Consider the following 51,487-nt stretch of genomic DNA (forward strand, 5'->3'; position numbering starts at 1 on the left):
CCGGCGTGCTCATCCTGCTCGGGCTGCTGCTGGAGGCGGTCCGCTGGCTCGTGATCATCGGCGTGATCGCGCTGGCCGCGGTCATCATCTTCGCGATCCTGAAGACCCGGCGGGTGGTGCACCAGCACTCGACGCCCCGCCGCTGATGTGGTCGAGTATCCGCCCCGCCAAGGGCTGACGTTCTGCTGAGCGCGAAGTGGCCGCGCGCCACCGGGCTCGGACGGCCACACTCGACGCATGAGGGCACCCGGACCCGACGCGGCACGTTCCCGGCTCGCGAGCCTCTACCAGGCGTTCAACGCGCGCGACATGCCGACGCTGCTGGCGGCGATGACGCCTGACGTCTCCTGGCCCAACGGCTGGGAGGGAGGCGTGCTTCACGGACGGGCCGAGGTGAGCGCCTACTGGCGCCGGCAGTGGGCCGAGATCGAGCCGTCGGTCACGCCGACCGCGTTCACGGTGGAACCCGACGGCCGCGTCGCGGTGTCGGTGCGTCAGGTGGTGCGGGACAAGGCCGGGGCCGAGCTGGCGAACCACACGGTCACGCACGTCTACCGTCTCGTCGACGGCTTGGTGGCCGAGATGGAGATCCGCCCACAATCCTGAGTCCACAGCCCATGCCGCTCCTCCGGACCGACCGGACGTCAGGTGTAGACGCCGTCGCCGTACTCTTCGTCCGAGACGGTGAAATCCTCGGGCCTCGTCCGCCGAAGGTGTGCGTAGCGCCTGTAGAAGAGGTCGATGGCCTGCTTGAGGCCGCACGCCTCCGCGGCCCGGATCGCCTGCATGGCCGGGATGATCCGACGATGCACGATGTGATCGTCGATCGAGTCCCAGGCGTCCACACCGCCATCCTGCCCGACCGAGACCGCGGCGGAAAACGGATTGTCCGGCGTCGGCCATTGGCGCGGACGGCGCGGGCCGCCTCGATCCGGTTACACGGCGAGGTGGGCTTCGACCGTTCGCGGCAACCCGAACGGGTCGAACACCGACGGGTCGGCGAACGTCACACAGCGCCGGATCGGCCCGGCCCGCACGGTGAATACCTGGATCGAGTGCGCCAGGCGGTAGTGCGTCCGGCCGGCGAGCCAGAGCGGCACCGGCGGCATCTCCAACACCACGTCGTCGGCCAGCAACCGGGTCAGGCCGGGCACGTCGGCCGCCTCGAAGGCCGTCAGATGGCGCTCGACCACCGCCTGCTCGTCCGGGTCGGCGGGCTCACGCCACTCGTCGAGCACCGGCCCGGCCGCGCGCAGGCTCGCCCGGGCGCGTTGCAGGCTGCTGTGCACCGAGGCGACGCTGCTGCCCAGGGCCTGCGCCACCTCGGCGGCGGGCAGCTGGAGCACCTCGCGCAGCAGCAGCACGGCCCGTCGCCGGCACACCGGCACCTTTCGCTTCTCGCGGCCGGTGTCGGTGCCGGCGCCTACGCTGTGGCGATGGTGGACCGCCGGCAGGTGATGGGCTTCCGCGTCCGGGCCCAGCAGCTCGACCGCGCCAAGGGCGCGTTGGACGACACCGCCGCGCTCGACCTCGGGGTGCAGGACACCGGCCCGGACGGCGGCCGGTGGGCGCTGGCCCTGCGCGGCGTCGACGTGCCCGCGCCGACCGGCGACGATCTGGTCGTGCTGTGGACCGTGCGCGGCGCTCCGCACCTCTACCGCCGTGCCGACGTCGACCGGGTGGCGGCCTCGGTGCAGCCGTTCTCGGACGCCGACGCGGGCAAGCGCATCTACGACGCGGCCAAGCCGTTGAAGGCGGCCGGCATCGGGATCCTCGACGCGCTCGACGAGGTGGCCGCCGGCATGCGGGCGATCGTCACCGAGCCGACGGTCAAGGGCGACGTCTCGGGCCGCCTCGCCGAGGTGCTGCCCGAGCCCTATCTGCGGTTCTGCCGGCCGTGCGGCGTCACCCACATCTACGAGATGCCGTTCCGGCTGGCCGCCGTCCGCGCCGGGTTGGAGCTGACGCCGGGCACCTCGCCGCCGGTCCTGCGCCGCATCCCGCGGTTCCGCCGGGCGGCGGCCCCGGGCGACCGGTTCGACCTGATCCGCGCCTACCTCCGGCTGCTCGGCCCGGCCACGCCGAAGCACGTGGCCGACTACCTCGACGCGCCGGTCAAGGACGTGAAGGCCCGCTGGCCGCAGGACGTGGTGGAGGTGACGGTCGACGGCGAGACACGGTGGCTGCTGGCGGCCGACGAGGCGGCGCTGGCGCCGGCCGGGAGCGCCGGGACGCGCCTGCTCGGCCCGTTCGACCTGTTCCTCCAGGCGAAGGACCGGGCGACGCTGGTGCCGGACGCGGCCCGGGCGAAGGAGTTGTGGCCGGTGCTCGGCCGCCCCGGAGCCGTCCTGGTCGACGGCGACCTGGTCGGCGCCTGGCGTCCCCGCAAGTCCGGCACCCGCCTGACGGTCACCGTCCAGCCGTGGCAGAAGCTCCCCGACAGCCGCCGCCGCGCCGTCGTCGAGCAGGCCGAACGCCTCGCCGCGCACCGCTCGGCCACCCTCGCGGGCGTCGAGTTCGCCGACTCCCGCTGATCATGAAGTTGACTGCCGGGAGAGCGCTCCCCCAGGCAGTCAACTTCATGATCATAAAAGCCTTTCGCGCGGCTCAGGCGAAGCACTCTATCGTCGCGGGGATCAGGCCGTGGGCGCGAGCGACGTCGGTGAGCCGGTGGAGCAGCGGGCGCAACGCCTCCCGGTCGAGCGGCTCGGCCGTTACGTCCAGGCACCACGCCGCCCCGCCGCCGACGCCACGCAGGTCCCAGCGCAACGCCGTCCCGTCGAGGTGCAGCCGACCGGTGCCGACCACACCAGGGGCGGTGCTGCCGTCGAGGCGCAGGGCCGCCCGCAGACCGGTCAGCCGCTCGGCGTCGAGGTCACCGGCGAACAGCACCCGGTGCACGGCCGGGCCGAAGCCGAGCCGCAGCGGCGCGGTGGCCACCAACGGCACGTCGTCCCGGAAGCGGTCGCGGAGCGCGTCATCGTCCGGCAGCACGCCACCGCCCAGCCGGCGGTATGTCTCCTCCGCCTCGGCGCGGGTGACCGCCCGCACCCGGGCGCGCACGCCCGGATCCGCGCGGATCGCCCGCGCGAAGGCCGCCGCACTCCACCAGCCGCCGTCCGCAGGCGTCCAACCGGCGGTACGCAGGCGCGTGGCGGAGAGATCGTCGGCCAGCTCGAACTCCTCCACCAGCACGCCGACCGGCGCGGCCGGGCCCAGCAGGTAATAGTCGAGCGTGGACGGGGCGACGACCGAAGCCTGAATCACCTCGGCACGGTATCGCGCTCACCGGTGGGCGACGACGAACCCGCCCGCGACACCCGGGGCCGGATGGTGCGTCACCGCCGGGCCGCCGCCGGGGTCAACCGGGACCAGGACGGGCGCCACACCGGCCCGGGCAGCGGCGGCAGGCCCGCGAGGTGGTCGACGAGCGGCCCGAGCGCCGGGTGCGGGGCGGTCGCGGCAAGCATGAGCGAGATCGGGTACGCCAGCGTCGGGTTCACGATCGGGATACGGCGCAGGTCGTGGCCGGCCGGCCAGAGGTGGCGGTCCCGCGCGCCGACGAAGGTGGCCAGGTCGGCGGCGTCGGCCAGCGCGTCGAGGAGCACCTCGACGCCGAAGTTCGGGCCGGTCGCGTCGATGCGCAGGTCGAAGGCGGTGGCCACCTCGTCGTAGAACTCGGACCATTCGCTGCGCGGGACGATGCCCGGCACCCAGATCCGGAGCTTGCGCAGGTCGGGCGGGCTGAGGGTGCGGGCGGCGGCGAGCGGGTGCCGGGGGCCGACGAGGAGTTGCAGCGGGTTGTCGAACACGTGGACCATCCGCACGCCGGGCGGCAGCGTCGCCGGGTCGGTGACGGTACGGAAGGCGGCGTCGAGGTCACCGGCCCGGACGGCGGCGGCGACCAGGTGCGGGTCGTCCACCCGGAACGTCACCACGTCGAGGTCGACGCCGGGTCGCGACCGCCAGTAGTCGTGCAGGATGACGGCCTGCGCGCTGCGCAGGCCGAGCACGTCGATCCGCGGCGCCCGGGCGCCCGGCCGGACCGCGGCGACGGCCCGGTCGGCGGTCGTGACGACGTCCCGGGCGTGCGGCAGGAACGCCTGGCCGTCGAGCGTCAGCTCGACCCCTCGGGCGGTACGGGTGAACAGGCGGACCGCCAGTTCCCGCTCCAGGGCGGCGACCCGCTTCGAGACCGCCTGCTGGGTGACACCCAGCTCGTCGGCGGCGTGTCGCAACTGTCCCAGCTCGGCCGCCCGGACGAACGATCGCACTGCCTCGGTGTCCACCGGCCCACCCTAGGGCCGCACAACCGATGGTTGTGGCTCGCCGGTCGGCGGTTGTTTGCTCCCGCGCCGCCCCGGCCGATCTGATGCGCGGGTGCGCGAGAAACTAGGCCCCGACTTCGGCCGGCTGTGGACGGCGTACGCGGTCAGCACCTATGGCACGTGGCTCGCCTTCGGGGCGTTTCCGCTGATCGCGGTGCAGGTGCTGCATTCGTCGGCGTTCGCGGTGTCGCTGCTGGAGGCGGCCGGGCTCGCCGTCGCGGCGCTCGTCGCGGTCCCGCTCGGGCCGTGGGTCGAGCACCGGCGCAAGCGCCCGGTGATGATCGCCATGGACGTGGTCCGGTTCGCCGCCATGGTGAGCGTGCCGGCCGCGTACGGCCTGGGTTTCCTCTCCTACGGTCACCTGCTTGTCGTCGCGGTGGTAGCCGGGACGGCGGGCATCGCCTTCACGGCGGCGTCCGGCGCGTACCTGAAGCATCTGGTCCGCGGCGACCACCTGCTGGTGGCGAACGGACGGTTCGAGGGCACGAGCTGGGTGGCGATCGCGGCCGGTCCGCCGCTCGGCGGCGCGCTTGTCGGGCTGCTCGGCCCGGTCGTCACCGTGACCGCCGACGCGGTGAGCTACCTGCTGTCCGCGCTTGCGGTCCGCCGCATCCGCGGCGACGACGTCGCGGCGTCGCCGGCCGGCGGGTCGCGCGGCGCCGAGCTGGCCGCCGGCTGGCGGTTCATCAGGTACGACCGGGTGCTGCGGCGCCTGTTCCTCAACTCGGCGCTTGTCGGCGGCCTGATCACGGCCACCGTGCCGCTGCTGGCCGTGCTGCTGCTCGGCGAGTACGGCTTCCCGGCCTGGCAGTACGGCCTCGCCTTCGGCGTGCCGGCGCTCGGCGGCTTCGTGGGCGCCCGCCTCTGCCCCCGACTGGTGCGGCGCTACGGGCTGCACCGGGTGTTGACCGGTTCCGGTTGGCTGCGCTCGGTCTTCCCGCTCGGTCTCGCGTTTGTCGGGCCGGGCGTCGCCGGGCTGCTCACCGTGATCGTCGTGGAGGCCCTGCTGATCACGTGCATGGGTGTGTTCAACCCGATCCACGCCGCCGAACGGCTGCGCCGCACTCCCCCGGACGTGGTCGCCCGGGTGCTGAGCGCGTGGAGTGTCGGCAGCCGGCTCACGCAGGCCGCGCTGACGCTTGTGTGGGGTGCCCTCGCCACGGTCACCGGCCCGCTGGCCGCGATCGTCGTCTCCGGCGTGTGCCTGCTCGCCACCCCGTTCCTGCTGCCCGGCGCGGCGCTCATGCGGTCGCACCCGCCGGCGGTCGGTGTCCGGGCGGCCACGCCGTCCGAACGGATCGGGGCGTGAGGCGACGGTCGCCCGTTCCCTCAGTGGCGGTCCGGGGCGAAACGCTTCGGGCTGACGCCCAGGATCCGGGTGAAGTGGCGGTTCAGGTGCGGCTGGTCGTAGAAGCCACTGTTGGCGGCGACCGACCGGAGCGGCTCGCCGGCGAGGATGAGCCGGCGGGCCAGGTCGACGCGCCGGGAGATCAGGTACTGATGGGGGGACATGCCGAACTCGCGGCCGAAGGAGCGCACCAGGTGCGCCGGGTGGAAGTGCAGGGTGGCCGCCGCCTCCCGCAGCGACATCCCGGCCACGACGTTGGCCTCCAGCAGCTCGCGCAGGCGACGCGCGGGCGTCCGGTCGGGCCGGGCCGGGATTTCCGGGTGGCCGAGGTGGACCCGCAGCCGCTCGGTGACGGCCGCCAGCCGGCTCTCCGCCTCCAACTCCTCCCCGGGCCGGCGGATCGCGTGGTGCAACCGGGAGACGGCACGACGCAGCGGCGGATCGGCGAAGGCGGAGTTGTCGACCGAGGCGCCGACGAGCGCGTCCGGCAACTGGTCTGGGGCGAGGTAGAGGACCCGCTTGCGGAAGCCGCGCGCGGTGGCCGGCGTGCCGTTGTGCGGCACGTGCGGCGGGAGCAGGGTGACCAGGTCGCCGGACGCGCCGCGCTCGTGCCGGTCCAGGTCGTACCGGACCCCGCCCTCGTCGACGATCAGCAGCGCCCAGGCGTCGTGCGCGTGCATCGGATAGGCGTGGCCGGTGAAGTGGGCGTGCAGCACCTCCACCACGCCGTCCAGGCGTGGCCGCCACGCCGAGATCGTCGCGCCCGCCGGGCCGGCCCTCACGTCAACAACGTACAAGACCGGCGCGCGATCCACGGCGCATGATCAGTTCATGCCGACCACGACCCAGCCCGTACGCTTCGACACGAAGATCGCCGTCCTGCTCCGGGACGACCTGCTCACCTGGCAGCGCCTGAACGTCACCGCGTTCCTGGTCAGCGGCATGGGCACGGCGATTCCCGAGGTGGTCGGCGAGCCGTACTCCGACGCCGACGGCGTGGCGTACCTGTCGATGTTCCGCCAGCCGGTGCTGGTCTTCGAGGGTGGCAAGGAACTGGTCCGGGCGGCGCACGGCCGGGCGCTCGGCCGCGGCCTGCCGGTCGCGGTGTTCACCTCGGACCTGTTCGCCACCGGCAACGACCGGGACAACCGGGCCGCCGTGCGGGCCGTCCCCACCGCGCAGCTCGACCTCGTCGGGATCGGCCTCCACGGGCCCCGCAACGCGGTCGACAAGGTGCTGAAGGGCGCCACCATGCACCGCTGACCGGCCCGCTCCGGTGGGTCTCAGCGGCGCGTCACCTGGGCTCCGGCGCGGATGGCGCGCGGGATCTCCGCCACCTCGTCGACGCGATCCAGCAGCCGGCCCAGTTCGTCGGCGGGCGCGGGTGAGTGCAGCGAGCCGGCGCCGACCACCACTTCGAACTCATCCACTGGCTCGCCCCGTTCGCTCGTACCACGTCGGCCCCGGTCATTGTGCCCTCGTCCGGGGCGGCCGGCCAGGTCCGCGACGCACGGGCGTCAACCGGCGGTCCGCGTCGCCGCGACGGCGGCGTGCGGCCGGCGGACGCCGTCGCCGGGCCGGTGCAGCCGTCCCACCTCGGTGAAGCCGGCCCGTGCCAGCCGCTCGGAGAACTCGTCGACCGGCCAGCGGTAGGCGGTGGTTACCTTGTGGTCAAACGCGGCGATCTCGTCGCCGACGAAGATGCCGAGCACCACCGTGCCGCCGGGCGTCAGGGCCCGCCGGAACTCGGCCAGCACCGCGTCGAGGTCGTCGGGCGGCAGGTGGATCACCGACCCCCAGGCCAGGATGCCGGCGACGGAGTGGTCGGCGACGGCGAGACGCGCCATCGAGCCGAGCACGTAGCGACCGCCGGGGTGGGTGGCCCGCGCGTGGGCGATGAACTCACCGACGATGTCGACGCCGATCGCGTCGACGCCCTGCGCGCGGAGGAAGTCGGTGAGGTGGCCGGGGCCGCAGCCCAGGTCGAGCACCGTGCCGGGCCGGCCGGCCAGGTGGCGTCGGATGAAGGCGCGGTCGTCGGCGTGGACCTGCTCGCTCGTGCCGAACAACGCGATGTACTGGTCCGCGACGGCGGCGTACGCCCGGCGGACCTGGTCGGTCGTCATGCCCCGACGATAGGGCCCGGTGGGATGGCCGGGATCTGGGCACACGTTACTGGTCGACTGGTTGTGAGGGGACGGCAAGCGGCGCCCTGTCGGGCTAGTCTTGCGCGGTGACCCTGCCCCCGAACGGCTTTACGACCATTCGCTGGCCGTGGCTGACGGCGCGCCGACTGCCACCGGCTCCCTGACGAGATGGGCAGGAACGGCACGCTGATCCTGCTGGCGGGCGCCGTCGTCGTCGGTCTCGCCAGTCTTGTCTTGGCCCTGCTCGACCCCTCCCGGGTCGGCTCCTGGGCGACCGCCCTCGGCATGGCCTGTGTGGCGGGCGCGCAGGTCGTTCGGCTGCGGGAGCTGAGAAAGCGCGGCCGATGAGACAGCGACCTCAGGGCCGCAGACTGAGCGCCACCGAGTGACCGCCGTGGATCAACACGAAAGTCGCCATGCCGGAAGCGTCGCACGCGGGTCCGACAACTCGTCGACGGACGGACGGTCTCGTGCGTCGTACCCTCCGGTTAGCCTGCCGCCATGCCGAACGCCGAGCTGGATGAGCTGATCGTCGCGGACGCCGGGGCGCTGCGGGAGTGGCTGTCCGCCCACCACGGCACCTCACCCGGCGTGTGGCTCGCCCTGACCAGGAAGGGCGGCACCGTGACGACGCTTACCTGGCAGCAGGCGGTCGACGAGGCACTGTGCTTCGGCTGGATCGACGGGCAGGCCCGCCGGCGGGACCAGGAAAGCTCCTGGATCCGGTTCACCCCGCGCCGGCCCCGCAGCGGGTGGTCGCAGCGAAACGTCGCGCACGTGGCGCGGCTGGAGGCGGCGGGTCTGATGCGGCCGGCGGGCCGCGCCGCGGTGGAGGCCGCGAAGGCGGACGGGCGTTGGGCCGCCGCGTACGCCCCGTCGTCGGAGGCCGAGGTGCCGGCCGACCTGCTCGCCGCGATCGCCGCCGATCCCGCCGCCCAGGCCATGTTCGACGTGCTCACCAGGACCAACCGGTTCGCTCTCGCCCACCGGCTCAACGCCGTGAAGCGGGCGGAGACCCGGGAGCGGAAGATCGGCGAGTTCGTCGCCATGCTGGCCCGCCACGAGACCCTCCACCCGCAGAAGGCCCGGCCCTCCGCCACGCCCTGACCGACGGTCAGTTCTGCATAGACGTCTGACGATTGTTGCGTCCGGCGTCCCCGACGCCTACGCTCCAAAACGGAATTCTGTGACCTCGGGCGAGAGATTGTGAACGGGCGGCGGAAGTTCCCGGTGGCACGGTGAGTGCGGCCGGTCGGGTGAGCTTTGCCGCTCGTAGGGCACGCATGACCTTGCCTCTGCTTGTCGCTGCCCCTTGCCAAGGACCCCGCCATGGTCGGAATCGCCAGGTAGCCCCCAGGATGACTGTCCAGCGACCATCTCCTTCGGCGGTAAGCGAAAGGAATGGTACGTGAGATCAGACGTCTCCACCGCTCGACGGTTGCTGCTCGCGGTTGCGCTTGTGGTCGCCTCCACGCTTCCGGGGGTGCTCGTGAATCAACTGCCGGCTTCGGCCGCCGTCCAGCAGACCTACTACGTCGCCCCGGACGGGAACGACGCCAACCCGGGCACGCTCCAGTCGCCGTTCAAGACGCTGCAACGTGCGCGGGACGCCGTTCGTACGGTGAATTCGAGCATGACCGGCGACATCCAGGTGTATCTGCGCGGCGGTAGTTATCCGGTGAGCAGCACGATCGAGTTCGGCGCGGCCGACTCCGGCACCAACGGTTACCGGGTCGTCTATTCCGCCTACCCGAACGAGACGCCGGTGCTCGAAGGTGGTGTGCAGGTGACCGGGTGGACCCAGCACAGCGGCAACATCTGGAAGGCGCCACTCGACCGCGCCAACAAGTTGCGCGCGCTCTACGTCAACGACAAGCGGGCGTACATGGCGTCCAAGACGATCGGCTCGGCGGGCTGCTACGGGACGTACACGGTCACGGCCGGGCAGGCCGCGTGGGCCTGGGAGTCGGGGTCGCAGTGCGACGGCGCCAAGTACGGCCTGAACGACTTCCCCGCGATCGCCCGCAACGCCGACGACATCGAGATCGAGACGGCGACGACCTGGACCACCGCCATCGTGGGGGTCCGGCAGGTGACCACGAGTTCCGACGGCGCGAACCGGGTGGCGCTGTTCCAGCAGCCGGGCGCCGCCATCGCCCAGGGCGCGTTCAACGGCAACGCCCAGACGGGCGGCTCCCACAAGGTGATGAACGCCTACGAGTTCCTGGACACGCCTGGTGAGTTCTACTTCGACAAGAGCAGCCGGACGGTCTACTACTACAAGAGCAGTTCCGAGAACATGGCGACCGCGTCGGTCTTCGCGCCGAACAACGTGACCACGCTGCTGCGGGTCGCCGGCACCTCGACGAGCAGCCACGCGCGCAACATCACGTTCTCCGGGCTCACCGTGCAGCACTCCGACTGGAACCTGTTCACCGTCGCCGGCTCGTCGTACAAGCAGGCGCAGCAGGGCAACCTCGGGGCGTTGGCGTACGCGAAGAAGAACTTCCACGACTACTACTACCGCAACGTGGACGTCACTCCCGGCATGATCCAGGTGGAGAGCGCCGACGGTGTCCGCCTGGAGCGCAACCGGATCCAGCACACCGGCGTCGACGGCGTCAACATGGTCAACGACGTGCAGAACAGCCAGTTGGTCGGGAACGTCACCAACGACGTCGCCGGCTCGGCGATCACCGTCGGTCACCCCCAGCACGTCTACATCGGCGACGGGACGTCGACCAACCGGGAGAAGTGGTCCCCGCAGGTCGAGGGGCTGCCGAAGAACATCGAGATCCGCAACAACTACCTCTACGACAGCGCGGTGCTGTTCAACGGGCACAGCCCCATCTCGGCGTACTTCGTCGACACCCTGACGGTGCAGCACAACCGCATCGAGAAGTCGCCGTGGTCGGGCATCACGCTCGGGTGGGGCTGGTGGAACTTCGACGGTTCGTCAGGCTCGATCGCGCCGAACCGGCCCACCACCACGGCGCGGAACAACACCATCAGCTACAACCACATCATCGACACGGTGCAGCGGCTCAGTGACACGGCACCCATCTACACGCTCGGCAGCCAGCCGGGGACCACGATCACCAACAACTATCTCCAGGGCGTGCCGTCCGGTCACAAGTACGGCCTGCATCCGGACGAGGGATCGGCGTACATCACGTTCCGCGACAACGTCCTGAGCGTCGACAAGAACATCACCTGGCTCATCAACTCCGACGACTTCGGGCGCAAGCACGACCTGAGCCTCACGCAGATCTACGGCCCGATCAACAAGGTCTCGAACAAGAACCTGCCCAACAGCACGGTCAACGACATCCTCGTCTCCTCCGACTACGTATGGCCGGCCCCGGCGTACGCCATCGCCGTCAACTCCGGCCTGGAGGACGCGTTCCGGGACATCGTCCCGGCGGCCAACTTCTCCCTGCCGAACCACGTCCTGCCGGCCAGCACCTTCGTCACCAGCGGAACGTCCGCCATCCCGATCCGGAGCACCGGCGACGCGACCAGGACGGTCTGGTTGGCGCCCACCGGCACCACCACCTTCACCGCCGGGCCGACGATGACCAGGGCCGGGGGCACGGCCACGTCCATCGCCGTGCCGACGACGCAGGGCGAGTACCGACTGTTCGTCCTCGACGCGCAGGGCGGCCGGTCCGCCGAGTCGAGTTCGATCGTCCGGCAGCAGGGCACCGGCAGCGGCCAGCAGGGTGGCCGGCTCGTGGGTGGCCAGTCCGGTCGCTGCGTCGAGGTGCCCAACTCCTCCACCACCAACGGCACCCAGGCGCAGTTGTGGGACTGCGCCGGCGGCACCAACCAGCAGTGGACCTACGGCGCCAACAAGGCTCTGACCGTCTACGGCAACAAGTGCCTGGACGCGAACGGCGCGGGCACGACGAACGGCACCACGGTCATCATCTGGGACTGCCACGGCGGCACCAACCAGCAGTGGAGCCTCAACGCCAACGGCACCGTCACCAATGGCGCGTCCGGGCTCTGCCTCGACGCCAACGGCGCCGCCACCGCCAACGGCACGAAGATCATCCTCTGGTCGTGCAACGGCGGCGCGAACCAACAGTGGAGCCTCCGCAACTGACCGGACACACCCGGGGCCGGGTCACGCGACCCGGCCCCGGCGCGGCTCGGCCTAGACTGTGGTCGTGCCGGCGACGATCGAGGTCGTGTCCATCATCGACGCCGCCCCGGGCGTGGTGTTCGACCTGGAACGCGACGTGGACGTCCACGCCGCGTCCCTGAGCGGCAGCGACGAGACGGCCACCACAAGCACCGGCCGGCGGCGACTCGAACTCGGCGACGAGGTCACCTTCCGCGCCCGCCACTTCGGCCTGCGGTGGCGCATGACCAGCCGCGTCACCGCCTACGAACGCCCGTCACGCTTCGTCGACGAGCAGGTACGGGGCCCGTTCCGAACGCTGCGTCACGAGCATCTCTTCCACGCCCTCGACGGCGGGCGAACGCGGATGACCGACCGCATGACCGTCAGCGCTCCCCTGGGCCCGCTGGGGGCGGCGACCCTGCTGCTCGTCGTGCCCTACCTCAGACGGTTGCTGCGGCAGCGGGCCGCCCACATCCGGATCGCCGCGGTCAGCCCACCACGCTCCTCAAAGTGACTTGCACAGGCGCCAGGCTGGGGCATTGACTGCTCACCATGCCTGTCCCCGCACCTGTCTTCGTCGCCGGCACGGGTCGTTCGGGGACGTCTCGGATCGCCGACATCATCGGCGAACACCCGCTGATCCACCGGATTCCGATGGAGACCCGGTTCATCGTCGACCCGGGTGGCCTACGGGACCTGGCCGACGCGCTCACCCGTCGGTACGACCCCATCGTCGGTGAGGACGCCCTGCACCGGCTCAGCGACCTTCTCACCGTACGAGTGCCAGGCCGGCGCGACGACCGCGGCAGGACCGTCCCCGAACTGGTCGGCGAGCGTCGCTACCGGGACGCGGTGCACCGGCTCTGGCCGCGGTTGGTCGCATGCGCGTACGACGAACCCGCGCCCGCGGAAGGCTTCGGCGACGCCGACCGGCCCGCCGGACCGTTCGCGCCGCCCAGCCGGCGGCGGATACTCCCCCGGCATTTCCGCGACCGGGGCGAACTGCTCGGCATCCTGCGTGGCCTGGTCGACACCATGTTCGGCGGGGCAGCCGCCAACGCGGGCAAGCCGACCTGGTGCGAGAAGACACCGTTCAACCTGCTGTGCATGGAGTTCCTCTGGGAGCTGGTGCCGGAGGCGACGATCGTGCACGTCAAACGGCACCCGCTCGCCGTGCTCGCGTCCCACCTGGACCAGCCGTGGGCGCCACCCACCGTCGACGGCGCGCTCGCCTACCTCACGGCGGTCTACCACCGGTGGCTCACCTGGAAGAACACGGTCGACCTGACCGGCAGGCGGTACGTCGAGGTGAAGGCGGAAGATCTCGCCGCGGACTGGCCCGGTCAGCGCCGCGCGCTGTTCGCACAGCTCGGAGTGGACGACGCCGTCACCGTCGCCACGTTCCAGTCGCACAAGCTTGCGCACCGCGACAACCAGTTCGACGACGAGACCCGCGAATACGTCACGGCGTCGCTCGGCACGGTCATCACAGCCATGGGGTACGAGTGACGGGCGTCAGGAGACCGACGGCGGCCAGCGGTGGGTGCGCCACTCGTGCCACGTCGCGAATCCGGCCGGCGGGTCACCGATCGGTTCGCTGCCGTCGAGTTCGCCGGGCGTGGGGATCTCGATGGTGGCGGCCCACCCGGCGAGTTCCTGGTCGGACATGGGCCACGTCGTGTGCGGCGCTTCGGCTTGGCGCTTGTCGAGTCGCCTGCGCTGCTCGGCCGGGTCGAGCGCGAAGTAGCGCATCTCCACCGTCGCGCCGAGGTCCGCTGCGGCCTGCCGCAGGGCGGAGCGCTCGTCCCGACTCCAGAGGCCGAAGTCGATGACCACGTTGGTGCCGAGTTCGAGGGCGCGCAGCCCGATCTGGATGAGCCGCCCTTCGATCACATCCGAAGCCGACGGCGGGTTGTCGTGCCCGTAGAGGGCCTTCACCCATTCGTCCTTCGTGAGGCGGAGCGCCTCCCGCTCGATCTCGATACGCCGAGCGGCGGTGGTCTTTCCGGTGCAGGGGAGCCCCACGGTCAGAAAGAGTGTTGGTCGCCTCATCGTCCCCCGTTTCCCACGACACCCCGTTCGACAGCGTCAGGATAGGGTTCACGGGGCCGGCACGCGGGGCAAGGAGTGGTCATGACCGACTGGAACGACAAGATCATCGAGGAGTTCCGCGCCAACGGCGGCCAGGTGGGCGGCCAGTTCGCCGGCGCACCGCTGCTGCTGTTGCACACCGTCGGCGCTAAGAGCGGCCAGCCTCGCGTGCACCCGATGATGTACCAGAAGCTCGACGACGGCTACGCCGTGTTCGCGTCCAAGGCCGGCGCGCCCACCAATCCCGACTGGTATCACAACGTGCGCGCCCATCCGCGGGTCCGGGCGGAGGTCGGCACGGACACGGTCGAGCTGGTCGCCCGGGTCGCCGACGGGGACGAGCGGGAACGGATCTGGAGCGCGCAGAAGGCCGCGTACCCGGGCTTCGCCGACTACGAGCGGAAGACCACCCGCGAGATCCCGGTGGTCGTGCTGGAACCCGCGCCTTGACTTGAAGCTCACGTGAGGTCGGATCATCGGCGCATGTCGGTGACGGACGAGGCGCGGCGGGCACTGGATCGGCAGCAGACGGTGGAGATCACCACCATCGGGCGACGGAGCGGCAAGCCGAAGCGAACGGAGATCTGGCGCTACCGGGCCGCCGGCCGCTACTGGCTGACCGGCAGCTCGGGCTCGCGTGACTGGTACGCCAACCTGCTCGCGCATCCCGCGTTCACGCTGCACCTGACCGGTCTGGACCTTCCGGTACGCGGGCGCGCGGTGACCGACCCGGACGAACGGGCCCGCGTGTTCGGGGAGATCGTCCCGACGCTGGACTGGGCCGGCAGCCTGGAGGGTTGGATCGCCGGAAGTCCGCTCGTGGAGATCGAGCTGACCTGATCGCCCGTCAGCGGGTCCGGATCTCCCAGGCCGGCCGCGCGGGCTCGTCGTTGTGCACGATGACATCGGCGTGCTCGGTCGGACGGGCGGTGGCGACGTAGAGCTGTTGGGCGGGGAGGTACCGCTCCCGCCAACGCCGCTCGACCTCGGCCCGGGCGGACACCTGGCGCTCCCGGATCACGGCACGCTCCACGATGGTGTCGAGCGCGGTCGACACGAGGACGCGCAGGTCCCACCGGTCGATCAGGTCCGGGCGCAGAAGGAAGACACCGTCGAAGAGCAGCACCGCGTCGACCGGTGCGGTCCGGATCGGCGGGGACAGCACGGTGTCCGCGATGTGGTCGTACACCGCCTGCTGGAAGCGTCGGTCTCCCCCGGGCCCGAGTGGATCGAGCAGGACCCGGTTCAGCGCGCCGTGGTCGTGGGCGTCGTGGTAGCAGCCCTCGGCCGAGTACTCGCCGCGCGGATAGCGCCTCGCCCGGGGGACGAGGAAGTCGTCGACCGTCGCGCGGATGACGTCGCGGCCCTGCTCGCGCAGGACGACGGCCAGTTCGTCGGCGAGGGTGGTCTTGCCGGCGGCGGGCGGTCCGTCGACGGCCACCCGCGTCGGATGCCCCACGGCGACGGATCCGACCGCCTCGGCCAGGCAGCGGAGCAGATCATCGCGAATGCCGTGCTCCATGTTCCGCCCTCCGCGACGACCGCCTCTGCTCGTCCACCGTAACCGCCGCGCCGGCGTGCCGCCGGCCCGGGCACCGCCTACGGAACCGCCGGGATGGCCGACTGTGGGTCGACGCCGGCGAAGGCGAGCGCGATGACGAAACCGGCCGCCTCCTCCAGTTGGCGTGCCCGGTCCAGCCCGCCCACGACGGCGGGAACGCCTCCGACATCGCGTACGAGCGAGCCGACGAGTTCCAGTGATCGTGGATCGTCCCCGCACATCGCGACCGTTGCCGGCGACGACCCGGGCGTCGTCCAGCGCGTCGACGGGAAGAGGTGGAACGCCTTGACCACGTGGGCGCCCGGAGCTGACTCGGCAACGTGCTGGGCGATCGCGCGTCCGGGTTCGGTGCGCAGCACGCCGATGCCGTGCTCCACCGCGTTCGTGGAATCGATAAGTGGTTTTCCGGCGAGCGATCCGGCGGGCGCGCCGACGGCCGTGAGGATTTCGGCGATGCCCTCCCAGTGCACGGAGAGAAGGACGACGTCGGCGTTCGCGGAGATCTCGGGCAGCCGTCGGGCCCGAGCTCCCGATGCCGTCGCCGCGGCCTCCGTACGCTCGGGCGAGCGACCGCCGATGCTGATGTCATGTCCGGCCCGGGTCCAGGCGGTGGCGAGCGCCGTGGCGAGAGTTCCGGTGCCGAGGATTCCGATACGCATGGCCTCGGACCGTAGCGAGACCGGTGCGAACCGATCGGTACGTCACACACCGCCAGGTGCGCGTCGGCGATGGCACGATGGCCGGATGGCTCGTGACGATGGCGGGTGCCACGACTTCGTGGCGGACTGCCGGCTGCGGATGGGAACGGACCTGTTCACGCATCAGTGGGATCCGGTGGTGCTTGCCGCTCTCACCGTCGGCCCGCAGCGCCGCCGCGCGCTACGCGCGAACATCGGCGGCATCAGTGACAAGGCGCTCACCGAGTCGCTCCACCGGCTCGTCGCCGGCGGCCTGGTCGAGCGGACGTCCTACGCCGAGGCGCCCCCGCGCGTCGACTATGCGTTGACGCCTCTGGGGCGGACCTTCGCCGACGGGCCGATGCGCGCACTCGTCGACTGGGTCCTTCGGTACGGCGACGAGGTTTTCGAGGCGCAGGAACGGATACGCATGACCGGCACCTGACGGACCGTTCCCGCGGCGGACCGGTCCGTCAGATCACCCGCCAGATGCGTACCCTCGGACGTTCGTTGCGCAGGTGACCCAGCTTGTGCTGGCGCACCTGCTCGTCCCACACCGCCTGGTCGTAGTCCGGCCCCGGCGCGATCCACCGATGCGACCCGTCGCTGTAGTGGAACTTCTCATCCCCCGCCCGCAACACGCTCACCGCAACCATCCCAGGAAACGCCGGTGCAACGCCCCGGCCGGCGCCCAACCCAGGTCCGCCGTCGCCCGCACGAACTGCGCACCCATGTACAACGCCAACGAAACAGGCGCACCCTCGAACTCCTCGCGTAACTCCCGCCGCCGCGTCGCGCACGGCCACGGCCCGTCGCACCCACCGCACGTCCAGACCGGCAGCACCGGCCCGTGCGCGCTCACCCCCGCACCCTCAGAAAGCGGGCCACGCCCGCCCGCGCCATCTGCCAACAGAGGTACGCCGCCAGCCGTGATCACCTGCTCGGGCGTGCTCACTCCGCACGCTCCGAATGCTGGGACGAGCGCGCCTCGCGCAGTTGCCGCGCCTGTTCGAGAATTCGCTGCTGGGCCGCCCTCTGTTCGCGCTCCTGATGTCGTTGCCCGGAGGACGGCGTCGACACCGACCGTCGACGCAACATTCGTGACAGCTTCACCAAACCTACCCATGTCACCGTTTCACCCTCGCTCGCGCTCAGGGATGCGAGAACGGACTCCTCAACTGGTCTGGGTTGAGACGCCGCCGTCGCCTGTGACCTGGACGCTACGAAAAGTGACGAGCAGCGTTGGGGAGGGTTTGTACCCGAGGTATGGCTACCCCTGCATCCCGATCGCGAGCGCCAACTCGCGCGCGTCTTCCCCGACTGTGCCCGGGCGGTTCGACAGTTCGAGAGTCGCCGCCCGGGCGTAGGGGTTGTGCCGTAACGTGTCGACGCTTTCTCGAAGCGCGCGGCCGAGCAGGTGGATCGCCGCCACCTCGCCCCGGTCGAGCAGATGCGCCCGAGCGGCGTCGATCAGCGCGGCGGCACGTCGGGTGTGCGACGGCAGCGCCGAGTAGTTCGCGCTATCGGCCCGCCGGACTGCCTCACCCGGCCGACACAGATCCGTCTCGATCGTGACGGCGTACGCCGCGCACGCTGCCGGCCCGAACATCAGCCATGGGTGGGCATACGTGCTACCGAGCCGGCTCGCCGCCTGCTCAGCCGCGTCCCATGCTCGCCACGCCTGCCCCGCCCTGCCCGCTTTGCTGTGGCCCAGCGCGATGCCGAGCTGCGCCTGCCCCCACCGGGTCAACTGTTCCCCGCCCTGAGCGGGGTCGAGCAGAGCTGCGGCGTCGAGCAGCAGATGCCCGGCGAGATCCACCTGGTTGGAGCCTCGGTAGACGTGCGCGTAGTACCAGGCGGCAACCGCGATCGCCGCAGGATCGTCGGCGTCCTGAGCCGCCCGCATGGCCCGGTCCGCGGCTACCCACACCAACTCCGGATACGGCTGGTGGGCCAGATACAACTGGGCAAGGTGGTAGACGCGCGCCAGCTCGATCAGGGCCTGCCGGCGCTCCTGCCCCTCCAACCGCCGGACGCTGCGCTGCGCGTCGGTCAGCAGGCTGGGGAGCACGCCGGCGACGGCTGAGCGCTCGACGGTCGACCGGTGCCACAGTTTCCACGCCTGGTCGACCAGTCCTTGCAGTACGCCGACCCGCGTAGGCTCACCGGTCGCCGCCGCTGACCGTTGCATGGCGGAGGCAACGGCGTCGATGTCAGGGTGGCCGGCGCGCGTCACCGATGCCACTGGCAACGACTGGTCACCGGTCAGGTCCGCCAGGTCCGAGATGTCCAGCACCTCGGACAGACGGAGGAGCATCGGAAGTCGAGGTGGAAGAAGGCGGCCGTTCTCCAGAGCCTTGACCCACTCGGCGCTGCGACCGACGAGTCCACCCAGGACGGGCCGAGTCTTGCCGGCGCGCTCCCGGAAGGCACGGAGGCGGGCACCGAAAGTCGCGGAATCGGTCATTGTCGCCTCCCAGGTAACGGTCGGGGCCGCGGCCACCGGCTGCTGCTCCGGAGCGCCGCCGCCATCGACGGTACTCGCTCAGCAGGCTCATCGCGCCCACCATGACCGCACGACACGGCCTCTCCGGCTGGTAATGCACCCGCGAAGGGCGTCAATGAGATCGTCGCCCGGCGATCCGGTCGAGGAGGAACCGCGCCGTGGCGTCGACAACGTCGTCGAAGTGCCTGCCGTGGCCCGGGTAGTGGAAGCCGTGTCCGGCGTGTGCGTACTCGACAAGCGTGCACTCGTTGCCGACTCCCGCCATCGCGTCCCGGAACCGCCGCACCGAGTCGATCGGCTCGACCTCGTCGCGGGCCCCGTGGTGGATCTGCGTAGGCGGATGCCCCGGCCGCACGAATTCGATGAGCGAATACTCGATCAGCCGGCCCGCCGCGATGCCGACCTGCTGTTCCAGGCGGCGCTGCACGGCCGGCGCGAGGGAGCCAAGGTCCAGTCCCGCGGGATTGAGGGCCACCACGCCCGCGACACCGGGCGTCGGCGCGGTCATCGCCGCGACCAGCGCGAGATGAGCCCCGGCCGAGCTGCCGCCCGAGGCCAGATGCGACGCGTCGAGCCCACGCGACGCGGCCAGCCGGCCGAACCGCTCGACCGCGAGCCGCACGTCGGCGAGGCAGTCGTCGATGCTGACCGCGCCACGACCGAGCAGCCGATACCCGGCGGAGACGGCGAAGATTCCGTGCGCGGCCAGTCGTCGGCAGTGCGGGGCGAGCCCGGCCGCCGAGCCTTCGCGCAGGGCGCCGCCATGGAACAGGACGACGCCCGCGTGAGGTTGCGTGCCATCGCCCGGCTCGACGACCAGCAACGGCAGCTCACCACCGTCGGCGGCGCGAAAGCGCATCGTCGACTCGACCGGACGGCACCCGCTCGGAACCACGTCGCCCGCAACTCCAGCTCGTACGGAAGTCGTCGATCCGACCCTATGCCATCGGCCCTCCGCCGCCAGGCTGTCGGACGCAGGAGCGGTTGCAGTGGGGGCGAGCACCGGGATCCGCCCCGCCGGCGTCAGTTGCCGGCGCCGAGGTTGGCCATCATCGCGGCCGGGTAGCGGTCGCCGTGTGCCGAGCCGGCCGGCACCACTTTCTCGATCTCGGCCAGGTCGTCCGCGGAGAGTTCCAGGTCGGCGGCGGGCAGGGCCTCGTGCAAGCGATCGCGGGTACGGGCGCCGACGAGCGGGACGATCTGGTCGCTCTGGGCTGCTACCCACGCGATCGCCAGTTGGGCCACGGTGCAGCCCTTCTGCTCGGCCACCCGCCGCAGCGCTTCCACCAGGGCCAGGTTGTGCCCGACGTTGTCGCCCGAGAACCGCGGCATCCGGCTGCGGTTGTCGCCCGGCCGCGGTGCGGCGTTCGTCCAGTGCCCGGAGATCAGACCCCGGCTCAGGACGCCGTACGCGGTCATCCCGACACCCAACTCGCGCAGCGTCGGCAGCACGTCGGTCTCCACCCCGCGCGAGATAAGCGAATACTCGATCTGTAGGTCGGCGACCGGGTGCACGGCGTGCGCCCGGCGGATCGTCTCGGCGGGCACCTCGGAAAGGCCCACGTGCCGCACGTATCCGGCCTCGATCATCTCTTTGATCGCGCCCACCGTGTCCTCGATCGGCACGTCCGGGTCCAGTCGCGCCGGCCGATAGATGTCGACGTGGTCGACGCCCAGCCGGGTCATCGAGTGGATCAGGAAGTTCTTCACCGCCGCGGGCCGGCTGTCCTGTCCGAGGAAGCCGCCGCCCGGCGCCAGTAGCGCCCCGAACTTGACGCTCAGCACGTAGCTTTCCCGCGGCCGACCGCGCAGCGCCTCGGCCAGCAGCATCTCGTTGTGCCCGGCGCCGTAGTGGTCACTGGTATCGATAAGCGTGAGCCCCGCATCCAGTGCCGCATGCACGGTCGCGACGCTCTCGGCGCGGTCGGAGACGCCGTACACACCGCTGGTCATCCCCATCGCGCCCAGTCCCAGCGCGCCGACGGCCGGACCTGTCGTCCCCAAGGTTTGTTTCCGCATGTCCCCACTCTGCTCCCGGTTGCGGGCGGCCGGGAGCGGACCGCTTGTCGTGGGAGCGCCGCTCCCTGGTTCGCCCCTCGCGGGCGGGGCAGCCACCGGGGACCATGGAGAACATGCAGCGTGAGCAACTTGCCGACTTCCTACGCCGCCGCCGCGAGGCCGTCCGTCCCGCCGACGTGGGCATCGCCGACGGTCCCCGCCGCCGCATACCGGGCCTGCGGCGCGAGGAGGTCGCGATGCTGGCCGGCATGTCGGTGGACTATGTCGTACGCCTTGAGCAGGGCCGCAGCAGCCGGCCCTCCACGCAACTGCTGGGCGCCCTGGCCCGCGCTCTGCGCCTGTCCGACGACGAGCGCGACCACCTGTTCCACCTGGCCGGCCACCAGCCCCCACCTGCGGACGGCGTGGCCCGACTCGCCCGCGCCGGCCTGCTCCGCATGCTGGACCTGCTGGGCGACACGGCCGCGCTGGTCGTGTCCGATCTGGGAGAGGTGCTGGCGCAGACCCCGACGTCCACGCTGCTCACCGGCGATCACACCGGTTTCACTGGCGATCGGCGTTATCTCGCATACCGCTGGTTCGCCGAACCCCACTCCCGCGTCCTCCACCTACCCCAGGAGCAGGAGCGTCATTCCCGCCAGATGGTGGCGGATCTGCGCGCCGTCGCCGGCCGACGACCCGGCGACCCGACGGTGACCGGTCTGATCGCCCGACTGGAGGCGGCGAGCCCCGAGTTCCGAGCGCTGTGGGCAGAGCACGAGGTCGGCATACGGCGGGCGGATCGCAAGACGTTCGTCCACCCCCGCGTCGGGCCGATCGCGCTGGACTGCGAGACGCTTGTGACCCCCGACCTGGGCCAGGAGTTGCTGGTGTTGACGCCCGCCGACGCCGGGTCCCGCGAGCGCCTCGACCTGCTGCGCGTGCTGGGCACCGAAGAGTTTCCCGTCATCTGACCAGCGTGCGGCCGAGCATACGTATCGAGGCACCGGCAGGACCAATACCTTCAGTTCTTCACGGGCGGGCCACAGGACCATTCGGAGCCGAGCTGGCACGACGCGTCGGCATTCGCAGTGCCGATCGTGCGGAAGGGTCGCCCGTCGTCGTCGATGACGTAGGTCCCGCTGCGGCCTTCCGACGTCCACCGCAGCCTGATCCGCCAGGAACAGTCGCAGCGCGAGGTGTCCGCGTCGACCTCGAACGACTCGGGATCGGTGCGGGACACCTGGTAGGGGAATCGGATGGGCCGGCGTTCCGCCTGCGGAGCGGCCTCCGCCTCCGACTCGTCGAAATGCGCATCCAGCCGGGGTGGGACGGCGTCAAGGTCGACGTGCACCCAGCGGTATGCCACACCCGAGCCGCAGACCCAACTGACGTGAGTGCCGTGCGGCGCGGCCTTCCGGCGGACGACCTCGATATCCATGCCTAGCAGCGTCACCACCGCGTCCGACCGGCCCTGCACGGTGAAGGTGACCCCCGACCGTACCGACGGGACCCCGTGCACCTCGGCCGCCCACTGGGCAGCCGCATCCGCCTTGGACAGGTCAGGCGGCACCGGCACAGCGGTCGCCGCCAGCGGCACCAGGTAGCCGGGCCCGCAGGGATCCGCCCCACTGCCGGCCACGGCGACCGTCATCGGTAGCTGGTCGGGCGAGACACCGGCGGTCGTTGTCGGCGACGAGGTGGGACCTCCAGCGAATCCGGGCGACGGGGCGGGCGTCGAGGTGCCGGGCGTCAGCACCGGAGTGAGCAACGCGATGGCGATCGCGACTGCGACGCCGCCGGCGATGCCAGCCATCCACCGCCCCAGCCCGACGGCCGTCCGTGGGCCGTGCCGGCGCGCCAGCCCCGCGAGCCGCGTACGCAGACTGGCTGCGGGGACGGCAGATCGCTCTTCGTCGCTGTCGATCGCGACCGGGGCCTCGGCACCACCCGACAGGTCTGGAGGCGGCTCCCGCCCCGGCCCGTCGGGGGACGGGGGCAGGGTGTTCTGGTTGCTCGACGTCATCACACCGCCCTCGCCACGCCCCGGACCACCACCACCCTTAGATGTCAGTCAATCATGTAGTCGCCATCCGGCGGATCCTGTACGGCCGGCGGCGCTTGCAGCACTACAGCCCCTCAGAACCACGTCTCCCGCATGTCAAGCGTGGTGCGGTCCAGGCTCTCCAGCAGGTCGAACTGCGCCGCCACCCTGGGCAGCTCCCACCGGTGGAAGTAGCGCGCCGCCGCCCGCTTCCCGGCGAGAAACTCGTCCTCCGGCGACCCCAGCGCCTCCACCGCCAGCACCTGCTCCAGCCACATCCAGGCGATCACCACGTGCCCGACCGCCTCCAGATAGACCGAGGCGTTCGCCAGGGCCAACTCCGGGTCACCAGGTGCCCACAACCGCCGGGTCACCACCGCGACCCGGTCCACCGCCGTGGCGAGCCGCCCGGCCAGGTCGGCGGCGAAACCGTCCGCCTTCCAGGCCCGGTCGACGGTGGCGCGCATCGTCTCCAGCAGCAGTTCCAGCGCCGCGCCGTCACGCATGGTGACCTTGCGGCCGAGCAGGTCGAGCGCCTGAATGCCGTGGGTGCCCTCGTGGATGGCGTTGAGCCGGTTGTCCCGCCAGTGCTGCTCGACGTCGTAGTCGCGGGTGTAGCCGTACCCGCCGTGCACCTGGATGGCCAGGTCGTTGGCGGCCAGGCACCACTGGGACGGCCAGCTCTTCGCGATCGGGGTGAGCAGTTCCAGCAGCAGGTGCGCCCGCTCCCGGTCGGCCTCGGCGGGCGCGGTCTTCTCCTCGTCGAGCAGCCGTCCGCAGTAGAGGACCAGCGCGAGCGCGCCCTCCACGTAGCTCTTCTGGGCCAGCAGCATCCGGCGTACGTCGGGGTGGGCGATGATCGGCACCTGCGGCGCGGTCGGGTCCCGGTCGGCCACCGGCCGACCCTGCGGGCGTTGCCGGGCGTACGCGACGGACTTCAGGTAGCCGGTGTAGCCGAGCGCGGTGGCGCCGGCCCCGATGCCGATGCGCGCCTCGTTCATCATGTGGAACATCAGCGCCAGTCCCTGGTGCGGCGCGCCGACCAGGTACCCGACCGCGCCGGCCCGCCCGTACGGCCGGTGCACGCCCTCGCCGAAGGTGAGCAGCGTGTTCGTGGTGCCGCGGTAGCCGAGCTTGTGGTTGAGCCCGACCAGCACCACGTCGTTGCGGGGGCCGAGCGCGCCGTTGTCGTCGAGGAGCACCTTCGGCACGACGAACAGGGACAGGCCCTTCACGCCGGCCGGCCCGCCGGGGATGCGGGCCAGCACCAGGTGCACGATGTTCTCGGCCAGCTCGTGGTCCCCGGCGGAGATCCACATCTTGGTGCCGGTGAGCCGGTGGGTGCCGTCTTCCTGCGGCTCGGCTCGGGTGGTGAGGTCGGCCAGGGAACTGCCGGCCTGCGGCTCGGACAGGCACATGGTGCCGAAGAACCGGCCCTCCACCATCGGGCGGACCCAGGTGTCGACCTGCTCGGGGCTGCCGTGGGCGAGCAGCAGGTTGGCGTTGCCGAGGGTGAGGAAGGGGTACGCCGAGGTGCCCACGTTCGCGGCCTGGAACCAGGCGAACGCGGCGGCGGCCACCGCGTGCGGGAGTTGCATCCCACCGACCGACTCGTCAAGTGTGGCGGCGAACAGCCCGGTGCCGGCGAACGCGTCCAATGCGGCCTTGACCTGGGGAATGGTGCGCACACGCCCGTCGTCGACCGTGGGTTCGCCCGTGTCGGCGGCGCGGTTGTGCGGGGCGAAGCGTTCCGCGGCGACCCGCGCGGCGAGGTCGAGCACCGCGTCGAACGTCTCCCGGGAGTGCTCGGCGTAGCGGGGCCGTTCGGTCAGCCGGGTCACGTCCAGCCAGTCGTGCAGCAGGAACGCCAGGTCACGACGGGACAGCAGCAGGTCGGACGACGACAACGGGGGTTCCTTCCGTCGTACCCGGATACGGGATCGGTCCTGGAAGTCAGGTGTCAGCCGTCCGTCAGGGGCGTGCCTGAGTCTGACCGCGGGCCGGGTCGACCCGGACCGTAGTTGGATTCCTCGGCGAACGGATTACCACTGGTGGACAACGTTCTCTCGAAAGTATCGCCCTTCTGCGCCTCGGTCGCGCTGACCACGCTGATCGGCGCATCCCCCGCCCTCGGCGCGGAGGCGGCCCCCGGGCCGGACCTGCCGCCGGCACTCGCCCCACTGACCGCGCTCTACCAGACGGCGGCGTGCGACCCCGACGGTCCCACCGCGGCCGACGGGACACTCGCGACCCAGCTCAACTCGAAGCTGAAGTCCGACATGCGCGGCTACATGTCGGCGTATCGCGTCTCCTGTGCCCGCGAGGTGGTCGAGGCGGTGCGGAAGCGGGGTCTCTCCTCTCGCGCGGCGGTCATCGCGATCTCCACCGTGATCGTCGAGACGCACCTGCAGAACATCAGCGAGGAGGTGGACCACACCAGCCTCGGGTTGTTCCAGCAGCAGGAGTGGTGGGGCACCCGGTCGCAGCGGCTCAACCCGTCCTATGCCACGAACGCCTTCCTCGACGCGATGGTACGGAAGTATCCCAACGGCAGCTGGGCCAGCGCCCCGATCGGGGAGGTCTGCCAGGCGGTGCAGGTGTCGGCCTATCCCGACCGCTACCAGGTGCAGGCGTCGGACGCCCAGATCATCGTCGACAGCCTCTGGGATGTCGACGCCCCCCGCACGGAGGACATTCCGGTGTCGGGTGACTGGAACGGCGACGGCGTCGACACGGTCGGCGTCTACCGACCCAGCAACTCCACCTTCTACCTCCGCGACACCAACAGCGGCGACGCCACCCGAGTCTTCAAATTCGGCGAAGGCCCCGCCGGCGACATCCCCGTCGCCGGCGACTGGAACAACGACGGCAAAGACTCCGTCGGCGTCTACCGCCCCAGCAACTCCACCTTCTACCTCACCAACGGCACCAGCAGCACCACCAACACCACCAACTACGAATTCAAATTCGGCAGCGGCGCCGCCGGCGACCAACCCATCGCCGGCGACTGGAACAACACCGGCGGCGACTCCGTCGGCGTCTACCGCCCCAGCAACTCCACCTTCTACCTCACCAACGGCACCAGCAGCACCACCAACACCACCAACTACGAATTCAAATTCGGCAGCGGCGCCGCCGGCGACCAACCCATCGCCGGCAACTGGGACAACACCGGCGGCGACTCCGTCGGCGTCTACCGACCCAGCAACTCCACCTTCTACCTCACCAACGGCACCAGCAGCACCACCAACAAAACCGACATCGAATTCATCTTCGGCCACGGCCCCTCCGGCGACGTCGCCGTCCCCGGCCGCTGGATCAAGAACAGCAACACCACCCCCGGCGTCCGCCGACCCAGCAACAACACCGTCTACCTCCGCAACACCAACAGCGGCGGCCCCGTAGACACCCAATTCATCTACGGCATCTGACCACCACACCCCCCCAGAAGGCGGGACCCGGCACCCCTCCGCCGGGTCCCGCCGCCGTGGTCGTCAGCCGCGGCGCAGCCCGGCGACGGCCTCCCGCAGGTCGTCCTGACCGATCGGGGCCGGCGGCGCGCCCTCCGTGGCCTCCCGGAGCGCCTTGCCGAGTTGCACCCGGCGTAGCGCCTCGCGCAGGTCCGCGCCGGTGAGCCCGGCCGTGTCGGCGGTGAGGGCGGCGGGGTCCACGTCGGCGGCGAACATCCGGAAGCCGGGCCGCTCGTGCCTGTCGATCAACTCCCGGATCATCTTGGTGAGGATCTCCGCGCGGCCGGACTCGTCCGGGGCCGGAATGGCGATCTTCAGGTCGAAGCGGCCGGAGCGGATCAGCGAGGCGTCGACGCGCTGCGGGAAGTTGGTGGTGGCCACCACGATCACGTCGGGGTTCTCCTCGAACAGCGTGTTCATCTCCTGCTTGAAGATGCCGGCGACCGCGTTGACCGCCTGGCTGGCCGCGTCGCCGCCCGCGCCGGCGTAGCTGATGATCGAGTCGAACTCGTCGAAGAGCATCACGGTGGGCCGGCGGTAGCGGCGGGCGTCGCGGAAGATGCGCTTGATGTTGCGCTCCGAGCCGCCGAGATACTTGTCCAGGATCTCCGGAGTGCGGATCTCCACGAAGTCCGCGCCTACCTCGTTCGCCAGGGCCCGCGCCAGCATGGTCTTGCCGGTGCCCGGCGGGCCGTACATCAGGATGCCCTGCGGCCGGCGCGCGCCCCAGCGGGCCATCGCCTGCGGATGCCGGAACGACACCGCCACCTCGCGGAACCGCGTGACCACGTCGGCCAGGCCGCCGACCTGGTCGAGGGTCACCGTCGTGCTGCGCGGCCCGGCCACCGCCACCGGTCGCCGCCCCACCAGGTACGTCCGCCCGCGCAGCACGGTCGGCTCCACGTTGTCGCCGGTCAGCTCGCGGACCGCCTGGAACAGCAGGCCGAGCATGGTACGCAGGTGCTCCGGACCGACGTCGGCGCTCGGGACGTCGGCGCGGATGCGTACCGTGCCGTTGTCCTGGTCCACACGGGGACGCAGGCCGGCGGACTCGGCGGCGCGCGACACGTCCCGGCCGGCCGGGTCGGGCGGCGGCGTGACGAGCGCGGCGCCGGTGGGGCGCAGCCCGAGCCGGCGGCCCGCCCCCGCCGCCGCCCGGCCCACTGCGGCGGCCGGGCCGTCGCCGCCCCGCGCGGCGAGCCGCTCGGCGAGCAGCAGGCCGACCGGCCCGGCCAGCCCGAGGGCGAGCAGGCCGGCCGGCGCGGCCTCCACCCGCAGGTACGCCTCGAACCGGTGCACCCGCTGCCCGTCCACCGTGTCGGCGCGCACGGTGCAGCGGACCTCCCGCACCGGGGCGGGGAAGTCCCCGCCGGCCAGCAGCTCCACCGGCCCGTCCTCGGCGGCGGCGAGCAGCCCGGCCGGATCGGCGATGCGCACCTCGGCGCCGAACAACGGCACCGTCTCCTCGTCCGTCCGCACCTCGTACCCGGTCATGGGTCCTCTTCCCTCGCCGCGACGTGTGCTGTCGAGTCTCGCACCGGCCGGGGTGGGCGGCCACCGCTCAGCCGGCGTCGGCGAGCAGGCCGTCGACCAGGTCGCGGGGCAACCCGTGGGTGTCGTGCAGCCAGTGGTAGTCACGGTCGGTAAGCGGACCCCGCGCCCGGACCCGGTCGACGAGGGGCCGGCCGCGCCGCAGCAGCCCGCGGAACCGGTGCTCCTCGTCGCACAGCAGCTCGGGCAGCGGGCCCGGGTCGACCGGCTGGCGGAACCGGCGCAGCGTGTCCGCGTGGAGGGTCACCGGCAGGTCGCCGAGGCTCCGCGTCGGGTCCTCGCGCCACAGCACGGTGAGCGCGCGGCGCAGCAGCCGGCGCAGCACGTACCCCCGGCCGGTGTTGCCCGGGCGTACCCCGTCGCCGAGCACGACCACCGCGGAGCGCAGGTGGTCCGCGACCACGCGCAGGTCCGCGCCGCCCAGGTCCCACCGGTCGCGGACCGCGCCCGCCCAGGGGCTCAACCCGTCGCCGGTGAAGACGGACCGGTCGCCGCGCAGCACCATCTCCAGCCGCTCCCGGCCCATCCCGGTGTCGATGCTCGTCAGCGGCAGCGGGGTGAGCCGGCCGTCGGGGTGGCGGTGGTGACTCATCCGCACGTGATTCCACACCTCCACCCAGCGGTCGTCGCCGCTCGGGCGGCCGGTCGGCGGGCCGTCACCGGTCCACACGAAGATCTCCGAATCCGGTCCACAGGGGCCGGTCGGCCCGTTGGACCACCAGTTCTCCGCGCCCAGCGCCTCCACCGGCACGCCGAGCGCGGTCCAGGTGTCCCGTGCGGTCCCGTCCGGGTCGAGATGGTCGTCGCCGCCGAAGACCGTCGCGTGCAGCTTCCGCGCCGGGATGCCGTAGCCGTCGGTGAGCAGTTCGAAGCCCCAGCGCAGGCTGGTCGCGATGTCGTAGTCGCCGAGCGACCAGGAGCCGAGCATCTGGAACACGGTCAGGTGGGTACGGTCGCCGACCTCGTCCAGGTCGGTGGTGCGCAGGCACCGCTGCACGTCGACCAGGCGGCGTCCGCCCGGGTGCGGACGCCCCAGCAGGTACGGCGTGAGCGGGTGCATGCCGGACGTGGTGAACAGCACCGGGTCGCCCGGCGGCGGCACCAGGGAACTCTCCCGCGCGTCCCGGTGGCCGAGGCGGTGGTAGTGGTCGATGAAGGTACGGGTGATCTCGTCGGACGTCATGGCGGGTGCCTTCCGGGTACGGGCGTCCGGACGGTCCGCGCAACTGTGGCGTTGACACGACGACGCCGGCGGACCGTTTCCGGTCGCCGGCGATTGGTGAGGCAGGTCAGGCGGCGGCAACCGGCGAGCGGGAAGCTCGCGCGGTCGCGGCGGTCAACTGTCGCCTGCTCTGCATGCCACCAACGCTAGCCCACCCCCCGTCCCCCCGCCCACCCCTTTCCCCGCCCCGCCCCGCCCCGCCCCGCCCCGCCCCGGCCCCGGCCCCGGCCCCGGCCCCGGCCCCGGCGATCATGAAGTTGGCGGCGGTGGCCGCCCGATTTGTCGCCGCCAACTTCATGATCACGGTATCGTCGCCGGGAAGCCTGCTCGTCCGATCGGCGCGCGAGATCTTGGTACGAAACGGCCCCTCTGGGGGCGTTTTCGTACCAAGATCTCGCCTAGACGATCTATTCCGAGGGTTCAGTGGTCGTAGGCGATGAGGGAGCGCATGACGGGTTGGCCGGTGGTCCAGTTGTGCCAGATCGCGGCGGTCATCGCGAGGATGCGTTGTGCGACGCGTACGAGTACGCCGGTGCCGGTTCGGCCGCCGTGTCGTTCGAGGTCGAGTTGACCTTTGAGGGTCTGGTTGACGGACTCGATGTTCTGTCGCACAGCGCGCAGCAGTGTCCGTCCGGGGCGTGGCTTCTCGGGGCGGTAGGCGGGGCGGATCATGGTGATGCCGCGTTCGGTCAGCTGTCGTTCGGTGGCAGCGTCGCGGTAGCCCTTGTCCACGACCAGGATCAGTCCCTCGGGATGGGTCAACAGGCCGGTGTCCAGGTCGAACAGGTCCATGAGTGCTTCGCGTTCGTCGGTCTTGGCGGTGGCCAGGGCGAATGCCACGGGCAGTCCGTGCACAGTGGTGACCAGGTGCAGACGCAGGCCCCAGAAGCGACGCGAGTGCGAGGCGCAGTAGCCGTAGGTGGCCCACCCGGCCAGATCAGAGCGTTTGACGGTCTCGCGGGAGCGTCCGCACTCCACCGGGGTGGAGTCGGCGATGCGCACCGGGTGCTGCCACAGGTCGGTGTCCAGGGCCAGGACCCGGATCAGGTGGGTGATCTGCGTGCCGAGTGTCCGCAGCCGCTTGTTGTACCCGGGCTGTTTCGGGATGTAGGGGAACAGGTGGGTCAGGTTCATGCGGGCGTGACGGATCCAGCGGGCTTCCTTGTGGTAGCCCGACAGGGCTTGCAACACCGACAGGGTGATCAGTTCAGCGTCGGTGATCTTCGGAGCGATCCCGACCGCGGGTCGCCACCGGTTGAGGTGGGGCGACGACTTCAACACGTCGTCGATCTTCACGTACAGTGCGGTGGCGAGGGTGTCCCGATCGACGTGCACGTGGCCTCCATGGTCATCGTTGCTTCGCAACGTCGATCATGGACGCCCTCGCCTCTCTTCACTGCCCCGTACCCCTTGGAATAGATCGTCTAGGTCTCGCAGCTCCCGGGATACGGATGATCGATCTCGCGATATGGCCAGGGGCGCTGACTGCGGCCACCATGGAGTTCCGGGCCGGTGTGGCTGGGACGAGTCCCGCTAGCGGGCCGCACCGGCGGGCGGCAGGTTTCGGCAGGCCCCCCGATCGGGTTGATCGACTCCGCGTCGGCGAGGTGGCGGTATCCACGGCATCGCTGACACCGCCACCTCGCCGACCTGGCGTTGACCAGGCACCCCTGGGCTGACAGTGCGCCGCGCCCGGCGAACCGGCTGTCTGCCGGTCGGGCCACCGCCGCACCGGCGCCCACCGCCTCCATCGCCATCCTGCGCGCGGTGGAGAGGTTGGTATCCCGCCGACCGCCGATCATGGAGTTGTGGCACCTCGCAAAAACCGCGAACGGCGCATGACAGGCGCCACAACTCCATGATCGGCGGGGCGGAGGCGGGGCGGAGGCAGGCATAGCGCGTTCGCCCTGCTCGGGCGGCGGGCCGGCGGGCAGGGGCGGAAAGGGCGGAGTGGATCTTGGGAGATCGTCAGGGGGTGGGGGTGAGCAGGCGGTGGTAGAGGGCGTTCAGGCGCTCGGCCTGGGACTCCCACGTCCAGGTGGGCAACGGGGAATCCGGGCCCTCGTAGGCGGCGCGGTAGCGGGCCGGGTCGGCGAGCACCGCCCGGATCGCTCGGGCGAGGTCGGCCGCGTCCCGGGCGCGGAACACCTCGCCCTGGCCGGTGGCCCGCACCGTGTCGGCCATGGTGCGGACGTCGCTGACCACGATCGGCAGCCGCGCGTGCGCGTACTCGAAGAACTTGGTGATGAGCGCGATCTCGTGGTTGGGCCAGTGGTGCAGCGGGATGAGCCCGACGTCGGCGGCGGCGAGGAACGCGACGAGCTGCCGGTGCGGCACGTACGGCAGCACGTGCACCCGGTCGGCGACGCCGTGTCGGGTCGCGCGGGCGGTGACCTGGCGGACGTATCCGGCGGCGGGGTCGGCGACGACCAGGGCCAGGTGTACGCCGGGCAGCCGGGTCAGCGCCTCGACCACGGTGTCCACCCCGCGCTGCACGGCCATCGCCCCGCTGTAGACAAGCAGCGGGGTGTCGGCGGTCAGGCCGCAGCAGCCGCGCAGGTCGGGTGCGGATCCGCCAGCCGCCCGGGACGCATCGGGTACTGCAGCGGCGACGGGCTCGGCATCCGTGGCGGGCGCAACAGCGACGGACACCGTGGCCACAGGCCCGGCAACCGAGGCTGGCGCAACAGCGACAGGCACCGTGGCCACAGGCTCCGCAACCGTGGCGGGCTCGGCGGCGGTGACGTGTGCCGGCTCGGCGACCGGCGCGTTGAGCACGACGGTCGGGCGTTCGGGCAGGTCGTGGTCGCGGACCAGCAGGTCGGCGAGGGTGTCGGAGACGGTCACGACCGCGTCGGCGTGGCCCACGTACTCGCGGACGTAGCCGAGGTGGGCGGGGAGCCAGCGGGCGTTGTCGCGGCGGGGCCGGGCGCCGGGCAGCCACTCGTGGGCGTCCCAGACCAGCTTCACGGTTCGTCCCTCGGCGCGGGCCCGGTCCACGGCGCGGGCGGCCACGCCGAGCATCCGGAAGTCGTGGGCGTGGATCAGGTCGGGGCGCAACTCGTCGATGACCGGCCCGGCGAGCCGCTCGTAGTCCCAGAGACCGGGCTCCAGCCGGCGCCAGGCCCGGTCGCCGAGCCGGGCCTGCCAGTAGCGGACCTGGGCGTGCTCGACCGGCCGTCGGGCCAGCCGGGCGACCCGCAACGCCAGCCCGCCACGCGCCACCAGCCGCCGCCGCAGGCCGCGCAGACCACCGCGCAAGACGGTCACACCGACTCGACCGGCGCTCTCCGCGCCCGCGTCACGCCGGCCGGCGATCGCCGCGCCCGCGCCGTCTGCACCTTCCGCCCCGGCGGGCGCGTCCAGCGGCAGCAGCCGCACCCCGGCGGGCGCGTCCGGTGGCAGCACCCGCACCACGGCTGGCGCGTCGAGCGGGAGGACGCGTACCTCGGCGTCGCCGAGCTGCCAGCGGCGCTCGGCGTCGACGTGGGCGCAGCCGAGCAGCGTGACGTCCCAGCCGGCGTCGGCGGCGGACCGGGCGGCCTTCTGCACCCGCGAGTCACCCTCGACCGCGTTGTCGACGAGCATCACCACCCGCCGCGTCGCGGCGTCGTGCGACATCGGCCACCACACCCCTTCACCCTCGTCGGTCCGACCGGCGCGAGTGTACGGGGGCGCGGGACCGGCCCGGCGACTGCGGAATGCGGCCTGAGCTGCGAAGACACCGAACGTGCAGGTGACCGGGGGCGGGAGTTCACCCGCCGTGCACGTGCCGGTCAGGCGGCGCCGGAGGGGACCAGCGGGCCCGGGGCGACCGGCTGCCGGCGGTCGCGCCGGTTGGGCAGCGACAGGCGGATCACCTTCCACCAGGCGGAGGCGACCTGCTTGGGCAGCGGGCCGGTGGTGTACCGCAGGCCGTACCTGTCGAACAGCGCCCGCACCTGCGGGGCGATCTCCTGGTAGCGGTTGCTCGGCAGGTCGGGGAAGAGGTGGTGCTCGATCTGGAAGGACAGGTTCCCGGTCATGACGTGCAGCAGGCGGGGGCCGCTGATGTTTGCCGAGCCGAGCATCTGCCGCAGGTACCACTCGCCGCGGGTCTCGCCCTCGATGGAGGTCTTCTCGAACGTCTCGACGCCGCTCGGGAAGTGCCCGCACATGATCACCGAGTGGCTCCACACGTTGCGGATCAGGTTCGCGGTGAACGTGGCGGCGAGCGTGGACAGGAAGGACGGGCCGGAGAGCAGCGGGTGGATCACGTAGTCCTTGAGCACCTGCCGGCGGATCTTGCGGCCGACCGCCTTGGCCTTGACCCGGAACGCCGGGTCCTTGAGCCGCTTCTGCTTGAGGTGGTCGCCAAGCTCCATGTCGTACGCGGCGATGCCGTACTCGAAGAAGGCGGCGTTGAGCAGGTTCCACACCGGCTGGCCCAGGTGCATCGGGTGCCACGGCTGGTCCTCGTCGACGCGCATGATGCCGTACCCGAGGTCGTTGTCCTTGCCGACCACGTTTGTGAACCGGTGGTGCAGCTCGTTGTGCGACTGCTTCCACTGGGCGGCCGGGGAGACGTGGTCCCACTCCCAGGTGGTGGAGTGGATCTTCGGGTCGCGCATCCAGTCCCACTGGCCGTGCAGGACGTTGTGCCCGATCTCCATGTTGTCGAGGATCTTGGCCACCGTGAGGCCGGCCGTGCCGACGATCCAGGCCGGCGGGAACAGCGAGAACAGCAGCACCGCGCGGCTGCTCAGCTCCAGCGTCCGCTGGGTCTTGATCACCTTGCGGATGTAGCGGGCGTCCCGCTCGCCCCGGTCGGCGATGACCCGGTCCCGGATCGCGTCCAGCTCCTTGCCGATGATCTCGATGTCCTCGGCGCTCAGGTGGGCGATCGGGTTGTCGGCCTTCTTCTGGATCACGGTCACGTCTGTCGCTCCTGTCAGAGGTCGATGTCGCAGGTACCGGCGGCGGCCGACACGCAGGTCTGGATCCGTACGCCGTCGCCTGGCACCGCCGTGGTGACGTCGCCGTTGCGTAGGTCGCGTACCGCGCCCTGGCGCAGCGGCACGACGCAGCCGTAGCAGATCCCCATCCGGCAGCCCGAGGGCATGAGCACCCCGGCGTTCTCCCCCGCGTCGAGCAGGGTGGTGGCGCCGTCGGCCTCGACGGTCACCCCCGCCCCGGTGAAGGTCACCGTGCCGCCGTCGCCTGGCGTTATCACCGTAGGACGGAACCGCTCGGTGTGCAGCAGATCGACGGCGCCCCGGGCCGCCCAGTGCGCCTCGGCCGCGTCAAGCAGGCCCAGCGGCCCGCAGGCCCAGGCGTGCCGCTGGGCGTGGTCGGGCACGAGGTCGTCCAGCTCGGCCACGTCGAGCAGGCCGGCGGTCTCGGTGTGCCGCTCGACCAGGCGCAGCGCGCCGCGCCCGGCGAGTGCGCGCAGTTCCGCGCCGAAGATGACGTCGTCGCGGGTCGGCGCCGAGTGCACGAGCACCACGTCGGCGCGTTCGGCGAGCCCGGCCCGCAGCATCCCCATGACCGGGGTGATGCCGCTGCCGGCGGTGAGGAAAAGGACCCGCTCCGGCGTCGCCGTGGGCAGCACGAAGTCGCCCTGCGCCTGGTCGAGCTGGACGATCGTGCCGGGGCGGATCCGGCGGACCAGGTGGTTGCTGACCTTGCCGTCGGGGATCGCCTTCACGGTCACGGCGATCCGGCCGTCCGCCGCGCCGGGCGCCGAGGTGACGGAGTACGCGCGCCACTGGCGCACCCCGTCGACGTCCACACCGAGGCGCACGTACTGCCCCGGCAGGTGGCCCCGCCAGCCGCGACCTGGTTGGATCACAAGCGTGGCGGCGTCCCGGGTCTCCGGGCGGACGGCGACGATCCGGCCGCGCAGCGGGGCGCCCGCGCGCAGCGGGGCGACCAGGTCGAGGTAGTCGTCCGGTAACAGCGGAGTGGTGACCGTGCCGGCCAGCCGCAGCAGCCTGTCCCGGAAGGAGACCTTCTGGGAGCGGCGGGGCGCAGTTGTGGTCATATGACCAGCGTGGCTGCGGAATCGCATAACATCTTGACCAGCAAAGGTGAAACGGTCACGGGTTTTTGTTCGGAGGGAACAAACATGACGCAGGGGGCCGGGACCGGGCAGCGTGCCGCCCATCTCGATCTCGACGCCGGCGTGGCGGCCATGCTGCGCGATCGGCTCCCGACAGTCGCCGAACGCACGGTGAGCGCGATCACCGCCGAGGTGTCCGACTATTCCGGCGCGCTCACCGGCGCCATGCGGGAGAAGATCGAGAACGCGGTACGCATCGCGCTCGGCACCTTCCTCCAGCTCATCGAGGGCACCCAGGCGTACGACCCGAGCACTCCGCTGGCCCCGGCGCTGGAGGCAGCGTACGCGCTTGGTAGCGGCGAGGCCCGGTCGGGGCGGAGCATGGACGCGCTGCTCGCCGCCTACCGGGTCGGCGCCCGGGTGGCCTGGCGGGAGGTCTCCACCACGACGGTACGCAGCGGGCTGGCCGCCGAGACGGTGGCCGAGTTCGCCGAGCTGATGTTCGCCTACATCGACGAGCTGTCCGCGGCCAGTGTCGCCGGGCACGCCGACGAGCTGGCAAGCGCCGGCCGGGTGCGCCGCCGTGACCTGGAGCGGCTCACCCAGCAACTGCTCGCCGGCGAGCCGGAGGAGTCGCTGCGGCGCAGCGCCGACCGGGCCGACTGGCCGCCGCCGCAGACGCTCACCGTCGTCCTGCTGCCCCGCCGGCACCTGCGCGCGGTGCTCGCCCTGCTCAGCCCGCAGACGCTGGAGAGCGGCGAGGACCTGCCCGGGATGAGCCCGGCGGAGGATCTGGCGGTGCTGCTGGTGCCGGACGCGCACGGCGGCCGGCGTCGCCAGCTCGTCCGGGTGTTGCACGGGCACCGGGCGGTGCTCGGCCCGGCGCGCCCCTGGCACCGGGTCGCCGCGTCCTACCACCGGGCGACCCGCGCCCTCGCGCTCGGCCTCGGCGAACCGGACGCCGGGCCGGTCGACACCGAGCGTCACCTGTCCACGCTGCTGCTCAGCATGGACCCGGAGGCGCTCGCCGACCTGCGTACCCAGGCCCTCGCACCGCTTGCCGCGCTGCCCCCGGCCACCGCGCACCGGCTGGCCGAGACGCTGCGGTCGTGGCTGCTGCACCAGGGCCGTCGCGACGACGTGGCGGCAGACCTGTTCGTGCACCCGCAGACCGTCCGCTACCGGATGGGCAAGCTCCGGGAACTCTTCGGCGACCGCCTGCTCGACCCCGCCACGGTGCTCGACCTCACCATCGCCCTCGCCGTGCCACCCGAGCAAGGCGGGGCCCCCGCTTAACGTCTCCGGTAGAGGCGGGGCCCCCGCTTAACACTCAAGCAGCGCGGCGACCCGCTCCGCGTCCGGGTGGTCGTTCGCGCGCAGGATCTCCAGCGCCTCACGCCAGGCCTGCCGCGCGGCCCCGGACCGTCCGGTGGCCTCCAGGGCAGCGCCGAGCCGACGCAGGGAGACCCCCTCGTTCATCCGGTCGCCCAGGTCGCGGTAGAGGGCGACGGCCTGCCGGTAGCAGGTCACCGCGTGGTGCCCGTCGACGTGGCGGTAGGCGTGCCCCAGGGTGTCCCACACGCTGGCCTCGCCCATCCGGTCGCCGGCCTGTTGAAGGCGGTCCAGGGCCTGCCGGCCGTGGGCGATCGCCTGCTCGTGGTCGCCGAGCTGGGCGAGGCACCAGGCGACCGAGTTGAGCGCGTAGCTCTCACCCCGGTCGTGGCCGGCCTGACGGAACAGTGCGAGGGCCTGCTCGTCGTGCCGGAGCGCCTCGGCCAACTCCCCCTGCGCCTCGGCCAGCCAGCCCAGGCAGCGGTAGATGAAGGCCTGGCCCACCCGGTCACCGAGGTCGTCGTAGAGCGCAAGCGCCTGCCGGTAGTCTTCCCGCGCGTCGTCGAACCGGCGTAGTTCGACGCACGAGCTGCCGTGCAGCCGGTGCGCCTCGGCGGCGGTGGCCCGGTCGCCCAGCCGCCGCGCGACGGTCACCCCCGCGCGGCCGACCCGTTCCCAGTCGTGCCGGTGGCCCCGCCGGGGCAGGAAGTTGGCCATCGCCCAGGCCAGTCGCCATGCCTGGTCGTCGAGCCCGTCGGCGACGGCCTGCTCCAGCGCCGCCAGCAGCCCGGCGTGCTCTGCGGTGAACCAGGCAAGCGCCGCCTGCCGGTCGGCGAAGCCGAGCACCGTCACGCCGGGCGCCGGCGGCGGCGCCGGCTGCGGATCGCGGTTCGGCCACAGCAGCCGGTCGGCGCCGAGCGCGGTGTGCAGGTAGTGGTCGAGCAGACGACCCCGGGCGGCCCGCCGCCCGGCACTGCCCTCCGGCGGCCCCAGTTCGTTGGCGTAGGCCCGGAGCAGGTCGTGGCAGGCGTACCGGCCGGGCAGGTGTTCGGCGACGAGGTGCGCGGTGGCCAGCTCGCGCAGCGGCGACCGCACCTCGTCGACGCCCCGGCCGGCGAGACTGGCCAGGGCCTCGGCGCGCAGGTCCGGACCGGCCGGCAGGCCCAGCAGCCGGAACAGTCGGTCCGCCGCCTCGGTGAGGCCCCGCCGCGACCAGGAGAGCACGCTCCGGACGTCGGTGCCCGTGTCGCCGTGGGCGAAGGCGTCGAGATCCGGCCCGCCCCGGCCCGCGCGCAGCTCGGCGGCGAGCGATTCGAGCGGGAAGTCCGGGTGGATGGCGGCCCGGGCCGCCGCGACCGCCAACGCCAGCGGGAGTCGGGCGCACGAGTCGATCATCTCGTCCACCGCCGCGTCCCGGCCGGCCAGGCGCTCGACGCCCAACCGGCGCGCCAGGAACCGCCGGGCCTGCCCGCGGTCGAGCAGTTCGAGCCGGACCGGACGGGCTCCGTCGACGGCGACCAGGCCGGGCAGTTGGCTGCGGCTGACCGCGATCACGGCGCAGCCCGGCACCCCCGGCGCCAGCGGCCGGACCCGCGCGGTGTCGTCGATGTTGTCGAGCACCACCAGGACCCGCCGGCCGGCCAGCAGGGACCGGTAGAGCGCGGTCTGCGCCTCGACGGTCGCCGGGATCCGCGACGGTGGTACGGCGAGCGCGTCCAGGAAGACCCGCACCGCCTCGCCCGGATCCATTGCCAGCCCGGTGGGGTCGAAGCCGCGCAGGTCGACGTAGAGCTGGCCGTCCGGAAAGTCGGCGGCGACGAGGTGCGCCAGGCGCAGCGCGAAGAAGGTCTTCCCCACCCCGGCCGGGCCCGAGACCAGCACCGTCACCGGCTGCCGGCGGGGCCCGCCGAGCAGGCGACGGGCGGCGGCCAGCTCGTCGGCACGGCCGACGAAGTGCGGCGGGTCGGGCGGCAACAACGAGGGGCGGGCCAGTTTCGGCTGGTGGGCGACCGCCGGCCCGACGGGCAGCCGGCGGTGCAGGATCTCCCGATGCAGCTCCGCCAGCTCCGGCGCCGCAAGGCCCCGTTCCCGCAGCAGGCGCAGCCCCTCCCGACACACCTCGGCGGCCTCGTCGACCCGGCTGTCGGCGTAGAGCGCCCGGGCGAGCAGGCGCCGCGCCGCCTCGTCGTAGGGGTCGTCGACGACGAGGCCGGTCAACCCGTCGATCGCCTCGGTCCAGCGACCGAGCGCCGACAGGGCCTCGGCGTGACCACGTCGCGCCGCGCGACGGACGGAGCCGAGCCGGGCGACGTGCGCCAGCGCGAAGGGGCGGTCGGCCACCTCGGCGAACGCCGGGCCACGCCACAGCGCCAACGCCTCCGCCAACAGGGCGGCGGCCCGCTCGATCAGGTCGGATTCGTCGGTGGCCAGCAGCCGCCGCGCCTCGGCGCAGCGCCGCTCGAACCGGTCGGCGTCGACCGCGTCCGGCGGCAGGTCGAGCCGGTACGCCGACCCGGCGCCGAGGCCGGTGGTGACCAGGATCGGCGGTTGTCGCGGGCCGGCCGCCCGGGCGAGCGCCCGCCGCAGGTGCGAGACGTGACTGCGGAGGGTGGCGCGGGCCGCCTCCGGCGCCGGGTCGCCCCAGAGCAGCTCGACGATCCGGTCCGCCGGCACCGCGGACCCGGCCTCCACGAGCAGCACCGCCAGCAGTTCCACAAGCCGCGGACCCAGCCGGACGGGCCGGCCGTCGTGCTCCACCTGGATCGGCCCGAGCACGTCGATCCGCAGCAATCCGAAATCACGCTCCGCCCCCGCCCGACCTTCGCCGACCCCGCAACTATAGACGGCGGCGAATAGTCATGGCGGGGGCGAGCCGTGCGCGCGGCCCTACCAGGGGCGGGCGCTCACATAGGTGTTGCCACCGCCGAACGTGACCGGATCGCTCGCGCAGCCACCGAGGTTCGCGTTCTTCGCGTCGTCGTGGCCCCACAACCGGACCCGGACCGGGTCGATGCCACCCTGCGGATCCTCGTTCCACGCGTCCCCGTTGTAGGACGTGTCACCCACCTTGTTGTTCTTGAACACGTTGCCCACGCCGCAGTCCTCGCTGCCGAACCGCCAGTCACTCATGATGGCGTACGCGCCGGCCCGCCAGAACATGTTCCCGTCGGCGACGTTGTTCTTGCTGTTGTGGCGGGTCCGGATCGGATCGCCGGTGACGTAGCCGAACCGGTTGCCGGCGATGGTGCTCGAATTGCTGTAGTTGGCGAGGTAGACCCCGTGGATGGCGGCCGGGCTGTCGTCGTTGGCGAGATAGTAGAAGCGGTTTCCCTCGATCCGCGTGCCTGTCGAGTTCGTCACGTGGACACCGCCGTAACCCGTGCCCGTTCCGCCGGCGTTGTAGTGGTCCCCCAGGTATTGGAAGGTGTTTCCCCGGATGACGATGCCGTCGGCCCGGTCCCCCGGCTGCCCGGCGACCCTGATGCCGCCGTTGCGGAAGTACTGGAACGTGTAGCCCTCCACCACCACGCCGCTGTCGGCGGACGTGAGCGTCATGCCGTAACCGGCTGCGGCGGTGCCGACGTCGTCCCCCGTGGCCGACGTCGGCACGGTCGCCGACCGCATCCGCGATCCGTCGAGCACCACCGCACCGGTGCCCGGGATGGTGGAGAAGGTCACCGTGCCGCCGCGCGGGGCGTAGCTCCACCGGATCGTGGAGGTGAGATGGTGGACGCCGCCCCGCAGCAGGACCCGTGCGTCGCGCGCGCCCCGGGCCCGCAGGACCGACTCGGCCCCGGCCACCGAACCCACCGCCCGATCCGGGGTGCTTCCGTCCCGCTGCTGACCACCGTCGAGGACGGCCGGCCCGGTCGGGTCCACGTAGACGGTCACCGGGCCCTCCGGCGCGGCCTGAGCCGCACCTCCGGGCAGGGCGACCGCCGTCGCGACCGCCAACGCCGTCGACCAGGCATGGATTCTCCGCATGTGTCATTCCTTCCGCCCGATGGCTGCCTACCTCGACAGCTTGGGGGCGGGGTGTGGAAACGGAGTGGAAGGGCTCCCTCCGCCGGCCGGGTGGGCGAGGCGCGCGGCGGGGCCGGTCCAGCCGGGCCACCACGGGCGGTTCATCCTCCCGGTTGGACCGCGGTGGGCTCGACGCCCATCACGAGGGGCAATTCCCTATTGTCCACTGTCACGGTGAGCGACGCCTGTGCGAATTCACGATCGCATGTTGACGGCCGGGGGTCGAAAGGCAATCATGATGGTCACTGGATCCACCTCACGCCAATGTCGGATCCGGTGGCTTTTCCCACTTGACGACGGATCGCGCCGGAACGCGAGATTCCGCCGGGCGACCATGCCCGGCGCGCACCGGCGAAAACCCATCGATCGAATAGGAGATGCCGCCGCTCGCCCGAGGAGTCCGCCGGTGAAGGGGAACGACGACGCTCTCGCGCCGAGCCGGCCAAGGCCGGTCTCATACGACGCTGAGCTGCAAGAACAGCTCGCACTGCACGGCGGTCGGCCGGTCCGGCGCACGCCGTGGCCCACCTACGACAAAGGCGCGGTATTCGTACACCCCGAGGACGAGGACGCCGCAATTCGGGCCATCCGCAGTCATCTCTACTTCCGATACGACCACCGACCGCAGAACGAGACGGAATGCGGTCGCTTCGAGGACGAACTGTGCCGCTATTTCGGCACCCGGCACGCTCTCGCCGTTTCCAGCGGCACCGCCGCGCTGGCTCTCGCCCTGATGGGCGCCGCCGTGCCGGCGGGGTCATTGGTCGCCTGCCCCGGATTCACTTTCGTCGCCACTCCGAGCGCCATTCTGATGGCCGGCTGCCGGCCATTCCTGGTCGAGGTCGACGACGACCTGCGGATGGACCTCGACGACCTGCGCCGACGGTGGCGGCCGGACATTCGCGCCATCACGGTGGTGCACATGCGGGGGTTCGCCGCCGACGTCGAGGCGCTCGCCGCTTTCGCCGCCGAGATGGGCGTGCCGCTGATCGAGGACACCGTGCCGGCGCTCGGCGCCGAACTCAACGGCCGCAAGCTCGGCACGTTCGGCGCGGCCGGCGCGTTCAGCACCCAGTCCGACAAGGCGCTCAACTGCGGTGAGGGCGGCTTCCTGCTGACCGACGACAGCACCCTGTTCGCCCGGGCGGTCGCGCTCTCCGGGGCGTACGAGGGGCGGCTGCGCCGGCACTTCACGCACGGCGAGCCGTCGGTCACCGGCCTGGACCTGCCGCTGCTCAGCCTGCGGATGGACGAGATCCGGGCAGCTCTGCTGCGGGCCGAGCTGACCCGGCTGCCGGAGCGCCTGGGGCTGTTCCACCGCAACTACGCCCACGTCGCCGAGACCCTGGCCGACCTGCCCGGCATCGCCGTGCGGCGGCCGGTCGCGCCCGGGGCGTACCTCGGGGAGGCGTTCGTGTTCCGCGTGCCCGACGCCGACGCGGGTTGGTTCGCGCGGGCGCTGCGGGCCGAGGGGATCGACGCCCGCAACATCGGCGCGGACGACGACCTCAACGTCCGCGCGTTCTGGAACTGGCGCTTCCTCTACGACGCCGCGGATCCGGCGCAGATCCGCGCGACACTGCCGCGCACCGCGCGGCTGCTCACCGAGACCGTCGACGTGCCGCTGTCGTCGAACCTCACCCCGGACGACTGCGACGACCTGGTCCACGCGGTCCGCAAGGTGGCCGCCGCCCGCGACCCCGCGCTGGCGCGGCCGTGAGCGGCGCGGACACCGAGCCGAGGCGCCTGCCCCGGCTCGCGCTGGTCGGGCTGCTCGGCGGGCTGTTCGCCGGCTACCTGGGGCTGACCGCGGTCATCCCGGTGCTGCCCGGCTTCCTGCGGGAGCGGCACGGCGCCGGTGACCTCACCATCGGCGTCGTGGTCACCGCGACCGCGGTGACCGCGCTGCTGGTCCGGCCGGTCGCCGGCGCGCTCGCCGACCGGCACGGCCACCGCACCGTGATGCTCACCGGCGCGCTCGTGGTGGCCGCCGGTGGCCTGCTGTACCTGGCGCCGCTGAGCGTGCCGGCGCTGGTGGCGGTACGGCTGCTGCTCGGGGCGGGCGAGGCGGCGCTGTTCACCGCCGGCGCGGTGTGGATCGTCCAGCTCGCCCCGCACCACAGGCGCGGCCAGCTCATCGGCCTGTACGGGGTGAGCATGTGGGGCGGCATCTCCGCCGGCACGTTCCTCGGCGCGACCGTGCAGCAGGCCGGGTACCCGGCGGTGTGGGCGCTCAGCGCCGCCGCCCCGGCCCTCGGCGCCGCGCTCGTCGCGCTGGCGCCGGCGCCGCCGCGTGCCGTCCCGGCGGCCCGGGGCGGTGGCCTGCTGCTGCGCCCCGCGCTGCTGCCCGGCGTGGCGCTGACGTTCGGCGCCGCCGGGTACGCCGGGCTGGCCGCGTTCGTGGTGCTGCACCTGGACGAGCGCGGCATCGGCCACGGGGTCGTGGTGCTGAGCTGCTTCAGCGCCGTCTACGCCGGCACCCGGCTCGTCATCGGCCACCTGCCCGACCGGCTCGGCCCGCGCCGGGTGGCCACCTGGTGCGGGGTGGGCGAGGCGGTCGGGCTGCTTGTCATCGCGGTCGCCCCGAACCTGCCGGTCGCGGTGGCCGGCAGCGTGGTGATGGGCGTCGGGTTCTCGCTGCTGCACCCGTCACTGGCGTTGATGGTGATGAACCGCACCGACCCGGCGCGACAGGGCGCGGCGATCGGGACGTACACCTCGTTCTGGGATCTTGGCCTGGCGGTGTGGGGGCCGGCGACAGGTCTGGTCGCCGCCGGATTCGGCTACCCGGCGGTCTTCGTGGCCGGCGCCGCCGGCGCGATCGTGGCCGCCGCCATGGCGCTGCGCATCGGCCGCCCCGCCGCTGACCGAGTGCCGATGGAGGTACGGACCTCATGAGCGCACCCGTGACCGTGCTCAGCGTCACCGGCTGGTGCCGCAACGGCAGCACCATCATCGGCAACGTCCTCGGCGAGGTACCCGGCGTGGTGCACGTCGGTGAGCTGCACTTCCTGTGGAAGAACTCCACAGGTCGCGGGGTCAACGACAGGTGCGGCTGCGGGCTGCCGCTGACCGCCTGCCCGCTGTGGTCGGCGGTGCTGCCGGTCGGCCGGCCGGCCGGCGTGACCGCGGACGCGCACGCCGCCGAGGTGATCCGGCGCCAACGCGCCCGGCTGCGGACCCGGCACACCTGGCGGGTGCTGCGCCGGGGCGCGGACGACGCGGCCACCCGCGCGCACGCCGAGCTGCTCGGCGCGGTCTACCGGGAGGTGGCCGCCCGCACCGACGCCCGGGTGATCGTGGACAGCACCAAGATCCCCGGCGAGTCGGCGTTGCTGCCGCACGTGCCCGGCATCGAGCCGTACTGGCTGCACCTGGTCCGTGACCCGCGCGCGGTGGCGCACTCCTGGCGGGAGCCGAAGGACTACGTCTACGCCATGTCGGCGGCGCGCAGCACCGCGTACTGGCACGGGTTCAACCGGGCCTCGGCGGCGATCAACCGCCGGCACCCGGGGCGGTCGGCGTTCCTGCGCTACGAGGACTTCGCCGCCGACCCGGCCGGCACGGTCGACGCCCTGCTGCGGCTGCTCGGCGCCGACCCGGCCGGCAACCCGGTCCGGGACCGGACCGTCGAGCTGCGCGGCAACCACACGGTGACCGGCAACCCGGACCGGTTCCGCACCGGTCCGACTGTCGTCCGGGACACCGACGACGGGTGGCGGCGGACGCTTACCGGCCGGCAGCGCCTCGCCGTGACGGCGCTCGCCTGGCCGCTGTCCGCCCGCTACGGCTACCGGGCCGGCCGGCGCGGCGGTCCGCGCCGGTGAGACGGAGAGGTGACGGACGTGGATCTGGGGCTCACGGGTCGGGTGGCGCTTGTCGCCGGCGGCACCAGCGGCATCGGGCTGGCCTGCGCGAAGGAGTTCGCCGCGGAGGGCGCGCACGTGGCGGTCTGCGGGCGTGACCCGCAGCGCCTCGCCGCGGCCGAGCGGGAGCTGCGCGCGGCGGCCACCGGGCGGGTCAGCGCCACCGGCGTGGACATCACCGACACCGACGCCGCCGCGCGCTGGGTCGACCGGGTCGCCGCCGACCTCGGCGGGGCGGACGTGCTGCTGGTCAGCGGCGGCAGCCCGCCGTTCGGCACCGCCACCGCCTTCGCCACCGACGACTACCGGGCGGCCGTCGACCAGGTGCTGCTGCCCGCCGTCGCGCTGTCGCTGGCCGCGCTGCCGCACATGCGCGCCGCCGGGCGGGGCCGGCTGTTGCTTGTCGCCTCCGAGACCGCCTGCGTGCCGATCGGCCCGCTGGCGCTGTCCGGCGTGACCCGGGCCGCGCTTGTCCGCTTCGCCCAGGGGCTCGCGGTGGACGTGGGCCGCGACGGGATCACCGTGAACGTGCTCGCGCCGGGCGGTGTGCGTACCCCGCCGATGGAACGCGCGGCGGCCCGGCTGGCCGGCGACGACGGCGACGTGGACGCCCGGCTGGCCGCGATGGGGCACCACAGCGCGCTCGGCCGGCTGGCCCACCCCGAGGAGGTCGCCGCGGTGGCCGCGTTCCTGGCGGGCGAGCGGGCGTCGTACGTGACCGCCGGCGTGCACCTGATCGACGGCGGCGCCGCCGCCACCGGCCCCGACCTGCCGCACCTGACCGGGATCCGCAAGGACAACTACGCCTGACTCCGCCCGACCGCCGCACGAGGGAGTGCCGATGTCCACGACCAGCCAGTTCACCGAGCGCGACGTCTCCGAGTTCTTCGACCAGACCACGCAGACGTACCTCAGCTTCTGGGACAGCGAGGGCGTGCTGCACACCGGCTACTTCGCCGCCGACGACGACGCCGACTACCACGCGGCGGCCGACCGGACCTCGGACATCCTCGCCGAGGACGCCGGCATCGGCCCGTCGTCGCACGTGCTCGACGTCGGCTGCGGCTGCGGCAACTTCCTGCTGCGGCTGGCCGGGCGCACCGGGTGCCGGGGCGAGGGGGTGGACCTGAGCATCGAGCGGGTCCGGTTCGCCGAACAGCGACGCGCCGAGCGCGGCGCCGGGCTGGACGTGTCGTTCCGGCACGGCTCGGCCACCGCCCTGCCGTACGCCGACGGCATGTTCACGCACGTGGTCAGCCAGGACGCCTTGTTCCTGGTGCCGGAGAAGCCACGCAGCCACGCCGAGATGTTCCGGGTGCTCGCCCCCGGCGGGGTGCTTGCCGTCTCCGACTTCCTCCAGCCCACCGAGTGGATCGGCGAGGCGGCCCGGCGGCACGTCTACGACCGGGTGCGGTGGAACGGCGGTTACTCGCTCGACGGCTACCGCCGGGCGTTGACCGAGGCCGGGTTCGTGGACGTGGTGGCCCGCAGCCTCGACGCGCACATCCGGCAGACGTACCGGGTGCTGGGCCGCACCGCCCGGGAGCGCGCCGCGACCACCACGGACGAGGCGGCGCGGACGTGGATCGGCAACTTCGCCGACTCCTGCGACGAGATCGAGGCGGCCATCGACCGGGGCGAGTTCGGCTGGGGCATGTTCGTCGCCCGCAAGCCGGCCTGAGGGAAGGGACACCAGATGCCGCAACCCACCGACACCGTGAAGCGGACCATCGCCGAGGTGGTCGCCGAGCGGAAGACCCAGATGTCGCCGGGCGGACTGTTCGTCGAGGCGTTCGCGAAGGACGGCTTCGACACCAGCGTCGACTACGACGTCACCGTCACCGACTCGTTGACGAGTTCCCGGCGCAAGCCGCGCTACCCGTCCCGGAACGTGCTGAAGGTGGTGGACCTGTCCCGGGACCCGCAGGACTTCTACTGGCACGAGAGCCCGCCCCGGCCGGACGACCCGGCGGTCGACGGCGCGGACCTGCGCCGCGAGGCCGCCAACCACTTCCACCGCTCCCCCATCCCGCCGCTGCTCACCACCACCGCGTGGGTGCAGGTGCCGGACACGCTGTGGGAGGACCCGGTCAGCTTCGCCCAGTTCATCGACTACCGGCTGGTGGTGCGGCTGGCCACCGCCGAGAACCACACCATCCTGCGCGGCGAGGGCGGGCTGCTGGCCATGCCGGACCTGGGCCGGCTCACCGACCCGGGGCCGTTCGGCTCGACCATCCTGTCCGCCTGCAACGAGGTCGAGCAGATGGGCAGCACCGCGGACGGGCTGATCATCAACCCGGCCGACTACTACCGGCTGCTCGGCAACGGCACGCTGATGCGCGACGTGGAGGACAACGGCGTCTTCATCGTGCGTACCCGCCTGGTCGACCCGGGCACCGCGATCGTCGGCGACTTCGGCCACGGCGCGCTGCTGTTCGACGCCGGCCGCTCCACGATCGGGTTCGCCGAGCCGCCACCCGGCACGTTCGCCGAACCGGGCGTGGCGTTGCGCGCCGAGATCTGGGAGCGGGTCGTGGTCAACCTGCCCACCTGCTTCTTCGTCGTGACGCTCTGACCGGCGACGACGATGACGACGCCCGGCAGCTGCGACCCCGACGTGCTTGTCATCGGCGCCGGCGTGGTCGGGTTGTGCTGCGCCTGGTTCCTGCGCCGCGCCGGCCTCACCGTGACCGTGGTGGACCGGGGCGAGGTCGGCGACCGGGCGGCCTGCTCGGCGGGGAACACCGGCTTCGTCGGCACCCAGGGCTCGGCGCCGCTCGCCGAGCCCGGCGTGCCGGCGAAGGGCATCCGGTGGCTGTTCAGCCCGGAGAGCCCGTTCTCGGTCAAACCCCGCCTCGACGGCGCGCTGCTGGCCTGGCTGTGGCACTTCCGCCGGCACTGCACCGAACGGCACGCCCGCGCCGGCTTCGAGACCCTGCTCGCGCTCAAGCAACGCAGCCTGGCGCTCCTGCGCCAGATCTGCGCCGAGGATGAGCTGACCGGCACGCTCACCGCCCGCGGCATGATCCTGGCCTGCCACACCGAACCGGGGTACGCGCAGGCGCGCCGGAGCATCCCGGCGGCGACCGCGCGCGGGGTGCCGCTGCGTGACCTGGGCCGGGCGGAGCTGGCCGAGTTGGAGCCGGGGGTCGACTTCGCCGTGGCCGGCGCGCTGCTCAACGAGGAGGGCGCCGCGCTGCGCATCCCCGCGTTCCTGGTCGGTCTCGCCGAGGCGCTGCGGGCACGCGGCGTGGAGATCGTCACCGGCGCCGAGGTGCGCGGCTTCGAGGCGACCGGCCGGCGGGTGCGGACGGTACGGACCGCCCGGGGCGACCTGCGTCCGGCCGAGGTGGTGGTGGCCGCCGGGGTGTGGTCGGCGGCGTGCGCCCGGATGCTCGGCGTCGGGCTGACGCTGCAACCGGCGAAGGGCTACACCGTCACGCTCCCGGCCGGCCCGGGCACGCCCACCCGGCCGGTGCTGCTCAGCGAGGGCAAGGTCGCGGTGATGCCGCTCGGTGACCGGGTACGGATCGGCGGCACGCTTGAGCTGTCCGGGCTGGACACCTCGATCTCGCCGCGCCGGGTGGACGGGATCCTGCACACCGCCCGGCACTACCTGCCGGCGCTTGACACCGACCGGCGGCTCGACGTGTGGAGCGGGCTGCGTCCGTGCACCCCGGACAGCCTGCCGCTGATCGGCCGGGCCGGCGGCTGGGACAACGTCAGCGTGGCCACCGGGCACGGGCACATCGGGATGGGCCTGGCCCCGGCCGGCGGGCAGTTGCTCGCCCAGCTCGTCTTCGGCGCCGAACCGGACCTGCCGCTGGAGAGGTTCGCCCTGGACCGCTTCCGGAGGGGAATCTGATGGACGACCGGCCGGAGATCGGGGTGCTCTGCCTCGACACCAGCTTCGACAAGATCCCCGGACACATCCGCAACCCCACGACGTTCGACTTCCCGGTGCGTTACCGGGTGGTCGAGGGCGCCACCCCGCAGCGGCTGGTGCGCGAGGCCGACCCGACGCTGCTGGAGCCGTTCGTCGCCGCGGCCCGCGACCTGGAGGCCGCCGGCGTCGCCGGCATCACCGGCGCGTGCGGCTTCCTCGTGCTGTTCCAGGCCGAACTCGCCGCCGCGGTGAACGTGCCGCTGTGGTCGTCAAGTCTGGTGCAGGTGCCGATGGTGCACCTGATGGTCGGGCGCACCGTCGGGCTGCTTGTCGCCGACGAGGCGGCGCTCACCGCACGGCACCTGGCCGCGGTCGGCGCGGCGGACGTGCCGGTAGCCGTCACCGGCATGGCCGGGCAGCCCGAGTTCCGCGAGGTGATGCTCCAGGGACGGCGCGACGCGCTCGACGTCGACCGGCTGGCCGCCGAGGTGGACGGCCGGGTGGACGCGCTCGCCCGCGCCCACCCCGACCTGGGCGCGCTGGTGATCGAGTGCACCGACCTGGTGCCGTTCGCCCACCGGATCCAGGCACGGCTCGGCGTGCCGGTGTTCGACATCGTCACGCTGACCACGATGGCCCACGCGACGCTCACCCGCCGCCCCTACGCCGGGGACGGGTGACCGTCCGGAAGGCGGAAACGTCCACCCCGCCTCCGAGCGGCACATACCGTGGGCAGGAGGGCAGCCGGGCAGGGAGGCGGCCGGGACCGGAGGGGGACGCCGTGACGGAGCCGGAAGAGGAGCAGGAGAAGACCGGCAAGACCGACCGGGTGCTGTTCTCCCCCGACGGCGACCCGCACCACACGCTTGCGGAGGCCCCGCAGCCGGACGAACACCTCGACGTCACGGCCACCGTCGACGACCGGACCGAGGTCGTCGACGACGAGCAGTGATCGGGCGCGGGCCGCGCTCAGACCGGGGGGATGCCGGAGCGGCCGATGGCCGACATGTCGCCGCCGCCGATCTCACTGGGCGCGGCCGGCGGCGGGGCCGTGGCCTCGGTGCGGTCCTCGATGCAGGCGTCGCCGAGCCCGTGCATCAACTCCCCGATGGCGGCCAGCGTCGACCCCTTGTCCGGGCAGGGCCGGCCGGTGGCGAGCACCTGACCGTCGCCGCCCAGCACGGTGAACCCGACCCGGCCGTCGGTCTCGCTCTCGATGACGAACCTCACCGCGCTCCTCCCACCGATCAGACGCCGTGGGTCTGTAGCCACAGCTCCAGCAGGCCCAACTGCCACAGTTTGTTGCTGCCGGCGGCGGCCTGCGCCCGGTCCGGCTCGGCGAGCAGTTCGTCGACGTACGCCCGGCGGAACAGGCCGCGCCGACGTGCCTCGGGCGCGCCGAGGGCCTCGACCACCAACTCTCGCACGGGACCGTCGACGTTGCGCAGCGCCGGCACCGGGAAGTAGCCCTTGGGCCGGTCGATGACCTCGGCCGGCAGCACCTCCCGAGCCACCTCCTTGAGCACCCCCTTGCCGCCCTGGGCAAGCTTGTGCTCCGGTGGGCAGGCCGCGGCAAGCGTCACCAGGTCCTGGTCGAGGAAGGGCGTCCGCACCTCCAGCCCCCAGGCCATGCTCATGCTGTCGACCCGCTTGACCGGGTCGTCGGGGAGCATCAGGTGGGTGTCCAGGCGCAGCACCGCGTCCACCGCGGTCTGCGCGCCGGGCCCGGCCAGCTCCGCGGCGACCAGCTCGCCGCTGACGTCGGCGTCGCAGGCGTACGCCGGGTCGACCACCCGGTTCAGCCCGGCGTGGTCGCGGTCGAAGAACGCGGCGGTGAACTCGGCCGTGGCGTCCGGCCGGGCCGTCCGGGCGAGCCGGTGGTGGTAGCCGTAGCCGGCGAAGACCTCGTCGGCGCCCTGACCGGACTGGGCCACCTTCACGTGCCGGGCCACCTGTTCGGAGAGCAGGTGGAACGCCACCACGTCGTGACTGCCCATCGGCTCGGTCATCGCCGACACGGTGGCCCGGACGGCCGGGCCGAGGTCGCCGTCGGCGAGGCGGATGCGGTGGTGGTCGGTGTCGAAGGCGCGGGCGACCAGGTCGGAGTAGTGGAACTCGTCGCCGGCCTCGTCGCCGCGGCTGTCGAAGCCGATGCTGAACGTCTTCAGGTGGTGCTGACCGGCGCCGTCGAGCAACGCCACGATCATGCTGGAGTCGAGGCCGCCGGAGAGCAGCACCCCGACCGGCACGTCGGCGACCAGCCGCCGCCGTACCGCGGTGCGCAGCGCGCCCCCGATCGCGGCCCGCCAGTCGCGGGCGTCCATGCCCTCGTGGGCCGGGTCACGCCGGTAGTCGGGCCGCCAGTAGACGTGCTCGCGGGCGTGGCCGTCGGACTCCACCACCCGGACGGTGGCCGGGGGAAGCTTGCGTATCCCGCGCAGGATCGTGCGCGGGGCCGGCACGATCGAGTGCCAGGACAGGTAGTGGTGCAGCGCCACCGGGTCGATGCCGGTGTCCACGTCGCCGGCGGCAAGCAGCGCCGGGAGGGTGGAGGCGAACCGCAGCCGGCCGGGTGACTCGGCGAGGTAGAGCGGCTTGACGCCCAGCCGGTCGCGGGCCAGCACCAGCCGGCGTCGCCGCCGGTCCACGAGCGCGACGGCGAACATGCCGACCAGGTGGTCGACGAACCGTTCACCCCACTGGGCGTACGCGACCAGGACGACCTCGGTGTCACTCGTCGATCGGAACGTGTGCCCGGCCGCCCGCAGCTCGTCGCGCAGCTCCGGATAGTTGTAGACGCAACCGTTGAAGACCAGGGCGAGGTCGAGGTCGTCGCGGACCATGGGTTGGGCACCGGCCTCGGACAGGTCGATGACGGTCAGCCGGCGGTGCCCGAGCGTCACCCAGTCGCCGGTCCACAGGCCCGCGCCGTCCGGGCCGCGCGAGCGCATGGCCTCGGTCATCCGGGTCACCGCGTCGGCGTCGGGGGTGGCCCCGTCGAAGCGGGCCTCACCGCTGATCCCGCACATGTCGGCGACTACCCGGCATGTGACGGAGGAAACCCTGGATGGGCGGTTGGCGAGCCGCGACCGGCGTGCCGTCGTACGGTGACCGTACGGGCCATGTCCCCGGGCGGTCCGGCCACGGGACGTGGCCATGATCAACAACGCCTGCCAGGAGGACGTGTGTTCGCCAATCCCGAGGAACTCCTGCGATACCTCAAGAACGAGGACGTGAAGTTCGTCGACGTACGTTTCTGTGACCTGCC

Annotated in this window: 51 protein-coding genes and 1 pseudogene (1 of these 52 running past the window's edge); 25 read left to right on the forward strand and 27 right to left on the reverse strand. The window is 72.3% G+C overall.

Translation table 11 applies throughout. The features are described 5' to 3' along the window. Together SM450_RS26340 and SM450_RS26345 are read left to right on the forward strand one after the other, a co-directional pair. Positions 1–146, forward strand: partial view of a hypothetical protein gene (locus SM450_RS26340; RefSeq protein ID WP_474622467.1) — the 3' portion only. Its footprint begins 34 nt before the window's first position; the window shows 146 of its 180 coding nt (coding positions 35–180); its start codon lies off the left edge, out of view; the stop codon is at positions 144–146. Between the two features lie 91 nt (positions 147–237). Then, the gene (locus SM450_RS26345) at positions 238–606 is read left to right on the forward strand and encodes a nuclear transport factor 2 family protein (RefSeq protein ID WP_474622468.1); all 369 of its coding nucleotides are present in this window, start codon (positions 238–240) and stop codon (positions 604–606) included. Positions 607–644: 38 nt separating this feature from the next. Here the strand turns inward: SM450_RS26345 and SM450_RS26350 are convergent, their stop codons facing one another. Beyond that, a complete protein-coding gene (locus SM450_RS26350; protein WP_474622469.1) occupies positions 645–845 on the reverse strand; it encodes a hypothetical protein in 201 nt (66 codons plus the stop codon). Between the two features lie 90 nt (positions 846–935). Further along, positions 936–1,382: a sigma factor-like helix-turn-helix DNA-binding protein gene (locus SM450_RS26355; RefSeq protein ID WP_474622470.1), complete on the reverse strand. Its 447-nt coding sequence runs from the start codon at positions 1,380–1,382 to the stop codon at positions 936–938. A 54-nt stretch (positions 1,383–1,436) separates the two neighbouring features. On the opposite strand from SM450_RS26355, the gene SM450_RS26360 reads away from it, so the two are divergent. Next, positions 1,437–2,534 carry a winged helix DNA-binding domain-containing protein gene (locus SM450_RS26360; protein ID WP_474622471.1) on the forward strand — a complete coding sequence of 366 codons (1,098 nt, stop codon included), beginning with the start codon at positions 1,437–1,439 and terminating at the stop codon, positions 2,532–2,534. Between the two features lie 73 nt (positions 2,535–2,607). Here the strand turns inward: SM450_RS26360 and SM450_RS26365 are convergent, their stop codons facing one another. Continuing rightward, positions 2,608–3,267, reverse strand: a complete 660-nt coding sequence (locus SM450_RS26365) for a hypothetical protein (protein WP_474622472.1) — start codon at positions 3,265–3,267, stop codon at positions 2,608–2,610. A gap of 71 nt (positions 3,268–3,338) precedes the next feature. Further along, entirely contained in the window at positions 3,339–4,289 is a 951-nt protein-coding gene (locus tag SM450_RS26370) for a LysR family transcriptional regulator (RefSeq protein WP_474622473.1), read from the reverse strand. A 91-nt stretch (positions 4,290–4,380) separates the two neighbouring features. Here SM450_RS26370 and SM450_RS26375 point away from each other — a divergent pair, with 91 nt between their 5' ends. Continuing rightward, positions 4,381–5,637: an MFS transporter gene (locus SM450_RS26375; protein ID WP_474622474.1), complete on the forward strand. Its 1,257-nt coding sequence runs from the start codon at positions 4,381–4,383 to the stop codon at positions 5,635–5,637. Positions 5,638–5,657: 20 nt separating this feature from the next. On the opposite strand, the gene SM450_RS26380 is transcribed toward SM450_RS26375, so the two are convergent. After that, positions 5,658–6,458, reverse strand: coding sequence for a helix-turn-helix transcriptional regulator (locus SM450_RS26380; RefSeq protein ID WP_474622475.1), 801 nt, complete (start codon positions 6,456–6,458; stop codon positions 5,658–5,660). Between the two features lie 49 nt (positions 6,459–6,507). On the opposite strand from SM450_RS26380, the gene SM450_RS26385 reads away from it, so the two are divergent. Further along, entirely contained in the window at positions 6,508–6,939 is a 432-nt protein-coding gene (locus SM450_RS26385; protein ID WP_474622476.1) for a DUF2000 family protein, read from the forward strand. 20 nt (positions 6,940–6,959) lie between these two features. Here SM450_RS26385 and SM450_RS26390 read toward each other — a convergent pair whose 3' ends face one another. Next, on the reverse strand, positions 6,960–7,106 hold the full coding sequence (locus SM450_RS26390) for a hypothetical protein (protein ID WP_474622477.1): 147 nt from the start codon (positions 7,104–7,106) through the stop codon (positions 6,960–6,962). A gap of 87 nt (positions 7,107–7,193) precedes the next feature. Further along, entirely contained in the window at positions 7,194–7,802 is a 609-nt protein-coding gene (locus SM450_RS26395; RefSeq protein WP_474622478.1) for a class I SAM-dependent DNA methyltransferase, read from the reverse strand. A 189-nt stretch (positions 7,803–7,991) separates the two neighbouring features. Between SM450_RS26395 and SM450_RS26400 the strand changes: the two genes are divergently transcribed. The 5 genes from SM450_RS26400 (at position 7,992) to SM450_RS26420 (ending at position 13,461) form a co-directional block, all read left to right on the forward strand. Further along, on the forward strand, positions 7,992–8,171 hold the full coding sequence (locus SM450_RS26400; RefSeq protein ID WP_474622479.1) for a hypothetical protein: 180 nt from the start codon (positions 7,992–7,994) through the stop codon (positions 8,169–8,171). A gap of 153 nt (positions 8,172–8,324) precedes the next feature. Further along, positions 8,325–8,930 carry a YdeI/OmpD-associated family protein gene (locus tag SM450_RS26405; protein ID WP_474622480.1) on the forward strand — a complete coding sequence of 202 codons (606 nt, stop codon included), beginning with the start codon at positions 8,325–8,327 and terminating at the stop codon, positions 8,928–8,930. 301 nt (positions 8,931–9,231) lie between these two features. Then, positions 9,232–11,931 carry an RICIN domain-containing protein gene (locus SM450_RS26410; RefSeq protein WP_474622481.1) on the forward strand — a complete coding sequence of 900 codons (2,700 nt, stop codon included), beginning with the start codon at positions 9,232–9,234 and terminating at the stop codon, positions 11,929–11,931. Positions 11,932–11,995: 64 nt separating this feature from the next. Continuing rightward, entirely contained in the window at positions 11,996–12,466 is a 471-nt protein-coding gene (locus SM450_RS26415) for an SRPBCC family protein (RefSeq protein ID WP_474622482.1), read from the forward strand. A 38-nt stretch (positions 12,467–12,504) separates the two neighbouring features. Further along, positions 12,505–13,461, forward strand: coding sequence for a sulfotransferase family protein (locus tag SM450_RS26420; RefSeq protein ID WP_474622483.1), 957 nt, complete (start codon positions 12,505–12,507; stop codon positions 13,459–13,461). A gap of 6 nt (positions 13,462–13,467) precedes the next feature. Here SM450_RS26420 and SM450_RS26425 read toward each other — a convergent pair whose 3' ends face one another. Continuing rightward, positions 13,468–13,977 carry a P-loop nucleotide/nucleoside kinase family protein gene (locus tag SM450_RS26425; protein ID WP_474622484.1) on the reverse strand — a complete coding sequence of 170 codons (510 nt, stop codon included), beginning with the start codon at positions 13,975–13,977 and terminating at the stop codon, positions 13,468–13,470. 108 nt (positions 13,978–14,085) lie between these two features. On the opposite strand from SM450_RS26425, the gene SM450_RS26430 reads away from it, so the two are divergent. Then, positions 14,086–14,493 (forward strand): nitroreductase family deazaflavin-dependent oxidoreductase, encoded by a 408-nt coding sequence (locus tag SM450_RS26430; RefSeq protein ID WP_474622485.1) that lies wholly within the window; start codon positions 14,086–14,088, stop codon positions 14,491–14,493. Positions 14,494–14,526: 33 nt separating this feature from the next. Then, positions 14,527–14,883 (forward strand): nitroreductase/quinone reductase family protein, encoded by a 357-nt coding sequence (locus SM450_RS26435; RefSeq protein ID WP_474622486.1) that lies wholly within the window; start codon positions 14,527–14,529, stop codon positions 14,881–14,883. A gap of 7 nt (positions 14,884–14,890) precedes the next feature. On the opposite strand, the gene SM450_RS26440 is transcribed toward SM450_RS26435, so the two are convergent. Then, on the reverse strand, positions 14,891–15,565 hold the full coding sequence (locus tag SM450_RS26440; protein WP_474622487.1) for a cytidylate kinase family protein: 675 nt from the start codon (positions 15,563–15,565) through the stop codon (positions 14,891–14,893). A 77-nt stretch (positions 15,566–15,642) separates the two neighbouring features. Beyond that, a pseudogene (locus SM450_RS26445) lies at positions 15,643–16,269 on the reverse strand (NADPH-dependent F420 reductase); the annotation flags it as partial. A gap of 79 nt (positions 16,270–16,348) precedes the next feature. Between SM450_RS26445 and SM450_RS26450 the strand changes: the two are divergent. Further along, on the forward strand, positions 16,349–16,726 hold the full coding sequence (locus SM450_RS26450) for a winged helix-turn-helix transcriptional regulator (RefSeq protein ID WP_474622488.1): 378 nt from the start codon (positions 16,349–16,351) through the stop codon (positions 16,724–16,726). Positions 16,727–16,754: 28 nt separating this feature from the next. Here the strand turns inward: SM450_RS26450 and SM450_RS26455 are convergent, their stop codons facing one another. The 5 genes from SM450_RS26455 to SM450_RS26475 all read right to left on the reverse strand — a co-directional run bounded on the left by SM450_RS26455 (position 16,755) and on the right by SM450_RS26475 (position 20,806). Next, on the reverse strand, positions 16,755–16,928 hold the full coding sequence (locus SM450_RS26455) for a hypothetical protein (RefSeq protein ID WP_474622489.1): 174 nt from the start codon (positions 16,926–16,928) through the stop codon (positions 16,755–16,757). Continuing rightward, complete coding sequence (locus SM450_RS26460) at positions 16,925–17,143, reverse strand: hypothetical protein (RefSeq protein WP_474622490.1); 219 nt, start codon at positions 17,141–17,143, stop codon at positions 16,925–16,927. The genes SM450_RS26455 and SM450_RS26460 overlap by 4 nt, the downstream gene beginning before the upstream one ends. A gap of 408 nt (positions 17,144–17,551) precedes the next feature. After that, the gene (locus tag SM450_RS26465) at positions 17,552–18,748 is read right to left on the reverse strand and encodes a helix-turn-helix domain-containing protein (protein ID WP_474622491.1); all 1,197 of its coding nucleotides are present in this window, start codon (positions 18,746–18,748) and stop codon (positions 17,552–17,554) included. 151 nt (positions 18,749–18,899) lie between these two features. After that, positions 18,900–19,610 carry an alpha/beta hydrolase gene (locus SM450_RS26470; protein ID WP_474622492.1) on the reverse strand — a complete coding sequence of 237 codons (711 nt, stop codon included), beginning with the start codon at positions 19,608–19,610 and terminating at the stop codon, positions 18,900–18,902. A 200-nt stretch (positions 19,611–19,810) separates the two neighbouring features. Next, entirely contained in the window at positions 19,811–20,806 is a 996-nt protein-coding gene (locus tag SM450_RS26475) for an aldo/keto reductase (RefSeq protein WP_474622493.1), read from the reverse strand. A gap of 113 nt (positions 20,807–20,919) precedes the next feature. On the opposite strand from SM450_RS26475, the gene SM450_RS26480 reads away from it, so the two are divergent. Then, positions 20,920–21,759: a helix-turn-helix transcriptional regulator gene (locus SM450_RS26480; protein WP_474622494.1), complete on the forward strand. Its 840-nt coding sequence runs from the start codon at positions 20,920–20,922 to the stop codon at positions 21,757–21,759. A gap of 50 nt (positions 21,760–21,809) precedes the next feature. Here SM450_RS26480 and SM450_RS26485 read toward each other — a convergent pair whose 3' ends face one another. Together SM450_RS26485 and SM450_RS26490 are read right to left on the reverse strand one after the other, a co-directional pair. Then, positions 21,810–22,811, reverse strand: a complete 1,002-nt coding sequence (locus SM450_RS26485; protein WP_474622495.1) for a hypothetical protein — start codon at positions 22,809–22,811, stop codon at positions 21,810–21,812. 113 nt (positions 22,812–22,924) lie between these two features. After that, positions 22,925–24,736: an acyl-CoA dehydrogenase gene (locus SM450_RS26490; protein ID WP_474622496.1), complete on the reverse strand. Its 1,812-nt coding sequence runs from the start codon at positions 24,734–24,736 to the stop codon at positions 22,925–22,927. A 144-nt stretch (positions 24,737–24,880) separates the two neighbouring features. Here SM450_RS26490 and SM450_RS26495 point away from each other — a divergent pair, with 144 nt between their 5' ends. After that, positions 24,881–26,260 carry a hypothetical protein gene (locus tag SM450_RS26495; RefSeq protein WP_474622497.1) on the forward strand — a complete coding sequence of 460 codons (1,380 nt, stop codon included), beginning with the start codon at positions 24,881–24,883 and terminating at the stop codon, positions 26,258–26,260. A gap of 63 nt (positions 26,261–26,323) precedes the next feature. Here the strand turns inward: SM450_RS26495 and SM450_RS26500 are convergent, their stop codons facing one another. The 6 genes from SM450_RS26500 to SM450_RS26525 form a co-directional block, all read right to left on the reverse strand. Continuing rightward, positions 26,324–27,793 (reverse strand): ATP-binding protein, encoded by a 1,470-nt coding sequence (locus SM450_RS26500; protein WP_474622498.1) that lies wholly within the window; start codon positions 27,791–27,793, stop codon positions 26,324–26,326. A 67-nt stretch (positions 27,794–27,860) separates the two neighbouring features. Then, positions 27,861–29,033: an alanine--tRNA ligase-related protein gene (locus tag SM450_RS26505; RefSeq protein ID WP_474622499.1), complete on the reverse strand. Its 1,173-nt coding sequence runs from the start codon at positions 29,031–29,033 to the stop codon at positions 27,861–27,863. 459 nt (positions 29,034–29,492) lie between these two features. Next, positions 29,493–30,407 (reverse strand): IS982 family transposase, encoded by a 915-nt coding sequence (locus SM450_RS26510; protein WP_474622500.1) that lies wholly within the window; start codon positions 30,405–30,407, stop codon positions 29,493–29,495. Positions 30,408–31,040: 633 nt separating this feature from the next. Beyond that, complete coding sequence (locus tag SM450_RS26515) at positions 31,041–32,693, reverse strand: glycosyltransferase (RefSeq protein WP_474622501.1); 1,653 nt, start codon at positions 32,691–32,693, stop codon at positions 31,041–31,043. A 155-nt stretch (positions 32,694–32,848) separates the two neighbouring features. Continuing rightward, positions 32,849–33,988, reverse strand: a complete 1,140-nt coding sequence (locus tag SM450_RS26520) for a fatty acid desaturase family protein (RefSeq protein WP_474622502.1) — start codon at positions 33,986–33,988, stop codon at positions 32,849–32,851. A 14-nt stretch (positions 33,989–34,002) separates the two neighbouring features. Beyond that, positions 34,003–35,094 (reverse strand): ferredoxin reductase, encoded by a 1,092-nt coding sequence (locus SM450_RS26525; protein WP_474622503.1) that lies wholly within the window; start codon positions 35,092–35,094, stop codon positions 34,003–34,005. A gap of 84 nt (positions 35,095–35,178) precedes the next feature. Here SM450_RS26525 and SM450_RS26530 point away from each other — a divergent pair, with 84 nt between their 5' ends. Beyond that, positions 35,179–36,408 carry a PucR family transcriptional regulator gene (locus tag SM450_RS26530; protein WP_474622504.1) on the forward strand — a complete coding sequence of 410 codons (1,230 nt, stop codon included), beginning with the start codon at positions 35,179–35,181 and terminating at the stop codon, positions 36,406–36,408. 27 nt (positions 36,409–36,435) lie between these two features. Here SM450_RS26530 and SM450_RS26535 read toward each other — a convergent pair whose 3' ends face one another. Together SM450_RS26535 and SM450_RS26540 are read right to left on the reverse strand one after the other, a co-directional pair. Continuing rightward, complete coding sequence (locus SM450_RS26535; RefSeq protein ID WP_474622505.1) at positions 36,436–39,234, reverse strand: AfsR/SARP family transcriptional regulator; 2,799 nt, start codon at positions 39,232–39,234, stop codon at positions 36,436–36,438. Between the two features lie 96 nt (positions 39,235–39,330). Beyond that, a complete protein-coding gene (locus tag SM450_RS26540) occupies positions 39,331–40,428 on the reverse strand; it encodes a right-handed parallel beta-helix repeat-containing protein (RefSeq protein WP_474622506.1) in 1,098 nt (365 codons plus the stop codon). A 445-nt stretch (positions 40,429–40,873) separates the two neighbouring features. Here SM450_RS26540 and SM450_RS26545 point away from each other — a divergent pair, with 445 nt between their 5' ends. From SM450_RS26545 to SM450_RS26585, 9 genes are all read left to right on the forward strand, one after another. Continuing rightward, positions 40,874–42,187, forward strand: coding sequence for a DegT/DnrJ/EryC1/StrS family aminotransferase (locus SM450_RS26545; RefSeq protein ID WP_474622507.1), 1,314 nt, complete (start codon positions 40,874–40,876; stop codon positions 42,185–42,187). Next, the gene (locus tag SM450_RS26550; protein WP_474622508.1) at positions 42,184–43,365 is read left to right on the forward strand and encodes an MFS transporter; all 1,182 of its coding nucleotides are present in this window, start codon (positions 42,184–42,186) and stop codon (positions 43,363–43,365) included. Before SM450_RS26545 ends, SM450_RS26550 begins: the two co-directional genes overlap by 4 nt. Then, entirely contained in the window at positions 43,362–44,294 is a 933-nt protein-coding gene (locus SM450_RS26555; RefSeq protein ID WP_474622509.1) for a sulfotransferase, read from the forward strand. The genes SM450_RS26550 and SM450_RS26555 overlap by 4 nt, the downstream gene beginning before the upstream one ends. Positions 44,295–44,312: 18 nt before the next feature. Continuing rightward, the gene (locus SM450_RS26560) at positions 44,313–45,143 is read left to right on the forward strand and encodes an SDR family NAD(P)-dependent oxidoreductase (protein ID WP_474622510.1); all 831 of its coding nucleotides are present in this window, start codon (positions 44,313–44,315) and stop codon (positions 45,141–45,143) included. Positions 45,144–45,174: 31 nt separating this feature from the next. Beyond that, positions 45,175–46,014 carry a class I SAM-dependent methyltransferase gene (locus tag SM450_RS26565; RefSeq protein WP_474622511.1) on the forward strand — a complete coding sequence of 280 codons (840 nt, stop codon included), beginning with the start codon at positions 45,175–45,177 and terminating at the stop codon, positions 46,012–46,014. 15 nt (positions 46,015–46,029) lie between these two features. Then, positions 46,030–46,908, forward strand: coding sequence for a family 3 encapsulin nanocompartment shell protein (locus SM450_RS26570; protein ID WP_474622512.1), 879 nt, complete (start codon positions 46,030–46,032; stop codon positions 46,906–46,908). Between the two features lie 12 nt (positions 46,909–46,920). After that, positions 46,921–48,198, forward strand: a complete 1,278-nt coding sequence (locus SM450_RS26575; RefSeq protein WP_474622513.1) for an NAD(P)/FAD-dependent oxidoreductase — start codon at positions 46,921–46,923, stop codon at positions 48,196–48,198. After that, a complete protein-coding gene (locus SM450_RS26580; protein WP_474622514.1) occupies positions 48,198–48,899 on the forward strand; it encodes an aspartate/glutamate racemase family protein in 702 nt (233 codons plus the stop codon). Before SM450_RS26575 ends, SM450_RS26580 begins: the two co-directional genes overlap by 1 nt. Before the next feature lie 101 nt (positions 48,900–49,000). Next, entirely contained in the window at positions 49,001–49,171 is a 171-nt protein-coding gene (locus tag SM450_RS26585; protein ID WP_281583425.1) for a hypothetical protein, read from the forward strand. A gap of 17 nt (positions 49,172–49,188) precedes the next feature. Here the strand turns inward: SM450_RS26585 and SM450_RS26590 are convergent, their stop codons facing one another. Together SM450_RS26590 and SM450_RS26595 are read right to left on the reverse strand one after the other, a co-directional pair. After that, on the reverse strand, positions 49,189–49,449 hold the full coding sequence (locus SM450_RS26590; protein ID WP_474622515.1) for a YegP family protein: 261 nt from the start codon (positions 49,447–49,449) through the stop codon (positions 49,189–49,191). Between the two features lie 17 nt (positions 49,450–49,466). After that, positions 49,467–51,248, reverse strand: coding sequence for an N-acetylglutaminylglutamine amidotransferase (locus SM450_RS26595; protein ID WP_474622516.1), 1,782 nt, complete (start codon positions 51,246–51,248; stop codon positions 49,467–49,469). Positions 51,249–51,487: the final 239 nt, after the last annotated feature.

Source organism: Micromonospora marincola (assembly GCF_056150385.1).

Coding starts and splice junctions, on each gene's coding strand:
- SM450_RS26575 (WP_474622513.1), top strand. CDS start 46,921: ATGACGACGCCCGGCAGCTGCGACCCCGACGTGCTTGTCATCGGCGCC.
- SM450_RS26580 (WP_474622514.1), top strand. CDS start 48,198: ATGGACGACCGGCCGGAGATCGGGGTGCTCTGCCTCGACACCAGCTTC.
- SM450_RS26565 (WP_474622511.1), top strand. CDS start 45,175: ATGTCCACGACCAGCCAGTTCACCGAGCGCGACGTCTCCGAGTTCTTC.
- SM450_RS26420 (WP_474622483.1), top strand. CDS start 12,505: ATGCCTGTCCCCGCACCTGTCTTCGTCGCCGGCACGGGTCGTTCGGGG.
- SM450_RS26595 (WP_474622516.1), bottom strand. CDS start 51,248: ATGTGCGGGATCAGCGGTGAGGCCCGCTTCGACGGGGCCACCCCCGAC.
- SM450_RS26385 (WP_474622476.1), top strand. CDS start 6,508: ATGCCGACCACGACCCAGCCCGTACGCTTCGACACGAAGATCGCCGTC.
- SM450_RS26395 (WP_474622478.1), bottom strand. CDS start 7,802: ATGACGACCGACCAGGTCCGCCGGGCGTACGCCGCCGTCGCGGACCAG.
- SM450_RS26345 (WP_474622468.1), top strand. CDS start 238: ATGAGGGCACCCGGACCCGACGCGGCACGTTCCCGGCTCGCGAGCCTC.
- SM450_RS26485 (WP_474622495.1), bottom strand. CDS start 22,811: ATGACGTCGAGCAACCAGAACACCCTGCCCCCGTCCCCCGACGGGCCG.
- SM450_RS26570 (WP_474622512.1), top strand. CDS start 46,030: ATGCCGCAACCCACCGACACCGTGAAGCGGACCATCGCCGAGGTGGTC.
- SM450_RS26430 (WP_474622485.1), top strand. CDS start 14,086: ATGACCGACTGGAACGACAAGATCATCGAGGAGTTCCGCGCCAACGGC.
- SM450_RS26435 (WP_474622486.1), top strand. CDS start 14,527: ATGTCGGTGACGGACGAGGCGCGGCGGGCACTGGATCGGCAGCAGACG.
- SM450_RS26405 (WP_474622480.1), top strand. CDS start 8,325: ATGCCGAACGCCGAGCTGGATGAGCTGATCGTCGCGGACGCCGGGGCG.
- SM450_RS26440 (WP_474622487.1), bottom strand. CDS start 15,565: ATGGAGCACGGCATTCGCGATGATCTGCTCCGCTGCCTGGCCGAGGCG.
- SM450_RS26530 (WP_474622504.1), top strand. CDS start 35,179: ATGACGCAGGGGGCCGGGACCGGGCAGCGTGCCGCCCATCTCGATCTC.
- SM450_RS26465 (WP_474622491.1), bottom strand. CDS start 18,748: ATGACCGATTCCGCGACTTTCGGTGCCCGCCTCCGTGCCTTCCGGGAG.
- SM450_RS26515 (WP_474622501.1), bottom strand. CDS start 32,693: ATGTCGCACGACGCCGCGACGCGGCGGGTGGTGATGCTCGTCGACAAC.
- SM450_RS26480 (WP_474622494.1), top strand. CDS start 20,920: ATGCAGCGTGAGCAACTTGCCGACTTCCTACGCCGCCGCCGCGAGGCC.
- SM450_RS26360 (WP_474622471.1), top strand. CDS start 1,437: ATGGTGGACCGCCGGCAGGTGATGGGCTTCCGCGTCCGGGCCCAGCAG.
- SM450_RS26500 (WP_474622498.1), bottom strand. CDS start 27,793: ATGACCGGGTACGAGGTGCGGACGGACGAGGAGACGGTGCCGTTGTTC.
- SM450_RS26525 (WP_474622503.1), bottom strand. CDS start 35,094: ATGACCACAACTGCGCCCCGCCGCTCCCAGAAGGTCTCCTTCCGGGAC.
- SM450_RS26475 (WP_474622493.1), bottom strand. CDS start 20,806: ATGCGGAAACAAACCTTGGGGACGACAGGTCCGGCCGTCGGCGCGCTG.
- SM450_RS26505 (WP_474622499.1), bottom strand. CDS start 29,033: ATGACGTCCGACGAGATCACCCGTACCTTCATCGACCACTACCACCGC.
- SM450_RS26450 (WP_474622488.1), top strand. CDS start 16,349: ATGGCTCGTGACGATGGCGGGTGCCACGACTTCGTGGCGGACTGCCGG.
- SM450_RS26540 (WP_474622506.1), bottom strand. CDS start 40,428: ATGCGGAGAATCCATGCCTGGTCGACGGCGTTGGCGGTCGCGACGGCG.
- SM450_RS26555 (WP_474622509.1), top strand. CDS start 43,362: ATGAGCGCACCCGTGACCGTGCTCAGCGTCACCGGCTGGTGCCGCAAC.
- SM450_RS26400 (WP_474622479.1), top strand. CDS start 7,992: ATGGGCAGGAACGGCACGCTGATCCTGCTGGCGGGCGCCGTCGTCGTC.